Genomic DNA, 56811 nt, shown 5'->3' on the forward strand with positions numbered 1-56811 from the left:
ACCGAGCCGGTCGGCGACCGAGTCGTAGACGTAGCCGAGCCGGGTGGTGCGGCCGGTGGCGACCGCCACCGCGCCGTCCACGCTGTCCGCCACGGCGGCGAGCAGCACGAACAACGCGCCCAGGAACGGCCCGTCACCCGGCCGGGTGACAAGCAACGGTACGCAGAAACAGAGCACCACCCCGGCCACGGTGACCGCGGTGGGGCTGACCCGCAGCCGCCCCAGCACGTACCCGACGTGGTAGGCGAACCGCAGCCAGGCGCGCACCACGGGCGCCGCGACCCGAGGGTCGAACCCGCCGTGCAACCGCGCCCACGCCGTGGCGTACTGGTCCCAGTTCAGTTGTGTGCCCACCACGGATCAACCGTCGTGCCGGGCATCAGGTGTCGCAGGCCGGACATTCACACCCGCGCGCCGGCCTTCAGGTTCTGCCAGACCTCGCGGGTCGCGGTGGACCGGTTGAGGGTGATGAAGTGGATGCCCGGCACGCCCTCGTCCAGCAGCCGGCGGCTCATCTCGCTGGCCTGCTCGACACCGAGCCGGCGGACGGCCTCCGGATCGTCGGCGACCCGCTCGAAGCGGGCCGCCAGCGCCGGCGGGAAGGGTGCGCCGGACAGTTGCACGGACCGCTCGATGGTGCCGATCTGGGTCACCGGCATCACCCCGGCCAGGATCGGGGTGTCGCAGCCGGCGGCGGCCACTCGGTCGCGCAGCCGCAGGTAGTCGTCGGCGTCGAAGAACATCTGCGTGATCGCGAACTCGGCGCCGGCCCGGCACTTGCGGACGAAGTGCGCGGTGTCGCTGGCCACGTCGGGTGAGCGGGGGTGCTTGTACGGGAAGGCCGCCACGCCCACGCTGAAGTCACCGGCGTCGCGGACCAGGCGGACCAGGTCCTCGGCGTAGTCGACACCCTCGGCGTGGCGGACCCACTCCCCGCCGGGGTTGCCCGGCGGGTCGCCGCGCACCGCCAGCACGTTGCGCACCCCCACCCCGGCGAGCCGGCCGATCACGTGCCGCAGCTCGGCCACGGAGTGGTTGACAGCGGTCAGGTGGGCCATCGGCAGCAGGGTCGTGTCGGTGGCGATCCGTTCGGTCACCGCCACGGTGGTGTCCCGGGTCGAACCGCCCGCACCGTAGGTGATCGACACGAACGACGGGCGCAGCGACTCCAGCTCGCGGATGGCCTGCCAGAGCAGCGTCTCCCCCGCCGGTGTCTTGGGCGGGAAGAACTCGAACGAGAAGGTCGGTTGGCGCTCGCGAATGAGCTCCCCGATCGCCGGCTGCGGATTGGGGAGTACCGAGGGAAGACCGAGCGCCACGACCCGACTCTAGCGGGCGACGCCACCACGGCCCAGGCGCTTTCCACCTCGCGGTCCCCTACCGCGCCGTTCGCCGGGTCCGGCGGGCGGAAGGCGTCGTACCCGGGGGGTAGGAATGGGTGGCGTGGGCGGGGCGGCGGGGGCGACGCCCGGGTCCCGCGCGGGGGTCAGCAACACGCGGTGACGCCGGTCCCGTCCGGTCGGGGCGGGTGGTCGTCACCGCGTCGACGCCCGCCAGGAGGACCCATGACCCCGCCCCGTTCGCCGCGCCCGGCGCAGCTCGGCCCGCTGCTGGCCCGGTACCGGCTGGCCCGTGGCTGGAGCCAGCAGCGCGCCGCCGCCGAGTTGTGCGCCGCCGCCGGGGTGCCGACGTTGAGCCGGCACGAGGTGTCCCGGTGGGAACGGCAGCGTCGTGTGCCGGGCGGGTTCTGGCTCGGCTGGCTCGCCGTCGTCCTGGACGTGCCGCTGGTGACGCTCACCGAGGCCGCCGCGGGCACCCGCCGGGCCGACGCGACGCGAGCCCCCGGAGCGGGCCGTACGGCGGGGGCCGGCACGCGACCGGCGGGGCGCACCGGTCCCGGTCGCGCCGACGGAACCAGGGCCTGTGTCAAAGTCCTCGGTCGAGCCGAGGCGGAGGCCAGGCGGCGGTCCGGCCAGGGGCTTTGACACAGGCCCCACGCGTGGCGGTACGGCGCGGGTTACGGCGACCCGCTAGCGTCGGTGCGTGACCCACGCTGCCCCCGTCTCTCCCGTCGACCGTGCTGGCCTACGGCAGCGGGTCGACAAAGCCCTCAGCGAGTTCCTGACCGGCCAGCGGGTTCGGCTCGCCGCCGTGGACGACGCCCTGGCCCCGGTGGCGGAGGCGATCGAGGCTTTCGTGCTCGGTGGTGGCAAGCGGCTCCGCCCGGCATTCGCGTACTGGGGGTTCCGGGGCGCGGGCGGGCTCGACAGCGACCAGGTGCTCACCGCCCTGGCCGCGCTGGAGTTCGTCCAGGCCAGCGCCCTGATCCATGACGACCTGATGGACCGCTCCGACACCCGACGCGGCGAGCCCGCGGTGCACCGGCGGTTCGCCGCACGGCATCGGGAGGCCGGCTGGGGCGGTGACCCGGACGGCTTCGGCGACGCCGCCGCCATCCTGCTCGGCGACCTGTGCCTGGTCTGGTCCGACGAGCTGCTGCACTCCGCGGGGCTGGACCTGTGGTCGTTGGCGCGGGCCCGACCGGTCTTCGACGAGATGCGCACCGAGGTCACCGTCGGGCAGTACCTCGACGTGCTGACGCAGGTCACCGGTGACACCTCGGTGGAACGGGCCAGCAAGGTCGCCCGGTACAAGTCGGCGAAATACACAGTCGAGCGGCCGCTGCTGCTCGGCGCCGCGCTGGCCGACGCGACCGCCGACGTACGGGCGGCCTACTCGGCGTACGGGCTGCCGCTGGGTGAGGCGTTCCAACTCCGCGACGACGTGCTGGGTGTCTTCGGTGACCCGGCGCTGACCGGCAAGCCGGCCGGGGACGACCTGCGCGAGGGCAAGCGCACCTACCTGGTGGCGGCAGCCGTGGAGACCACCGACGACGCCGGCCGCGAGCTGCTGCTCAGCCAACTCGGCGACCCTGGGCTGGACGAGCAGGGGGTGGCTCGGCTCCGCGAGCTGATCACCGCGAGCGGGGCGCTGGCCCGCACCGAGCAGCGGATCGTCACGCTCACCGACGCCGCGCTGGCGGCACTGACCGCTGCCGACCTCGACACCGAGGCCCGCCAAGCCCTGGTGGACCTAGCCATCGCCGCAACCCGCCGAGCCGACTAACCCACCCACCCTCGGCCCCCACCCCGGCCCGCCCACGGCGTTGATCATGAGGTTATTGCCAACGCGCTCGCGGCGTGTCGTGACAATAACCTCATGATCAACGGGGGGCAGGGGGGCCGGGGGGGCCGGGGGGGCCGGGGGGCCGGGGGGCCGGGGCCAGGGTGGGGCAGAGGGCTGGGGTGGGGGTTAGAAGCCTAGGGCTTGGGCTCTTCGTTTTACCTCGCGGGCCTGGTCGCCGGAGAGGGCGGTGGCCGGGGTGCCACCGGGGAGGATGTCGTCCGGCTCGTACAGCCAGCGCAGGGCGGCCTCGTCGTCGTAACCGTTGTCGGTGAGCAGGTTGAGCACGCCGGGCAGGTGCTTGAGCACGGTCTGGTTGGCGACCAGGTCCGCCGGGATGCGGCGGACGCCGTCGCGGCGAACCGCCAGCAACTCCCGGTCACGGATCATCTGGTGCACCTTGCTGATCGACACGTCGAGGCGCTCGGCGACGTCGGGCAGGGTCAGCCAGCCGGCCGGGTCGGCGGGTCCGGCGAGCTCCAGGCTGGGCACGGCCTGGTCGGGTACGGGTTCGGTCACCCGACCACCCTGCCACGCCACCGTCGCGACGGGCCACCGGCACCCCGGACGACCGCTCCTGTGGCACCGCTGACCTGCGGCTGAGGAATCGAGCAGCGCAACGGGACGGACCCGTTCGGCGTCCGGCTGTAGCATCCTGTTCATCCTTCACCCCCTGGACACATAGACTCCCTGCCGATGGACACTCAGGTCGCCGACACGTTGCTGGGCTCGCTGATCGACGGGCGCTACCGCATTCGCGGTCGCGTGGCCCGTGGTGGCATGGCGACCGTGTATACCGCCACCGACGAACGCCTCGAGCGCACCGTCGCTGTCAAGATCATCCACCCGACCCAGGCTCCCGAGGCCCGGGCCCGGATCACCAACTTCGTGGCGCGGTTCACCGACGAGGCGAAGACCATCGCCCGGCTGACCCACCCGAACGTGGTGGCGGTCTACGACCAGGGCACGCACGCCGGTCTGCCGTACCTGGTGATGGAGTACGTGCGCGGCCGCACGCTGCGCGACGTGCTGGCCGAGCGACGCCGGCTCAACCCGGACGAGGCGCTGGCCATCGCCGAGCAGATGCTCGCCGCGATCGCCGCCGCGCACCGCTCCGGGCTGGTGCACCGCGACGTCAAGCCGGAGAACGTGCTGGTCGCCGAGGCCCCGACCGGTGGTGTCGCCAATCTGGTCGACAGCGTCGTCAAGGTGGCCGACTTCGGGCTGGCCCGGGCGGTCGAGGCGAGCGCCGACGAGGACCAGGGCAACCAGCTGATGGCCACCGTGGCGTACGTCGCACCGGAGCTGGTCACCGAGGGTCGCGCCGATCCCCGCACCGACGTCTACTCGGCCGGCATCGTGCTGTTCGAGATGCTCGCCGGCCGGGTCCCGTACGACGGGGACCGCCCGGTGGATGTCGCCTGGCAGCACGTCGACCGGGACGTGCCGGCACCCTCGACGCTGGTGCCCGGTCTGCCGCCGGTCCTCGACGACCTGGTGCAGCGCGCCACTCGGCGTGATCCGGCCGCGCGGCCCGCCGACGCCGGCGCGCTGCTGGCCGAAGTGCAGGTCGCCAAGGATCGCCTGGGTGACGCCAACAGCCACACCGCCGTGCTCCGCCCGGTGAGCGACGAGCCGCTCTCCCAGCCGACCATGGTGGTCGCGGCGATCCGCCCGACCGACCGCCCGTCCTGGGCGCGGCTGCCCGAGGGGGCCAGCCAGGGGCCGGGTCGACGGCGGGCCGCTCCGGAACCCGCGGAGGGTCTGGGGTCCCGACTCGCGGCGCTGCGCGGCACGCTGCTGGCGAGCCCGCGCGGCCGGCTGGCCGTCGCGGCGGTGGTGGTGACGCTGGGCCTGGTGGCCGCGCTCGGAGGTTGGTGGTTCGGCGTCGGCCGCTACACGGACGCCCCGCAACTGGTGAGCCTGAGCAAGGCCGAGGCGCAGGCGCAGGCCGACCGCGCCGGGCTCACCCTGAAGTACGGTGAGCCGCGCTTCGACGAACAGGCCCCGAAGGACAGCGTGCTGGGGCAGAGCCCAGCGTCCGCTACCAAGATCGTCAAGGGTGGCACGATCACCCTGACCCTCTCCCTCGGCCCGGAACGCTTCCCCGTGCCGGACGTGATCGGCAAGGAGTTCGATCTCGCCGAGGCGGACCTGGTCAACGTGAAGCTGGTGGTGGCCAAGGGAGCCCCACGCTACGACGACAGCCTGCCGGCCGGGGTCGTGCTGGAAACCGCCCCCCCGGTGGGCACCGAGGTCAAACCCGGCGCGAAGATCACCCTCATTCTGAGCCGGGGCAGGGCGCCGGTGACGGTGCCGAACCTGGTCGGTAAGAACCTCAACGACGCTCGCGCCGCCCTGGCCCAGCTCAACCTGGTGCTCGTGGAGACCTACAAGGACTCCGACAAGCCCCGGGACGAGATCCTCGGGCAGAGCCCGGCCGACGGTGCCGGCGTGGAGAAGGGCACCCAGGTAAAGGTGGACGTCAGCAAGGGCCCGGCCGCGGTCGTCGTGCCCCGGGTGGTCGACCTACCGTGTCAGCAGGCCAAGCAGGTGTTGGAGAGCCAGGGCTTCCCGGTGACGGTCGCGGTCAACCCGAACGCCGTGGTCCGGATCCAGCTCCCGGGTGAGAATTCGCAGGTGCCGCCGGGCACCCCGGTCACCCTCACGTGCTTCTGATGCCGGCGGTCACCTCGCGTCCGGTGGGCGCGCACACGCCGACCTCGGGTGGGCTGGCCAAGGCCGCCCTACCGTACGCCGACGCGACCGGCGCCCGGGTGGTGCAGGTCTACGTCTCCAACTCACGGGGTTGGGCGCTGCCCGACGGCGACCCGGGCCAGGACGCCCTGTTCCGCGAGGGTTGCGCCGAGCGGGGCATTCCGGCGTTCATCCACGCCTCGCTGCTCGTCAACCTCGGCTCGCCCACCCCGGCCACGGTCGAGAAGTCGGCGCAGACCCTGGCCCACGCCCTTCGTCGGGGCGTGGCGATCGGCGCGCGGGCGGTCGTGTTCCACGCGGGCAGTTCGGTGGACGAGGGGTACGCCGAGACGGCGATGCGGCAGGTCCGCCGGGAGTTGCTGCCGCTGCTCGACTGGGCCGCCGACGTCGGCGGGCCGATGCTGCTTGTCGAGCCGAGCGCCGGCGGTGGCCGGTCCCTGGCCTCCCGGGTGGAGCAACTCGGGCCCTACCTGGACGCGGTGGACGGGCACCCCATGCTCGGGGTCTGCTTCGACACCTGCCACGCCTGGGCCGCCGGCCACGACCTGGCGGCCGAGGGCGGCATGACGGCGACCCTGGACACGCTGGTGGCCACTGTCGGCGCGGACCGGCTGCGGCTGGTTCACGCCAACGACTCGAAGGATCTGTGCGGCTCCACCCGGGACCGGCACGAGAACATCGGCAAGGGCACCATCGGCGAGCCCGCCTTCGCCGAGCTGATGGCCCACCCGGCCACCGCCGGCATCCCGATCGTGGTGGAAACCCCGAGCGAGAAGCAGCTCGGCCACGCCGCCGACATAACAACCCTCACCCGCCTAACTCGAAAATCGAACCGTGCGTAGACACGCGGCAGCATCCCGCGTCGCGAAGCGGGGGACTGTGGATCTAAGGGTGTTTCCGGCCAGACCCGCCAGGCGTTGTGCCTGGTGAGGAGGGTGCCGTGATGACCGCGACACAGAACGACGTGACTGGACGTAAGAAGCGGGCGGAGCCGTCGGCGGAGGCGAAGGCCGCCGTCGAACTGGTCCGGGCGGCCAAGGAACAGGGCCTGTCGCTGACCGGCCCGGAAGGGCTGCTCCGGCAGTTGACCAAGACTGTCCTGGAGACCGCGTTGAACGAGGAGATGACCGAGCACCTGGGCTATGCCAAACACGAACCCGACGGCGCCGGCTCGGGCAACATCCGCAACGGCACCAGGGCGAAGACGGTGCTGACCGACAGCACCGGGCCGGTGCAGATCGACGTTCCTCGGGACCGGGCGGGCACGTTCGAGCCCCAGATCGTCAAGAAGCGGCAACGACGCCTGTCCGGCGTCGACGAGGTCGTGTTGTCGCTGTATGCCAAGGGCTTGACCACCGGGGAGATCTCGGCGCACTTCACTGAGATCTACGGCGCTTCGGTCAGCAAGGAGACCATTTCTCGGATCACGGACAAGGTGATCGAGGAGATGACCGACTGGTCGCACCGGCCCCTGGATGAGATTTACGCGGCGGTGTTCATCGACGCGATCGTGGTGAAGGTGCGTGATGGGCAGGTCGCGAACCGGCCGTTCTACGCCGCGATCGGGGTGACCCTCGACGGGGAGAAGGACATCCTCGGGCTGTGGGCCGGCACCGGTGGTGAGGGCGCGAAGTTCTGGATGAGCGTGCTGACCGACCTGCGTAACCGGGGTGTGAAGGACGTGTTCTTCCTCGTCTGCGACGGCCTCAAAGGCCTTCCCGAGGTCGTGACGAACGTGTGGCCCCGCACGATCGTGCAGACCTGCATCATCCATCTGATCCGCAACACGTTCCGGCTCACCTCCCGCAAGTACTGGGACGCGCTGAAGCACGACATCAAACCGATCTACACCGCCGTCAACGCGGCCGCGGCCCGGGCCGCGTTCGACGACCTGGCCGAGAAATGGGGCGGCCGGTATCCGGCGGTGATCCGCCTGTGGGACAACGCCTGGGCCGAGTTCATCCCGTTCCTCGACTACGACGTAGAGATCCGCAAAGTCATCTGCTCCACCAACGCGATCGAATCGCTCAACGCCCGCTACCGGCGGGCGATCAAAGCCCGCGGCCACTTCCCCAACGAGCTGGCCGCGTTGAAATGTCTGTACCTGGTGACCCGGTCCCTGGACCCCACCGGAGCAGGCAGAACCCGATGGACGATGCGCTGGAAACCCGCGTTGAACGCCTTCGCCATCACCTTCAGCGACCGCTTCCCCGCCGCTGAAACCTACTAACCAAGATCGCCGGAAACACCCTTAGCGAGACAGCCCCTGTCTACGCACGGTTCGATTTTCGAGTTAGGACTGGTTGAGGATTCGGGGTAGGGCTGCGACCGCTCGGTCGATGTCCGCGTCGTCGAGGCCGAGGTGGGTGACCAGACGGGCGGTGCGGGGGCCGAGCACCGAGACGAGTACGCCCTCGGCCCGCGCGGCGGCGGCCAGGGCACGCGCGTCGAGTGCGTGCTTCGTCAGGTCGAGTGCGACCAGGTTGGTGCGGGCCGTGGTGGCCAGCACCCCGAACGGCGCGACGGTCTCGGCGAGCCGGGCCGCCCTCGCGTGATCGTCGGCCAGCCGGTCGATGTGGTGCGCGAGCGCGTACCGGCCGGCGGCGGCGAGGATGCCGGCCTGACGCATGCCGCCGCCCATCCGCTTACGGATCATCCGGGCCCGCTCGATCTTCTCCGCGCTGCCCACCACCAGCGAGCCGACCGGGGCGCCAAGCCCCTTGGACAGGCACACCGACAGCGTGTCGAAGAGCCGGCCGTACTCGATCAGGGGCACCCCGTCGGCGACGTGCGCGTGCCAGATCCGGGCGCCGTCGCAGTGCAACGCGACGGCCGCGTCGTCGGCGACGCCGCGCAGGTCCCGCAGGGTGGCCAGCGAAATCACCCCGCCACCGCCGCGGTTGTGGGTCTGTTCGACGGCAATCGCGCGGGTGGGGACGGCGAAGTAGCCGTCCGGCCGGATCATCGCGGCCACCCTCTCCGGGTCGATGTCCGCGCCGACCGCCGGCCAGGTCCGCGAGGAAATCCCGCCGTACGCGGCAGCGGCGCCGATCTCGTACGTGACCACGTGCGCGTCGGCGTCGCAGAGCAGTTCGTCGCCGGGCGACACCAGCAGTTGCAGGGCGATCTGGTTGGCCATCGACCCGCTCGGGGCGAACAGCGCCGCCTCGTGCCCGAACAGCGCGGCGACCTCGGCCTCCAGCGCGTTGACTGTGGGGTCCTCGCCGTAGACGTCGTCACCGACCTCGGCGGTGGCCATCGCCTCCCGCATCCCGGCCGTGGGCCGGGTCACCGTGTCGGAGCGCAGGTCCACGAACAGATCAGCCATGGTCATCCTTTTCGGCTGCCGACTGCGGGGCTCGCAAGCTCACTCCTCGCGTCAGCCATTGTTGTCCCTTCGGCTGCCGACTGCGGGGCTCGCAAGCTCGCTCCTCGCGTCAGCCACGGAGCATCTCCGCGACCAGGAACGCCAACTCCAACGACTGCTGGGTGTTGAGTCGGGGGTCGCAGGCGGTCTCGTACCGGTCGGGCAGGTCGAGGTCCTCGATGCCCTGGGCGCCGCCGAGGCACTCGGTGACGTCCTCGCCGGTCAGCTCGACGTGCAGGCCACCGGGGTGGGTGTCCAGCCCCCGGTGCACCTCGAAGTAGCCGAGCACCTCGTCGACGATCCGGTCGAAGTGCCGGGTCTTGTAGCCGTTCGACGACTCGTGCGTGTTGCCGTGCATCGGGTCGCACTGCCAGACCACCTTCGCGCCGGCGGCGGTGACCTTGGCGACGATCGGCGGCAGGGCGTCGCGTACCCGGTGGTTGCCCATCCGGCTGATCAGGGTGAGCCGGCCGGGGATGTTGTCCGGGTTGAGCTTCTCGCACAGCTCGATCGCCTCGTCCGGCGAGGTGGTCGGGCCGAGCTTGACGCCGATCGGGTTGGCGATCCGGGAGATGAAGTCGATGTGCGCGCCGCTGATCTGCCGGGTGCGCTCGCCGATCCAGAGGAAGTGCCCGGAGAGCCCGTACGCCCGGCGGTCGGAGACCCGGGTGAGCGCCCGGTCGTACTCCAGGGCCAGGGCCTCGTGGGAGCAGTAGAGCGTGACCGTCCGCAGCGCGTCGTCCTCGGTCATCCCGCAGGCCCGGATGAAGGCGATCGCCCGGTCGATCTCCCGGGCGATCGCCTCGTAGCGCTCCCCCGCCGGGGACGTCTTCACGAAGCCCTTGTTCCAGTCGTGCACGGCGTGCAGGTCGGCGAGCCCACCGGCGAGGTACGCCCGGAGCATGTTCATCGCCGCCGCCGAGTTGGCGTACGCCCGGATCATGCGCTGCGGGTCGGCGACCCGGGCGACCGGATCGGTCTCCAGCGAGTTGATCATGTCGCCGCGGTACGCGGGCAGACCCCGGGCGTCGGTGGGCAGTGAGCGGGGCTTGGTGTACTGCCCGGCGACCCGGGCGACCTTGACCACCGGCAGCGACGCGCCGTAGGTGAGCACGATCGCCATCTGGAGCAGGGTGCGGGCGTTGGCCAGCAGGTGGCTCTCGGTGTTGTCGACGAACGTCTCCGCGCAGTCACCGCCCTGGAGCAGGAACGCCTTGCCCTCGCAGACCAGGGCGAGCTTCTGCCGGAGCTGGTCCACCTCGTAGGGCGCGACGACCGAAGGCACGGTGTCGAGGACCTTGCAGACCGCCGCGACGGCCGCCGGGTCGGACCACGGCGGAACCTGCTCGCGGGGCAGCTCCCGCCATCGGTCCAGGCCGAGCGCGGCGTCCTCGGCGGAGTCGGCTGTCGGTCGACTGGTCTGCAGGCCCGGGCTGCTTACCGCGGGATGGCTCAGCTGATGCCACTCATGGCGCATGACAGAAAGCGTACGGCGACGGTCGGGGTGCGCGAGGGGCGAGGGGGACGGTTCCGGCAGATGGGAGATCAACCCGCCGGACGATGGTCAGGACGCGCGGGTCGGGACGACCCCGGTCGGCGTCGGCTTGGCGGCCTCGCCGCCCGGCGACTCCCCGGCGATGCACCAGTCGCTGCCCTGACGGGTCACCGTGAACACCAGCGGCCGGGCGACGGTGAGCTTGCCGGCGGTGACCGAGACCGAGACGCTTACCTCCTGGCCGAGCGGACCGGACCGGATGTCGGTGATGGCCGCCTCGGGCACCTGGAAATGATCGGCGAAGTCGCCGTTGGGGCCGGTGGCGGCCAGGTCGAAGCCGTCGTGCAGGGGGGCGCAGAGCTGGCTCCGGCCGGCGGCGACGTCCTTCGCGGTCATCGCGTCGAGGTACGCCTGCACGCGCTCCCGAGAGCGGGCGGCGGCCTCCTCGGCGGGGTTGGGCACGGGTGCGGCCGGCGGCTTGTCCTTGTCGTCGTCGCCGATCCCGCAGCCGACCAGGGCGGCCGGCAGCAGCACCAGCCCGGCGGCGGTTGCCGCGAGCCTGCGGTGGGTCGGGCGCATGACCACCTCCTCGACGGTGAGATCGAGACCTGCCGCGCCGCGAGTCTGCCACATCTAGCTGCACCGACCCCAACGACGGCGACCCGGCCGACGCTTGGCGTCGGCCGGGCCGTCGTCGCACCGGTGGGGAGGAGCGGTGCGGGCTCCTCCCCACCGTGTCGGTGGTGCGCCGGCCCGCGACTCAGCCGAGACCGCCCTTGATGGCGCCGATGAGCTCGCCGTTGCTCGTGTCACCGGAGAGCTCCCAGAAGAACGCGCCACCGAGGCCCTGGTTGTTCGCGTACGTCATCTTGCCGTTGATGGTCGACGGGGTGTCGTAGCTCCACCAGTTGTTGCCGCACTTGGCGTACGCGGTGCCGGCGACCGTGCCGGTGGCCGGGCAGGTGTTCTTGAGGACCTTGTAGTCCTCGTTGCCCGCCTCGTAGGTGCCCGCTGCCGCGCCGGTGGCACTGCCGCCCGGAGCGGCCTGGGTGACGCCGGTCCAGCCCCGGCCATAGAAGCCGATGCCGAGCAGCAGCTTGTTGGCCGGCACGCCCTTGCTCTTGAGCTTCTGGATTGCCGCGTCCGAGTAGAAGCCGGCGGTCGGGATGCCGGTGTACGAGGTGAGCGGCGAGTGCGGCGCGGTGGGACCCTGGGCCGCGAACGCGCCGAAGTAGTCGTAGGTCATCGGCATCAGCCAGTTCAGGTTGCCGATGGCGCCGGCGTAGTCGGCGGCGTCGATCTTGCCGCCGTTGGTGCCGTCCGCCGTGATGGCGGCGGTGACCAGGGCGCTGGACCCAAACTTCGACCGCAACGCGCCGATCACGTTCTTGAACGCGTTCGGGCCGCTGCTGTCACAGGTCAGACCGCAGGCGTTCGGATATTCCCAGTCGACGTCGATGCCGTCGAAGACGTCCGCCCAGCGCGGGTCCTCGACCAGGTTGTAGCAGCTCTCGGCGAACGCGGCCGGGTTCTGTGCGGCCTGGGTGAAGCCGCCGGACCAGGTCCAGCCGCCGAACGACCAGATCACCTTGAGGTGCGGGTTCAGCTGCTTGAGCTTGCGGAGCTGGTTGAAGCTGCCGCGCAGCGGCTGGTCCCAGGTGTCGGCGACGCCGTCCACGCTGTCCGCCGCCGTGTATGCCTTCTCGTAGTCGGCGTAGCTGTCCCCGATGGCGCAGCGGCCGCCGGTGGTGTTGCCGAAGGCGTACAGGATGTGGGTCAGCTTGGCGGCGGAGCCGCTGGTCTGGATGTTCTTGACGTGATAGTTGCGCCCGTAGACGCCCCACTCGGCGAAGTAGCCGACGACCTTCTTGCCGCCCGGGTTCGGCGGGGTGGTGGTCGGTGGCGCCGTGGTGGGCGGCGCGGTGGTCGGTGGCGCGGTGGTCGGTGGCGCCGTGGTCGGTGCGCTCGTGGTCGGCGGGCTGGTCGGGGTGCCGCCGCCACAGGGCGCGCCGTTGACCGTGCAGTTCAGCGGCGCCTTGTAGGCGCCGCTGCCGTTGTAACCCCAGCTGAACGAGGCGCCCGGGGCGAGGCCGCCGGCCCAGCTCTTCTTGACCGCGACGTAGTGGTTGCCGCTGCTTGTCACGTCGGCGTCCCAGGCGCTGCTGATGGTGGTGCCCGACGGCAGGTCGAACTCGATGCGCCAGGTGGCGACGGAGGCACTCGACCCGTTGGTGACGGTCACCCTCGTCTCGTGACCGGTCCCCCAGTCCTGTGCTCTGGTGAACGTGGTGGTGACACTGCCGGCGCCGAACGCGGTGGTCATCGGCACCGCTGCGACGGTCACGGCGACCACGGCACCGGCCCAGAGGGCCCGGCGGAGCGATCTTTTCATGAGGCGTCTCCCGAACTGTTAGGAAACTTTCCAAAAGAGATGGTGAGACGGTACTCACGACGTCATCACTTCGTCAAGATGTGCATGTTTCGATTTGCGGTGACGGGTGGATCGCACCCGCTCCGCCCGCCTCCGGGCCACCACGCGGTCGGCGCGTAGCCTCGCGCCATGACCGTCTTCGACATCCCGATCGACGCCCTCAACGGCGGCCCCGCCGAGCTGGCCCGCTACCGCGGCAAGGCGCTGCTGGTCGTCAACGTGGCCTCCCGCTGCGGCCTCACCCCGCAGTACGCCGGCCTCCAGACGCTCGCCGACTCCTACGCCGAGCGCGGCCTCGTGGTGCTCGGCGTGCCGTGCAACCAGTTCGCCGGCCAGGAGCCGGGCAGCGCGGCCGAGATCAGCGACTTCTGCCAGGTCAACTACGGGGTGACCTTCCCGCTGACCGAGAAGGTCGACGTCAACGGCCCGAACCGGCACCCGCTCTACACCGTGCTTGTGGACACCCCGGACACCGACGGGCACACCGGGGACGTCCGGTGGAACTTCGAGAAGTTCCTGGTGGCCCCGGACGGCACTGTCGCCGCCCGCTTCGCCCCCGCGGTCACCCCCGACGACACCGACCTCCAGGCCGCAATCGAAAAGGCCCTCCCCGCCTGAGGGCCAAGCGGCCGGGCGCGCCTGGCTCCACCGCACCGCCTCGATCACGCTCGAACCTGGTTGTAGTGGCCCCCCACCTTTCGGATGCCACTAGATTCAGGATCCAAGGCCCGTTTCATAAGAACTGGCCGGCCGCCCTCATGAAACAGGCCTTAGCGCGATTTTGCCGGCTCAGCGGGCAACCGGAATTACCCACCGGACTGGTCGGGAATGCGTCGTGGGTGGACGGAGTTGGGAACCAACATGACAACTGTGGGACTGATCGGCAGCGGCAACATCGGCGGCACCCTGGCCCGGCTGGCCGTGGACGCCGGCTACGACGTGGTGCTGAGCAACTCGCGCGGCCCGGAGACGCTCAAGGACCTGGTCGACGAGCTGGGCGAGCACGCCAGCGCCGGCACGGCACAGGACGCGGCACAGGTCGGTGACCTGGTGGTGGTCACGGTGCCGCTGAAGGCGTACCGCGCGGTGCCCGTGGAGCCGCTGGCCGGCAAGGTCGTCATCGACACCAACAACTACTACCCGCAGCGCGACGGGACCTTCCCGGAGCTGGACTCGGGCGAGACCACGAGCAGCGAGTTGCTCCAGCGGCACCTGCCGGAGTCCCGGGTCGTCAAGGTCTTCAACAACATCTACTACAAGGGTCTGGCCGCGCTCGGCCGGCCGGCCGGCGCCGCCGACCGCAGCGCCCTCGCGATCGCCGGTGACGACGCCGCCGCGAAGGCCGAGGTGACGGCCTTCCTGGACCGGATCGGCTACGACGCGGTGGACGCCGGCCCGCTCGCCGAGGGGTGGCGCTACCAGCCGGACACCCCGGCGTACGGCACGCTCTACTCCGCCAGCCCCACCGACTGGGAGCACCCGGCACCGGGCGACGCGGAGAAGCTGCGCGCCGCCCTGGCCGCCGCGACCCGCTGAGCCACGCCGCCGCCCTCCCCCCGACCGTCTACCGGGTGGCCGTCCGGAGGGCGGCGGCGAGTTCCTCGTCGTAGCTGGCGATCGGCTGGCCGTCCGAGGCGTACGCGACCAGCCGGCCCTGCGCCATGCTCGCCGAGCGGAACGAGAACGTGCGGCTGCCCGGGTACGCCTCGAGCAGCGGGATGGCCCGGGGCGCCCCGCCGGGGGCCGAATAGTATTCCAGGCGGCTCACCTGCGGGGAGACCACGCCGTTGACCCGGACCTTCGTCTTCTCGGCGCGGGTGCCGAAGGTGACCGGCGCGCCGGTGCCGTAGGCGGCGCACTCGACCGGGCCACGGCAGACGAAGAAGTATCGCGGGTTGACCACGTCGTCGAGGGCGTACGCCTTGAAGGTGGGATCCGCCCCGGCGGGCAACGGCTGCACGGCGAAGAACGCGACCGCCACCGTGGCCGTGACACCCACCCGCAACCAGCCCCGCCCGCCGGCCGGCCGGCGCGACGTTCGGCGGGCGGCGACCGCGACACCGCCGAAGCCGACCAGACACAGCAGGCTCACCCCGATGGCGCGGGCGTTCTCGAAGAGGAACTGCACACCCGGCCGTGTCGACACCGGGCTGAGGACCGCGCCCAACGAGACGACCATGGCGGCGAGCAGCCCCACTCCGGCGGCCCGCTGGGTGACACCGGACGCGCCGATCAGCAGCATCGCGGCGAGCACCGGCCACACCTGGTGGTGGGTCCAGGACACCGGGGACGCGGCGATGGTGGCGCACCCGACGAGCACGGCCGCGTGCCCCGGGCGGCCCCGCGCCGCCAACTGTCGCGCCCGCAGCAGCGCCGCCGCGCACACGAGTGCCACCAGACCGGCCCAGAGCAGGGGCAACGCCGCCTCGTCGACGCCGACGCGCAGCAACATCCCGTGCAGGGACTGGTTGCCCAGCGAGGCGAGGTTGCCGATCCGTGAGGTCTGCCGCACGGCCTCGGTCCAGTACGTCACGCTCTCGGCGGGCAGCACCAGCGCGGCGAGACCCGCGCACGCCAGGAACGTCGCCACCGCGCGGGCGGCGTCGCGATAGCGGCCGGTGGCGAGGAAGTAGACCACGAACAGCAGCGGGGTCAGCTTGATCGCCGCGGCGACCCCGACCAGCATCCCGCGCAGCCGGGGCGGACCGACGCCCATCCCGTCGAGCAGGGCCAGCAGCACGATGAAGACGCTCACCTGACCGAAGCGCAGGTTGCTCTGCACCGGCACGGAGAGCATCAGCACGGTGGCGGCCACCGCCACGACAAGCGGTCGCCGGGACCGCCGGGTGTTCAGCGCGACGCCCACCGCCCCGGCGATGGCGACGACCGCCGCGCACGTCGCCACCAGCCAGATCCCCTGGAGTACGCCCTCCGGCACGGCGGTGACCGGACCCAGCACGAGCGCGGCGAACGGCGGGTAGGTGAACGGCCCGCCGTTGGCCGCCCGGAACTCGTACAGCGGGCGACCAGCGTGCAGGTCGGACAGTGCGCCGTAGTAGATGTGCAGGTCGGAGAGGCGGTCGTCGCGCCGCAGGACGAGCACGCAGGACACCAGCGCGACGACGACGAAGGCCGTCCACACCAGCGCCACGCGGCGATCTCGCATCGACCGAGAATAGGCCAGCGCGACGATGTGCGGCGGCCCGAAGGCCGGCGGCGGATGCGGGCGGCGCCACCTCTGCGGGCCGCCGGCCTGCGGCTGGTCCGGGTCGCCGAGGCGGGCCCGGGCGGAGTCCCGGACCTGTTCGGCCTCCTCGCCGTCCGGGAGCGGTAGCGAGAGTACCGACGCGGGCGAGGGTCGGGACGGCGACAGAAAACATCGCGTCGGCAACTTGCGCTGGAGTCCTGTAAACGGGACTCTGTTCTCTGGGTTGCCGCCCGCTCACCAACCGTGCTTCCGGAGGCGAGATGCACACGCTCCGTACCGCCACCCGCCGGCTGTTGGCCGGCTCCGGCGCGCTCCTGCTCAGCACCGCCCTGGCCACCACCGGCACGCCGACGCCGGCCACCGCCGCGACCGGCGCGGACACCGTCGGATACGTCCGGCTCGCCCACCTCTCCCCCGACACCCCGGCGGTGGACGTCTACCTGACCGCGCCGGGCGCCACGAAACCGCAGGTCTTCGAAGGGGTCGGCTACGGCGTGGTCTCCGACTACCTGGAACTGGCGCCGGGCCGGTACGCGGTGGCGATGCGGGAGGCCGGCGCTCCCGCCAGCGACCCCCCGGTGCTCACCACCGAGGTCGCGGTCACCAGCGGCGACGCGTACACGGTGGCCGGCGTCGGCCGACACGCGGACCTGGGTCTGCGGGTGCTCAACGACGACCTCAGCGCGCCCACGCAGGGCCGCGCCAAGGTGCGCGTCGTGCAGGCTTCCGTGCGTACCCCGGTGTTGGACGTGGCCGCCGCGAACGGTCCGATGATCGCCAACGACGTGCAGTTCGCCTCCACGACCGAGTACGAGCAGGTCGAGCCGGGCAGTTGGCGGCTGCGGCTGGCGGGCGCCGACGGGCCGAGCACCGACGCCGAGGTGCGGCTCACCGGCGGCGCGGTCTACTCGCTGCTGGTGCTCGACGCGAAGCAGGGCGGGCTCACCGCCGAGTTGCGCCGCGACGCCGAGGGCGGCGCCGTCGTCCCGGCCGGCGGGGTGGACACCGGCGCCGGGGGCACCACCGCTACCGGGTTCGGCGCGTACCCCCTGGTGGCCGGCGCTCTGGCCGCGCTCGCCGGCGCGGTGGCCCTGCTGCTCTGGCGTCGGCGGCGGCGCACCACCTGGTGAACGCCGGGCCGGACCCGTCGATCCGTCGGCACCGCGACCGCCGGCCACTGGCCGCGCTTGTCGCGGCCGGCGCGGCGGTCTGCCTCGCCGCCGGCACCGGTGTCGGGTTGGCCACCACCGCCTCGCCGCCACCGCCGGCGGCGAGCTGGCACCCCGGCTGCGGTGACGACTGCCCGTCGGTGGCCGCCACGCCCGCGCCGCGGGGTCCCGCACCCACCCGGGTACGCATACCGCGTATCGACGTCGACTCCGCGCTCACCGTGTTGGGCCTGGACCGCGTCGGCGCGCTGATTCCGCCCGCCGACTTCGACACCGCCGGCTGGTACGGCGGTGGCCCGGCGCCCGGCGACACCGGCCCGGCTGTGCTCGCCGGGCACCTGGACTCGCGACGCGGCCCGGCGGTGTTCGCTCGGCTCGGTGAGCTGCGGCCCGGCGACCGGGTCGAGGTGTGGCGTGGCGGGCAGCGGTTGGCGTTCCGGGTGACCGGGTCGCTGCGAACCCGTAAGGACAGCTTTCCGACCGACGTGGTCTACGGCCCGACGCCCGGAGCGGAGTTGCGGCTGGTCACCTGTGGGGGCGACTTCGACAGGCGGCGGGGGCACTACCGGGACAACGTGGTCGTCTTCGCGGTGACCGAGGCCGTCAGGCCGGCGCTGCCGGACTCCGCCGCGGGCTGACCGTACGCCCCGCCGCGCGGCCTGATCCCCGGCATGATGCCCACCCCGCGGCCTGATCCCCGGCATGACGCCCACCGCGCGGCCTGATCAACTCGGTTTCCCGGAGGTTGCGGTATCCGGCCCGCCCTGATGCCGCGACTTCCAAGACCCCGAGTGGATCAAGCGCTCAACCCGGCCCTCTGCGCGGTCAGCGCGGGCGGCGGGCACCAGCGCGGGCTCCGCGCGGTCAGCGCGGGCGGCGGGCGGGGTCAGAGCGGGCGGCGGCCGGCGAAGCCGCACTCGGCCCGGTGGTACCAGCGCACGTCGGAGTCGCCCTCCAACCAGCACCAGAGCACGGCGCGGCCGTCGCGCTCGCCGGGAAAGTCGAGCAGGACCGGGGCGATGCCCTTGACCTGGATGTCGTGCTGGTGCAGCTCGTCGACGACGGCGTGCAGTCGGGCTTCCAGCCCCTTGACCTCGGCCAGCCCACCGAGCGCGCTCACACCGTGGTCGGCCAGGTCGACGCGCAGCTCGGTCAGGTCGGCCCGGACCCGGATCAACTCGTCGATGCGCGGCTGCAGGGTGGCCACCAGGTGCCGGGCCTGGGCAAGTGTGAACACCGGGCCAGTATGCGGCACGCACGGCCCCGCGACGCACCCCAACGGCCACCCGGTTTGTGGCCGTCCCACGCAGAACGGCCAGCGGGTCAGTCGGCCTGGGCGGCCAGCTCCCGGGCACGATCCCGGGCGGCCTCCAGCGCGGCGAGCAGTGCCGCCCGTACGCCGTGCTTCTCCAACTCGCGGATCGCGGAGATGGTGGTGCCGGCCGGCGAGGTGACCGCCTCGCGCAGCTTGACCGGGTGCTCCCCGGAATCCCGCAGCATCACCGCGGAACCGATGGCGGTCTGCACGATGAGCTCGTGCGCCACCTGTCGGGGCAACCCGAGCAGGATTCCCGCGTCGATCATGGCCTCGACCAGCAGGTAGAAGTAGGCCGGCCCGGAGCCCGAGAGCGCCGTGACCGCGTCCTGCTGTGACTCGGGCACCCGGATCGTCTGACCGAGGGGCTTGAACATCTCCTCGGCGAGCGCCAGGTGCGCCCCGGTGGCGTGCGCGCCCGCCGAGATCGCCGTCATCGCCTCGTCGACGAGCGCCGGGGTGTTGGTCATCACCCGGACCACCGGGGTGCCCTCGGGCAGCCGGCGATTGAAGAAGCTGGTGGGCAGGCCGGCGCAGAGCGAGATGACGAGCTTGTCGGCCGGCACCTTGGGGCCGATCTCGTCGAGCAGCGCGGCGGCGTCCTGCGGCTTCACCGAGACCGCGAGCACCGCCGCCTCGTCCACCGCGGTCAGGTTGTCGACGACCCGTACGCCGTAGCGGGCGGTCAGTTCGTCGGCGCGGGCCGGCCGGCGGGCGGTGGCCAGCAGCCGGTCCACCGGCCATCCCGAGCGCAGTAGCCCGGAGAGCATCAGCTCGCCGATCTTGCCCGCGCCAATGACCGCGACCGTGTGCACCCCGGCGGACATGTCGGCCCGTACCCCCTCGCGTCTGGTCGTGGCACGGCGGACCCGCGGGCCCGCCGTGCCACCAACTGTCGATCAGCTACCGAAGAAGACCTCGGCCTCGACGTACCGCTCCAGCGGCACGGTCTTCAGCTCGCGGGTGGCCTCCGCGAGGGGCACCCGGACGATGTCGGTGCTCTGCATCGCGACCATCTTGCCCCAGTCGCCGTCGTTTACCGCGTCGATGGCCTGCAGGCCCAGGCGGGTGGCGAGCACCCGGTCGAAGGCGGTCGGGGTGCCACCGCGCTGGATGTGACCCAGCACCACGGTGCGGGCCTCCTTGCCGGTCTTGGCCTCCAGCTGCTCGGCGAGCCACTGGCCGATGCCGCCGAGGCGGACGTGGCCGAACGAGTCCAGCTCCTGGTTGGCGAGGACCATCTGGCCGTCCAGCGGCTGGGCGCCCTCGGCGACCACGACGATCGGGGCGTACTGGTGCTGGAAGCGCTTCTCGACGTAGCCGGCCACCTGGTCGACGTCGAACTGCCGCTCCGGCAGCAGGATCACGTTGGCGCCGCCGGCCAGGCCGGCGTGCAGGGCGATCCAGCCGGCGTGCCGGCCCATCACCTCGACGACCAGGGTGCGGTGGTGGCTCTCCGCGGTCGTGTGCAGGCGGTCGATGGCCTCCATCGCGATGTTGACAGCGGTGTCGAAGCCGAAGGTGTAGTCGGTGGCGCCGAGGTCGTTGTCGATCGTCTTCGGCACGCCGACGACCTGCACGCCCAGCTCGTAGAGCTTGGTGGCCACGCCGAGGGTGTCCTCGCCGCCGATCGCGATCAGCGCGTCGACACCCTGCTCGGCGAGGTTGTCCTTGATCCGCTCGACGCCGTTCTCGATCTTGAACGGGTTGGTCCGGGACGAGCCGAGGATGGTGCCGCCGCGGGGCAGGATGCCACGGACGTCCGCGATGCCGAGGGGCCGGGACAGACCCTCCAGCGGGCCCTTCCAACCGTCCCGGAAGCCCACGAACTCGTGACCGTAGGTGGCGACGCCCTTGCGGACCACCGCCCGGATGACCGCGTTGAGACCTGGGCAGTCGCCGCCGCCGGTGAGCACGCCGATACGCATGATCCGCTCATCCTCCTGGAGCATCAGGTAAAGCCCGAATTGCCCCAGGGTATGTGTCAGATCAGACCATCGGCGCCGTTGCCGGCCCGGGGCGGGCCGTCACTGCGCACTGTAGTCGGCCCGCCGGTGCGACGACAGCGCGCCCCGGGCCGGCGGGCCGACGAGCGCTGCTCAGAACGTCACCTCGTGGTTCTCGCCGGCCTCCGGCGGCCGCCCGGTGACGGCGGCCTTCGCGTAACCGAGCAGGTTGACCACGGCGCTGTTCGCCGAGTCCCAGTACTCGGCGGAGCTGGCGTGCACCTTGATCAGGGTGAGCCCCGGGGTGTCCAGCCCGTCGGGGAACCACGCCTTGAGCAGCGGGTTCCACAGCCGCTCGGCGCGGGCCCGGTCGAGCCCTTCGGTGGCGGTGCCGGAGATCGACACCCAGGCGTTGTGCCTCTGGTCGGAGAAGGCGACGTTTACCTCCGGATTCACCCGGAGCTGGCGGACCTTCGCCGACTCGGCGGAGGCGAAGAACCACAGCTCGCCGTCGAACTCGGCCTCCTGGAGCCCCATCGGCCGGCTCACCTGCCGACCGTCCAGGGCGGTCGTGGTGAGCATGCAGATCCGCGCGGCCCGGGCCAGCTCGGTGACCCGGGCTCGCGCCTCGGCGGCGCTGGTGGGCTGGTTGCTCATGGCACTCTCCCTCGGATCGGCTGGTCGAACCGATGCCCGGGACAGAACCGGTCAAACCTAGGACGGTACGACCGCCGCTCAGCGGAGCGTCATCGCCCGCCGGCCGTCATCGCCCGCCACCGGGCCAGGTTGTGCCGGGCATCGACCAGAGCGTCGTGCCGGGCCGCGTCCGCGTCCGGCAGGGTCGGCCGGCCGCTGTCGTCCCAGAGCTGCCGCAGCTCCTTGGTGTAACGGGGAATCTCCCGGGGCAGCGCCGGCATCGCACCCCAGAGCTGGGCGAGCACCACGTGGTCGTACGCGGCGTACCAGGCCCACAGCTCCAACTGCTCCCCCGGCCGGTCCCGGACGGGCTCGACCAGGAAGTCGAACAGGTCGTCGCGGATGCGCTCGCGCGACCGCCAGGCCCGGTCGGCCGGGGACGGCAGTTTGTCCAGCACGTTGCGCCGGACCCAGGGCACGGCACGGGAATCGTCGAACTCCGTGGAGACCGCGTAGAACTCGCGGCCGTACTCGTCGACGACACCTATCGAGACGAGGTCGACGGTGGTGCCGTCCTCGATGAACTCGCAGTCGTAGAAATAGCGGTAGACCATTCCGACCATCCTCGCCCACCGCCGCCCGGTCGCGCCCGGCGGGGCCGCCGCATCGCTGGTGACAGGCCGGATCGGCACTTCAACGAGGGTACGCGGCAGCTCGCGACGGTCACGGAAGTGCTTCGAGGGGTGTACAGCAAGCGACCGGACCGTCATGATCTGATGTGTACCGCTACCGGATGCCGAATCGGTGTCAGTTCACCTTGTCAGGGCCATCAGGTTCACCCGGTGAGCGAGTTTGTGGTCCATGACCGGGGAGGGGTTGGGCCGTGGAGATGCGCCTGCCGGAGCCGGGTGACGCGCTCACGGGTGTCGAGATGTTCGCTGGTTTGGAGCCCGAGGTGCGGCAGCGCGTCATCGCCGCCGCCGTTCCGCGCACCTACCGCAAGGGCCAGTTGCTCTTCGTGGAGAACGACCCGGGTGAGTCGCTCATCGTGTTGCGCCGCGGGGCGGTGGCCGTCTTCCGCACCGCACCCACAGGTGAGCGGGCCGTCCTGTCGGTGATCCGTCCCCCGGACGTGCTCGGCGAGGTCTCCCTGCTCGACGCGTCCACCCGGTCCGCCTCGGCCGAGGCCATCGAGGACTGCGCGGCGCTCGCGCTCTCGCGGGGCGCGTTCATGGAGCTGGTGCACTCCAACCCGCGCATCCTGGACGCGGTGATGCGCTCGCTGGGCGGGCTGATCCGCCGGCTGACCGAGCAGAACGCCGACCACGTCTTCCTCGACCTGCCGGGTCGGGTGGCCAAGACGCTTGTCCGGTTGGCCGGCGAGAGCCAGGCGCCGATGATCACGATCGAGCTCAACCAGAGTCAACTGGCCGAGATGGCGGGTGGCTCCCGGCAGAGCGTCAACCAGGCGATCGGTTCGTTCGCCAGCCGTGGCTGGCTGCGTACCGAGGGGCGCCGGATCGTGGTGACCGACGTGGCCGCGCTGCGCCGCCGCGCCGGCATGAACGACCGCTGACACCTCACCCGAGCAGCACGAAACGGCCGGGCAGCCCCGTGGGCGACCCGGCCGTTTCGGCGTCATCGGCGTGGGGTCACGCCCCGGAGCTGCCCGGCCCGGCCCACTTGTCCGGACCCTTGCCGTCGCCACCCGGGCCGTGGGTCTGCTCGCTGACGATGCCCTTGGCCTGGAGCGTGGCGAGCGTGGCGGCGTCGACGTCCACCGAGTCGCCCGCGGAGTGGCTGACCCCGTTGCCGTCGGTCCAGTCGCTCTCCAGCTTGACGTACACCATTGACCTGTCCCCCTCTGGTCCCTGATCGATATCTGCCGCCTGAATCTAGTCGGTCAGCACCCTCGGTGACTGTCCACAAACCAACAGGCCGGTACCTGACAGGGGCCGACGGGGGCGATACTTCTGGGCAGGGGACGCCATGGGCGTCGACCCGTTCACCTCTGGGGGATGTCATCGCCGCGCAGTGTGGACGCTGTGGCCGCACGGCCGCCGACGGGGACCGCTTCTGCGGCGGCTGCGGCGCCGAGCTGGGCGCCGTGTGCCCGCACTGCCTGCGCCCACTCGCGTCGGACGTCACGTTCTGCACGTCCTGCGGGTCGCCCCGGCCGGGCGCGGACCGACCGGCCGCCGTCACCCCGCAGGAGGACCGCCGCCGGGTGAGCGTGCTCTTCGTGGACCTGATCGACTTCACGCCGTACGTCGAGCGCACCGACCCGGAGCAGGTCCGGGGCATGCAGACCGGGTTCTTCTCCGCCGCCCGGCGGGTGGTCGGTCAGTACGGCGGGGTGGTGGAGAAATACATCGGAGACGCCGTGATGGCGCTCTTCGGCGCCCCGATCGCCACCGAGACCGACGCGCTGCGCTGCGTACGGGCCGGTCTGGAGCTGCAACGGGTGCTCACCCGGTTCGCGCCGACCGGCAGCACCGAGATGCGGTTCCGGGTCGGGGTGGCCACCGGCGAGGCGCTTGTCGACGTGGCCGCCGCGCGCGACGGCGGACAGGCCATCGTGGCCGGTGACGTGGTCAACACGGCCTCCCGGATGCAGTCGGTCGCGCCACCCGGTGGGGTGCTGATCTGCGGCACCACCCACGCGCTCACCAAGGACGCGATCCGCTACGAGGAGCAGCCCCCGGTCACCCTGCGCGGCAGGTCGTCGCCGACCGAGGTGTGGCTCGCCCTGTCCCCGCTGCGTCGCCAACCCACCGACCGGGAGCCGGACACCACGCCGCTCGTCGACCGGGAACACGAGCTGGGAATGCTCGTCAACGCCCTGCACCGGTCGCTGCGCGACAGGCGACCGCAGGTGGTCACCATCTTCGGCCGCGCCGGCATCGGCAAGAGCCGGCTGCTGCGCGAGCTCTACCGGCACACCGGTCGGCTGGTCGACGAGCCGCTGACCTGGCACACGGGGCGCTGCCCGCCGTTCGGGGAGAACGTCACCTTCGCCGCCCTCGCCGACATCGTGAAGTCCGAGGCCGGCATCCTCGACACCGACCCGGCGACAAGCGCCGCGCAACGGCTGACCGCCGCGGTGGGCGAGCTGATCGGCCCGGGTGAACGGGACCGGGTGGCGGACGCGCTGCGCCCGCTGGTCGGGCTGCCCGGCACGCCGCTGCCGGCCGAGGAGGCGGAGTCGGCGTGGCGTCGCTTCCTGCTGGCGCTTGCCGTCCGGCGTCCCACCGTGCTGGTCTTCGAGGACCTGCACTGGGCCGACGACGCGATGCTGCGCTTCGTGGAGCTGCTCGGGGCGGCGGCCCGTGACGTGCCGCTGCTGCTGCTCTGCACCGCCCGCCCGGAGCTCGTCGACCGGGACCCGAGCTGGGCCGGGTCGATCACCGGCTCGGTGACGATCACCCTGCCGCCACTGCGCGACACCGGCATCGCCGCCCTGTACGCGCACCTGTTCGGCCAGGCGGCGTTCTCCGCCGACATGCTGACCCCGTTGATCGAGGTGGCCGGCGGAAACCCGCTCTACGCCCACGAGTACGTCCGGATGCTGATCGAGCAGGGGGCGCTGCGCCAGTCGGGGCGGGGCTGGTCGCTGGACAAGCAGCTTGAGCTGACCATGCCGGAGAGCGTGCACGCGGTGATCGCCAACCGGGTGGACCTGCTGGACGCCAAGGACCGCGCGGTGCTGCTCGCCGCGTCGGTGGTCGGGGTGCAGTTCTGGCCCGGCGCGGTCGCCGCCGCGCTCGGGCAGCAGATCGAGTCGGTCGAGCGTTCGCTGCGCCGACTCGAACAGCGCGACTTCGTGCACGAGCAGGCCGCGTCGACGATGGCCGGGCAGGCGGAGTACCGGTTCCGCCACGTGCTCGTCCGTGACGTCTGCTACCAGCGGTTGCCGCGCACCGAGCGGGTGGCCCGGCACGAGCGGGCCGCCGACTGGCTCGACGCGCTGTCGCACTCCCGCGACACCGACCTGGCCGAGGTGCTCGCCCACCACCGCTGGGCGGCGCACGAGATCGCCCGCTCGCTGGAAATGCAGGTGCAGCGCTACGCCGGGCCGGCGCGGCAGGCGCTGCACCGGGCGGCCCGACGGGCGTACGCGCTGCACGGGTTGGACGCGGCGGCCAGCCACGCGGGCCGGGCACTCGGCCTGGCCGACGACAGCGACCCGGTGGGCCGGCTCCAGTTGGAGCTGCTGAGCACCGAGATCTCGTTCTACCGGGACGGCAACGCGTTCCTCTCCGGCGGCGGTCCGGAGCAGGTGCACACGCTCGCCGACCGGCTGCTGTCGCACGGCGACAACGCCTGCGCCGCCCGGGCGTGGACGCTGCTCGGCCAGGCTGCCTGGCTGCGGGCCGACCGCGGCGACGCGTTGGCCTGCCTGGACCGCGCGGTGCAGTTGTTCGAGCCACTACCGGACACCCCGCAGAAGGCGGACGCGTACGCCGAGATGGGCCGGCTGCACATGCTCAACTACGAGCGGGACCCGGCCGTGGCGGCGGCGGACACGGCGGCCGAGATCGCCGAGCGGTTGGGCCTGACCGAGACCCGCACCAACGCCCGGATCACCGCGGCCACCGCCCGCTACCAGTCCGGGGACCGGGTCGGCCTGGACGAGCTGCACGCGATCGTCGAGTTCGCCCGCGCCGGTCAACTGCTGGCGCTGCCCCGGGCCACCCAGAACCTCGCCTGGGCGATCCGCGAGGAGGGCGACTGGCTGCGGTCGAACGCCCTGCTCTCGGCCGCGCCGGCGCGGACCGCCAGCGGTCAGACCCTGACCACCAGCTACTCGGCGGAGGCGATGCGCGCCTGGTTCGACGGCGACTTCGGCCGGCTCCTCGCGGCGGCGGAGGCGTTCGTGGACACGCCCACCGGGAGCTGGGACATGCAGGTGCGCGGGTTGCGCTGCTGTCTGCTGGTGCTGCGCGACGACGAGGATCCGGACGACCTGACCGACGCGTTGGACACCGCGCGGCGCAGCGGGTTCCACCGGCTGCTCTGGACGATGCTGAGCATGGCCGCATTGTGTCGGGCGTTGCAGGGGCGGGACACCGAGGCGGCGGAGCTGATCGAGGAGCTGGATGGGTGCTGGACGGCCGTGCCGGCTCTGGCCAGCGGCGAGTGGATCGCCGCGGCCGCGTACGCCGCCGCCCTGAGCGGTCGCGACGCGGCGGTGCGGGTCCGCACGATGCTGGGCCGGGTCGGGCACCGCACGCCCTGGTCGGAGGCGGCGTTGCGGACCGTGACGGCGGCCCTGGCCGCGGCGGACGGCGACCACCGGCGCGCCGCCGAGCTGCACCTGGCCGCCGCCGAGACCTACGGGCGGATCCCGGACGTGAGCGACCGGGTGTTGGCGCTCGCGCTGGCGGCGGCGGAGCTGGCCCGCGCCGGCGACCCGGCGGGCGCACGGGCGACCCGCGCCGAGGTACGCACCTTCGCGCTGCGCAACGACGCCCCCGGCCTACTGGCTCTCGCGGGGCGACCGATCAGCCCGACCGGTCCCGCCGTGGCCTGCTGAGCGGCGACTCGCCATCCGGGACCACCAGGTCCATCCCGCCTCTCGGTCCTCGATCGTTCGTCGGTGCGCAGCGTGTCGGCCGCCCGAGTGCCAACGATCACCGAGATGGCGCTGGTCGCGCAAGAACGGACAAAGGACCCCGGTCGCGACCTGCGGCGGCAGCCGTGACTTTGGAAGACGCGACACAACGCACTCCCGGAACCATGCCCTGACGTGTCACGATTCAGAGCACGGCGTGCGGACGGGCGTCGAGGGCCGCGCCGCGAGGCGCTTAAGGGGGATGTCCGGGTGTCAGCGGGTGGTGCCCGCCGGGGACGGCGGGACAACGGGCTCGACGCGAACGAGTACGCCGTCGTCGGCGACGTCGATCCGCGCGTCGGCGAGCACCTGCTCGACGTGCTGGCCGCCGGCGGGATCGCCGCCTACCTTCAGCCCTCGGCCGACCTCAACCCGGTCACCCGCACCACCACCGTGCCGGCCCGTCCGGTCGACCGGCTCTACGTCGACCGCTCGCACCTGACCACCGCACGGGACTATCTGACCCAGCTCGCGGACGAGACCACCCCGGAGCAGCCGCCGGCGCGCGACGAACCGGACATCGACGCCGAGTGGGCGCGCATCGTGGCCGGCTTCCACACCACCTCGACGACTAACGAGCACCCGTGGCCGGCCGCGGAGGACGTGGACGAACGGGACGCCCGGGACGAGCCGACCGCAGGCCCGCTGGCCCGCGCGGGCACCGACGAGCCCGGTCCGACCGCCACCGACACCCGCCGGCTGCCCTCCGCCACCGACATCTCCGGGATCTCGGTGGGGCGCGGCACCCAACCGGACGAGCCGTCGCTGCTCGACGGGCTGGACACCTTCGGGGCCAACCTGCCCGACGACGAGGACGACGAGGGTTACCACCCGCCCCCGCCACCACCGCTGCCGCGGGTCAGCAAGTACGCGGTGGTCGGCGTGCTCGGTGTGGTCCTCGGTTTCGTGCTCTTCCTCTTCCCGTCGCTGATCCCGGTGGACCGCTCGGCGGTCACCCTGTTCGGGTTCACCGGCATCCTGGCCGGTTTCGTCACGCTGATCTGGCGGTTGCGCCCCGGCGACGAGGACGACGACGACCCGGACAACGGCGCTGTCGTCTGATCCTGGCCCGCATCCCGGGACGGCTCCGACCCGCCCGGGGCGTAACAGTGGTGTAACTTACTGTCAGTAGGAATACCGCTGTACGTCACTTCCCCCGCTGACTGACCGGTTTTTCCTTGCTCGTGGCGGTCAGTCCTCTGCTGATCGGAATGCCCGAGATGCGACAGAGTTCTCTCGTGGTTGTCGCCAACCGCCTCCCCATCGACGACAGTCAGGCGCCCGACGGGGCCTGCGAGTGGCGGCGCAGCCCGGGTGGGTTGGTGAGCGCGCTGCACCCACTGCTGCGACACACCCCGGCGACCTGGGTCGGTTGGGCCGGCGGCACCGGTCCGGCCCCCGCGCTACCGGACGTCGACGGCGTCCGGATGCACACCGTCGCGCTCAGCCCGGAAGATCTGCGCGACCACTACGAGGGGTTCGCCAACGCCACCCTCTGGCCGCTCTACCACGACGCCGTCGAGCAGCCGCAGCATCACCGTCGGTGGTGGGAGGCGTACCAGCGGGTCAACAAACGCTTCGCCGAGGCGACCGCCGAGGTCACCGAGCAGGGCGGGGTGGTCTGGATCCAGGACTACCACCTGCAACTGGTCCCCGGTCTGCTGCGCGCGCTCCGTCCGGACCTGCGCATCGGCTTCTTCCTACACGTGCCGTTCCCGCCGCCGGAACTCTTCATGCAGTTGCCGCGTCGGGCCGAGCTGCTGCGCGGGATGCTCGGCGCGGACCTGGTCGGCTTCCAGCGGGTGCAGGCGGCGCACAACTTCGCCCAACTGGTGACCAGGGTGCTGGATCTGCCGGCCACCGACCGGCGGATCGGCGTCGACGACCGGGTCGTCCGCATCGGCGCGTTCCCGGTCTCCATCGACACCGCCGAGATGGGCGCGCTCGCCGCCCGCCCCGACGTGGCCGCCCGCGCCCGCCGCCTACGTCAGGACCTCGGCGACCCCCGGCAGGTCATCCTCAGCGTGGACCGGATGGACTACACGAAGGGCATCGAGCAGCGCCTCAAGGCGTACAGCGAGTTGCTCGCCAGCGGCGACGTCAAGGTCCGCGACACGGTGTTGGTGCAGGTCGCGATGCCGAGCCGCGAACGCGTCGGCCAGTACCAGATCCTGCGTGAGCGGATCGAGCGCGAGGTGGGCCGGATCAACGGCGAGTTCGGCCGGGTCGGCGAGCCGGCGATCCACTACCTCACCCAGCCCTTCGACCGGGCCGAGTTGGCCGCGCTCTACCGGGTCGCCGACGTGATGGCGGTGACCCCACTGCGCGACGGGATGAACCTCGTCGCCAAGGAGTACGTGGCCGCCCGGGTGGACGACACGGGCGCCCTGCTGCTCAGCGAGTTCGCCGGCACCGCCGCCGAACTCTCCCAGGCGTACCTGGTCAATCCGCACGACCTGGAGGGGCTCAAGCAGGCCCTCTGCGCCGCGCTGCGGGCCAGCCCAGCCGACACCACGCAGCGGATGCGGGCGATGCGTGCCCACCTGGAGGAGCACGACATCCGGGCCTGGGCCCGCTCCTACCTGCACGCGCTTGACGAGCGCGGCGCCCTGGTCAGCCGCCTGACCAGCACCGACGCCGCCAACCCGGACGCCGACGCCGCCGCTCGCGTGCCGCGACCCGCCACCCCCACCGCCAGCTCGGCCACCCACCCGGCCAGCGGCTGACCAGCCCCGCCGGGACGGCCGGCCGCGCGACCCACCCCGCCGGGACGGCCGGCCGCGCGACCCACCCCGCCGGGACGTCCGCGCGGCGGCGAGCACCCGACCGGCGCGCGGAGCGCCCGGGTGCTCAGTGCCCCGTGGGCTCCTTCTCCAGCCAGTCCAGGATCGCGTCGATCGGCTCCGCCCACCGCGCGTCCAGCATCAGGTCGTGGCCCATTCCGGGAAAGAGCAGCGGGGCCGAATCGAAGCGGCGGGCCACCCGGGTCAACGTCGACGCCGGCACCACCCGGTCGTCCGGGCTGCCCAGCACCAGCACCGGTGGGGCGCCCACCGCCGGCTCGGCCTCCGGCTCGCCCAGCAGAGCCCACTGCGCCCGCCGGCCCGCCCGGCCGAGTCGTCCGACGTACCGCCGGGCCTCCTCGTCGGGCAACTCGCGGCTGAACAACTGCCCCCGGTTGAGCCGCAACGGCCCGCCGAACACCGCCGGCACCGTGCCCCCCGGGTTGCGGCGCAGCGCCGCACCCAGCACTCCCCAACCGCCGAAGACCGGCGCCACCAGCACCGCGGCCCGCGCCGGATAGCGGGCCAACGCGTGCGCCACCACCAGAGCCCCGGCGCCGTGCCCCACCAGCACCGCCTGGCGCGGCAGGCCCGCGGCCACCTGGACCACATCGTGCGCGTACGCGCGCAGCGTCGCCTCCGGCGCCGGCTCGCTGCCGCCGTGCCCGCGCAGGCTCACCGCGGACGCCGGGAAACCCCGCGCTGCCGCGTGCCCCAGCCAGTGCTCGGCGAACGCCCACGCGCCGTGCCCGAAACCGGGGACGAAGAGCAGCGGCGGACGTCCCTCCTCCAGCTCGGGAAGGGCACTGAGCACCTCCCGCCGGGCCGGTCGGACCGGACGCGACCACTCCCGGCCCCGCATGATCCGCAGCTCAGTCACTGGTCTGCCTCTCGTTCGCGACTACCGGGCCCGCTCACTTGCCCTCCAGGTCGACAAGGGCGCGCTGGACCGCGCGCAGATAGTCGGCGTGACCGACCTCGAACCAGTGCCGGCTGCTCTCCTTGACCTTCCCGGAGTATCGCTCCCCGGCCCGGGCACGCACCTGGGACGCGAACGCGGCGGCCCGCTCCGGTCGGTCCCGGCGGGCCCGCAGGAGGCGGGCGAAGAGCACCATCTGCCAGTGCGACAGGGTGAACAACCCGGAATCCGGCTGCACCAGGCCGGCGACCGCGAGCGTCGGGTGCCCGGGGGTGAACGCGTTGAGCCACAGCGTGGGCCGGCCCGCCCCGGCGCTGTCGGCGAACACCGACGCGTCCAGGAACTCGAAGCGCGGCAGGTAGCCGGTGGCGAAGACGACCACCTCGGGGTCGATCTCGCGGCCGTCGGCCAGTTCCACGGCGTACGGGTGGAACCGGGCGACGTCCGGCACCGGGCCGATCCCGCCGTGGCCCACGTAGTAGACGAGCTGGCTGTTCGCGATCGGGTGCGTCTCGTACACCCGGTGGTCGGGCTTGGGTAGGCCGAAGCGGGTCAGGTCGCCGACTGTCAACCGCAGCGTCCAGTGGTAGAGCCACTGCCGCACCCGCAGTGGCACGCGCAGCGCCAGCAGGCTGTCGTTCACCTGGTCGGCGGGCCGGCCGAGCACGTACTTCGGCGCGTACCAGTAGCCGCGCCGGGTGGAGTGCCAGCAGCGCGACGCCTGCTGGGCAGCCTCGACGGCGATGTCGCAGCCGGTGTTGCCGGCGCCGACCACAAGCACCCGCTTGCCGCGCAACTGCGCCGGGTCCTTGTAGGACGAGGCGTGCATGATCTCGCCCCGGAACTCCTCCAGGCCCTCGTAGCGGGGCAGCTTCGGCGACCAGTTGTGACCGTTGGCGATCACCACGGCGGCGTAGCGGGAGGTGCGCTCCGGGCCGTACCCGCCGGTGGAGCGGGTGGTCACGTCCCACCGGTCCACCTCGGCGGGTTGGACCCGGATCACCTCGGTGCCGAACCAGATGTGCGAGCGCAGGTCGAAGTGGTCGGCGTACCGCTCGAAGTAGGACAGCAGCTGACTGTGGTGCGGGTAGTCCGGCCAGGAGTCCGGCATCGGGAAGTCCGGGAACTGGGTGAACGGCTTCGACGAGATCAGGTGGGTGCTGGCGTACACCGGGCTGCGGTCGTGCCGCCAGTTCCAGGCGCCGCCGACGCCGGTCTCCCGTTCGTAGCAGTCCACGCCGAACCCGTGCTCGCGCAGGTTCTTGATGGCCGTCAGGCCGCTGGCCCCGGCCCCGATGACGCAGACCGTGTCGCCCCGGTCGGAGACCGGGCGACTCTCGCTGTTCGCCGTGGGCGAGGTCGCCTCCGGGTCGGGCCGGCCGTGGTCGGTGGAGGTGGACACCGGGACATCTCCTTTTGGTACGGCAGGCGTGCCGGTCGCCGCGAAATCCTCTCCACTACCGGGCCGGATGTCCAGTCCTGCGCCGGACGCGTCGACTGTCGCGCCGGTCGGGGGTCAGCCGGTGGCGGGCAGCAGCAGGTCGACGAGGACCGGGAAGTGGTCGCTGGCCCGGCGGGTCTGCGCGCTGTCCACGACGTCGTAGTCCACGACTGTGATCCGCGGGTCGACGAAGAGCGCGTCGATGCGTCGGCGCGGGTCGGCGCAGGAGTAGGTGAGCCGCTCGGCCCGGTCGGCGGCCACCGCGGCGTCGGTCAACCCCCGTGACACGGTGGCCCAGGCGGGCCCGTCCGGACCCTCGTTGAGGTCCGCCCCGGCCAGCACCGGGCTGGTCGCCGCGTCCAGGCCACGCTTGAACTCGGCGGCCTGGGAGGGTCGCTCGGTCGGGTCGGTGGACAGGTGCGAGCCGGCGAGGGTGAACCGGGCGTCGCCGACCCGGCAGTCGGCGTACGCGGCGCCGCGCAGGTGCCGGCCGGGGGTCAGCGGGAAACGTTGGCACCGGCTGCCCCGCACCTGCACCCGCAGGCTGGTCAGCAGCAGGTTGCCCAGCGCGGGCAGCCCACCGGCGGCCACCACCAGGCCGAACGACTCGGCCAGCGTGGCGGACTTCTGCCGCCACCGGAACCGGCGCGGCCCCTCCTGCACGATCACCACGTCCGGCCGCGCGGCCCGGACCACCGCCGCCAGCGCGGCGGTGTCGTCACGCTGGCTGTGGATGTTGTACGACACCACGCGCAGCGGCACACCCACCTCCGACCGCCTCAGATCCGGCGGGCCAGGTCGGCGGCGCCGATCACTCCGGCGCTGTTGCCCAGCTCGGCGGGGAGCACCTCGGCCACCGGCAGGCGACCGCGCTGGGCGAGCGCGTCGAGGTACGAGCGGCGCGTCGGGCCGAGCAGCAGGTCACCGGCGTCGATCACACCGCCGCCGACAACCAGGGTCTGCGGGTCCAGGATCTGCGCCATGTCGGCGAGGCTGGTGCCCAGCCATCGGCCGATCTGCGCGAACGCCTCGGCGGAGACGGGGTCGCCACCCTGCGCGGCGGCGGTCACCATCGGGCCGGTGATCGCCTCGGCCTCACCGCCGGCCAGGTCGAGCAGCGCGGTGGCCCGGTCGGGCTCCTGCCGGGCGCCGGCGCGGGCGAAGCGCACCAGGGCGCTGCCGCTGGCGTACTGCTCGATGCAGCCGAGCCGGCCGCAGCCGCACTGGTGCCCGTCCGGCACGGCCAGCATGTGGCCCAGTTCGGCGGCGACGCCGTGCGCGCCGCGCATCAGGTCGCCGCCCAGGACGATGCCGCCCCCCACGCCGGTGCCGATCGTAAACATGATCATGGAGTCGTCGGCGTCACGGGCCGCGCCGTAGCGGAACTCGGCCCAGGCGGCCACGTTCCCGTCGTTCTCCACGATCACGGGCAGGCCGACGGCCTCGCTGACGTACTCCCGCAGCGGTTCGTCCCGCCAGGCCAGGTTCGGAGCGAAGAGCACGGTCGAGCGGCTGGCGTCGATCCAGCCGGCCGCACCGATGCCGACAGCCTCGATCGTCCGCCCGGCCGCCAGCTCGCCGACCAGCTCGATGATGACGTCGCGGGTCTTGCCGACGTCATCGGCGGGGGTGTCCCGTCGGGTCTGCACGAGGACCGTGCCGGTGTCGTCCACGACACCGCCGGCCACCTTCGTGCCACCGACGTCGACTCCGATGGTCAGCGTCACCGCTGCCGCTCCCCTCTGCTGTCCGGCCCGTGTCCCGGCGGCATGCCGGTCCGGGTCGGGATGTCCCGCGCTCAGGCGCCGTCGCCCGGAGCTTGCGCCCCGGTGTCGTCCGGCACCCGCGAAGCGGGCACCGCGGGATGAGTGGTCGGTGCCGGTACGGTCGCCGGCCCGGCGTCGTCGACGGGCGGTACGGCGGCCGGGGCGAGTGGGTCCGCCGTCCGGGTGGCGACCGACCAGACATCCCGCTCCGGCGCCGGCTGAGAATCATGCCCGCTGCGGGTGGCATCGCGCCACACGTGTTCGTCGCCGGTCGCGCTGGACCGGTCGGCGGGGGCTGGCTCGGCGAGCACGTCGCCGGTGCTCGCGGCGGGTGCCGACGGTGGCGCGGGGGTCGACGCGGCGGTCGAACCGGAGGGGCTCGTCGGGGACGGTTGCGGCGGGGAGAACGCGCGGAGCAGGCTGGCGACACCCGCCGCGAGATCACCGGCGCCGGTCGCGAGGCGTTCGGCGAATTCCGGACTTGGGTCGCGTAACGCGGCGATGCCCCGACAGACCGGGCAGACGCAGCATTCGGCCGATCCGGTGGCGAAAGCACCGCCGGCGCCGGGACGTCCGCCCGGGTCGGCACTGTGACCGAGGACACCGGCCAGCACCCCGCCCAACGAGCCGAACGCGCCGCCCGCCGAGCCGGCGGAGGCCAGTCGCGCCCCCGCGAGCAGGGTGGCGACCAGCCGCTCCGCCTCTTCCCGGGCCGAACCCGGATCCGTTCCGCCCACCGTCGGCTCCTCTACCGTGCCACCGGACCCGTCACCGCGCCGCACCGGTTGCTTCTACCCGGCGCTTGAGCTGCTTCAACGCGGTGTCCATGATCATCTTCTCGGCCTTGCGCCGAAACATCCCGAGCATCCCCACCGACAGGTCGACCTCGAGCGTGTAGGTCACCGTCGTGCTGCCGTCCGGGTTACCCACCAGGTCGTACGAACCACGCTGGGACTTCTGCATCTTCGAGGGAGCGACCAGGTGCCACTCGATCCGGGAGAGGTCCTCGGCGTAGGAGTAGGCGAGCACGTACTCGTCGGCCATCACCCCGGCGTCGATGGTGAAGCGCACCTGGCTGGCGTAGCCGTCCTCGTACTCCTCCACGACCTCGGCGCGGCGGACCGCGTCGGTCCACTCCGGGTAGGCCGCGAAGTCACAGATGACCGCCGTCACCCGATCCGGTGCGGCGCCGATGATGATCGACTGGGTGGAGGAGTCCGCCATGGGGGGAGGCTACCCGGCAGGCCATGGCTACACGCCGCGCCGCCCCCGCGCGCCGCCCGGGGCCGGGACAGCGCCGGGCGGGCCCTAGGGCGTGTGTCAAAGCCCCTGGCCGGCCTGCGGCGGGCCCAGACGACGACCGGCCGCGTTGGAGATTGGTCCGGATACAACACCGGTATCCGGACCAATCTCCGCCTTGCCGGACCGCCGCCTGGACTCCGCCTCGGCTCGACCGAGGACTTTGACACACGCCCTAGCGGTGTGCCCGTGCTCACCGGGTAGGTTTCGACACAGCCACCGTCCGTCGGCGGCGCCCCGACCGGCCAGTGCGAGCACGAAGGAGTGCAGGTGCGCGAGTTCTCCGTCCCGCCGATCGTCACCGTTGGCGACGCGGCCAACCTCACCGATCCGGTCTGGGACAACGCCGAGGTCGCACCCGACGCCGTCCAGTTCGCCCGCCCCACCCCCGGCGCCACGGGCACCGTCACCACCTGGGCCGAGGTGACCTGCCGGCAGTTCCGCGACGAGGTGGCCGCCGTGGCCCGCGGACTGATCGCCGCCGGCATCGAACCCGGTGTCCGGGTCGGGCTGATGAGCCGCACCCGGTACGAGTGGACGCTGCTGGACTACGCCATCTGGACCATCGGAGCGGTCACCGTGCCGATCTACGAGACGTCCAGCGCCGAACAGGCCGCGTGGATCATCGAGGATTCCAACGCGGTCGCCATCGTGGTGGAGACCGACGCGCACGCCGCCCTGATCGCCGGCATCCGACACCGGCTGCCCGAGCTGGACCACGTCTGGCAGATCGACATCGGCGGGGTCGACCAGCTGGTCAGCAGCGGCGCCACGGTCGAGCTGGCCGAGGTCGAGCGGCGACGCAAGGCGGTCGGCGCCGACGACCTGGCCACCATCATCTACACGAGCGGCACCACCGGCCGCCCCAAGGGCTGCGTGCTCACCCACCGCAACATGTACGCCGACATCGCCAACGCGGTGCCGGTGCTGCCGAACCTGTTCCACGCCGGCGCGTCCACCCTGCTCTTCCTCCCGCTGGCGCACGCCTTCGCCCGGCTGATCCAGATCGGCGTCGTGCAGGCGAGGGCCACCATGGCCCACTGCGCCGACACCAAGGACCTGGTCGCCGAGTTGCAGGCGTTCCGGCCGACCTTCGTGCTCTCCGTACCCCGGGTGTTCGAGAAGGTCTACAACGCGGCCAAGCAGAAGGCCGAGGCCGACGGCAAGGGCAGCATCTTCGCCCGCGCCGAGCAGGTCGCCATCGCGTACAGCGAGGCTCTGGAGACCCCGGGCGGCCCCGGCCTGGCGCTGCGCGCCCAGCACGTGGTCTTCGACCGGCTGGTCTACGGCAAACTGCGTGCCGCCCTCGGTGGGCGGTGCCGCGACGCCATCTCCGGCGGCGCGCCGCTCGGCGCCCGGCTCGGTCACTTCTTCCGGGGCATCGGCGTGACGGTCCTGGAGGGCTACGGCCTGACCGAGACCTCCCCCGCCGCCGCGGCGAACCTGCCGACCGGCACCCGGATCGGCACCGTCGGCCGCCCACTGCCCGGTGTGACCGTGCGGATCGAGGACGACGGCGAGATCCTGATCTCCGGCGAGCTGGTCTTCCAGGGTTACTGGCACAACGAGGCGGCGACCGCCGAGACACTCAGCACCGACGGGTGGTTCCGTACCGGCGACCTGGGCCAGCTCGACGCCGACGGCTACCTGAGCATCACCGGGCGCAAGAAGGAGCTGATCGTCACCGCCAGCGGCAAGAACGTCGCCCCGGCGGTGCTGGAGGACCTGGTCCGGGCGCACCCGTTGATCAGCCAGTGTGTCGTCGTCGGCGACCGCAAGCCCTTCATCGCGGCGCTGGTCACCGTCGACGAGGAGGCGCTGCCGGCTTGGCTGGAAGGCGCCGGGCTGGCCGCCGACACCCCTGTCGAGCAGCTACGCGAGCACGAGGCCCTACGCAGGGAGATCCAGAGCGCCATCGACACCGCCAACCAGGCCGTCTCGAAGGCCGAGGCGATCAAGATGTTCCGGGTCCTGCCCCGCGACTTCACCGAGGCGACCGGCGAGCTGACCCCGTCGCTCAAGGTCAAACGCCAGGTCGTCCACAAGACGTACGCGGCGGACATCGCCGACATCTACCGAGGCTGACTACCATCCGTCACGTGCCCGTATCCACAGCCACCGCACCACACCCGCATCCCCTCGCCGCGGCCGCCCGCCTGGTGATGCTGGCGCTGGTCGCCGTCCTGACCCTCTTCGCCACCCGCGACGTCACCCAGCTCTGGTGGATCGCGCTCCTGGCGGTGGCCGGGCTGCCGTCCCTGCTGGCCCCGCAGCACCGGCTGATCGCGCCGCTGAGTCGGGTGGCCGAGGTGGTGGTGCTGGGCATGGCCGCGAGCCAGGTGGCCGCGGTGGCGTCGATCGGCACCGTCGCCGGGCTCGGCGCGTCGGCGGTGCTGCCCTACCTGGCCGTCCCGGTGACCGTCACCGCGCTGCGCCGTCGCTTCCGCGAAGGCGCCGCCCTGCTCGCGGTCACCGCCGCCACCCTGCTGGTCAGCGGTGCGCTCACCACCGTCGGCGGCGAGCTCCAGCTCGGCCAGCCGGGATACCTCGCGGTCTGCGCGCAGTGGCTGATCCTGGCGGCGCTGGGCCTCTACGCCGCCGGCACCCTGCACCGGGTGCTTGTGGTCCGCGGTGAGGGCAAACCCCAGCCGTACGCCGAGGCGACCCGGCTGCTGACCCAGCTACGGACGGTGGCCCGACAACTGCCCGGTGCCACCCTGGACCCGGGTGGCATCTCCGAGCACCTGCTGGAGGAACTGCGCACGGTGGCCACGGCGGACCGGGGTGCGGTGCTGTCGGCCAGCGGCGGAGGCCGGCTCGTGGTGCTCGCCCAGGCCGGCCTCGACCGGGTGGACTGGGAGACGACGCTGGACGCGGACTCGGCGATCGCCGACGCCTGGGCCAGCCAGCAGGCCACGACGGCAGCGCGCTCGCAGTCCCGCTCACACCGGGGCGCGGACGTGTCCGCGCTCATCGTTCCGCTGGTCGCCGGGGTGCGCACGATCGGGCTCGTGGTGCTGGAGGCGGACACCGCGCACGCGTACCCGCCGCCGGTGGTGTCCCGGGTGACCGCGCTGACCCGCCCGGCCGCGCTGCGGCTGGAGGCGGCGCTGCTCTTCGACGAGGTGCGCTCGCTGGCCACGAACGAGGAACGGCAGCGGCTGGCCCGGGAGATCCACGACGGGGTGGCGCAGGAGTTGGTGATGGTCGGCTACGGCATCGACAACGCCATGGCCACCGTCTTCGACAACGCCGACGAGACCGCCGAGGCCCTGCGTACGCTGCGCGGCGAGGTGACCCGGGTGATCACCGAGCTGCGGCTGAGCCTCTTCGAGCTGCGCAGTGAGGTGGACCGGCAGGGTGGGCTGGCCGCGGCCATCGCCGAGTACGCGCGCACCGTGGGCTCGTCCGGCGGGCTGCGGGTGCACCTCTCGCTCGACGAGTCCACCGCCCGGCTGCCGGCCGCCACCGAGGCCGAGTTGCTGCGCATCGCCCAGGAGGCGGTGACCAACGCGCGCAAGCACGCCGGCGCCTCGAATTTGTGGGTCACGTGCGAGGTCGACCCCCCGTACGCGCAAATAGAAGTGTCGGATGACGGTCAGGGGATGGCTGACCAGCGCCCCGACGGACGGTACGGTCTTGCGATCATGGCCGAGAGGGCGGAACGTATCCGGGGCCGGTTGGAGATCAGGCCGCGGCAACCCAGCGGCACAACCGTGGCCGTGGTTGTTGGCACCTCGTCCCGCCGAGATAACGTGCGCGACAGCGCAGCACCAGAAGGGGAGTAACCCGAGGATGACCACAAGTCCGACACCGGCCACCCGCACCAAGGTCCTCCTTGTTGACGATCATGACCTGATTCGTAAGGGCCTGCGCCACGCCTTCGAGCGCGACCGGCAGTTCGAGGTCGTCGGTGAGGCCGCCACCGCGGCAGAGGGGGTACGCCAGGCCGGCGCCCTCCAGCCGGACGTGGTGATCATGGATCTGCGGCTACCCGACGGCAGCGGCCTGGAGGCCACCCGCGCGCTGCGCAAGTCCAGCGCGTCGATGGGCATCGTGGTGCTGACCATGTACGCCGGCGACGACCAGCTCTTCGGTGCCCTGGAGGCGGGTGCGAGTGCCTTCGTGCCGAAGACCGCCCCGGCCGACGAGGTGGTGGCCGCCGCGCGGCACGCCGCCTCCTCCCCCAGCGCGTTCACCGCCGCCGACCTGGCCGAGGCGATGAAGCGCCGGCTCGCGCCGTCCGGCCCGCAGTTGTCCCCCCGCGAGGGGCAGGTGCTGCGGCTGCTCGCCGACGGGATGAGCGTGGCCGGCATCGCCAAGCAGCTGTTCGTCAGCGAGTCCACGGCCAAGACGCACATCTCGAAGCTCTACGAGAAGCTCGGCGCGGCAAACCGGGCCCAGGCGCTGATGACCGCTCTGCGGCTCGGCCTGCTCGAAGCACCGGACGCGCCGAAGTTCTGACCTGCCCCCGCTCGTACAGCGGGACCTCACGACCGACGGTCCGCGCCGGCTTCGGCCAGCGCGGACCGTCGCGCATCGACCGACGTCGGCGGACAACCTGACGCACGCTATGGTCTGGCGTGCGTGGCGGGTGCACAATACCCGCGCGGGCGACGACGCCCGCGTCGCGAACCGAGGGGTGAATCGCATGCAGCGGCCGGACTGGGCACCCGACACCATCGACATCGAGCGCCCGAGTGTCGCGCGGATGTACGACTACTACCTCGGTGGCTCGCACAACTTCGCCGCGGACCGTGCCGCGGCGCAGGCGATGGTCGCGGCGGTGCCGGAGGCGCCGCTGATGGCCCAGGCCAACCGGGCGTTCCTGCGCCGGGCCGTGCATCACCTCGCCGAGGCCGGGATACGCCAGTTCCTGGACATCGGCTCGGGCATCCCGACCGTCGGCAACGTGCACGAGATCGCCCAGCGGCTCGACCCGCGGTCCCGTGTGGTCTATGTGGACGTCGACCCGGTGGCGGTGGCGCACAGCCGCGAGATCCTCGCCGGCAACGAACGGGCGGTGGTGGTGCAGGAGGACCTGCGGCACCCGGAGGCGATCCTGGCCCACCCGGATGTCCGCAAGCTGCTCGACCTGAGCCAACCGGTGGCCGTGATGGTCGTGGCCGTCCTGCACTTCGTCTCGGACGACGACCGACCGGCCGAGCTGCTGCGGACGCTGCGCGACGCCCTGGCCCCCGGCAGCTATCTGGTGCTGTCCCAGGCCAGCGACGACGGGCGCAGCGACGACGAACGCGCCGAGGCGGAGCGGGTCTACCGGCGCACCGACAATCCCCTGTGGGTCCGTAGTCGGGCCGAGTTGACCGCGCTCTTCGACGGGTTCGAGCTGCTCGACCCCGGTGTGGTGTGGGTGCCCCAGTGGCGACCAGACACCCCGGAGAGCGCGGAGGACGCCGAGCGCGCGGTCTTCATGGGCGGCGTCGGGCGACTCGGTGGCTGAGTCGCCCGAGGCGGCCTCCCGTCCGGGCACGTTCGCCCGTGCCTGGGCGAAGGCGGTCACCGGCACCAGCTACCTGCCGATGACCCAGGCCCAACTGGAAGCCATGCTGGACCGGCTCACCGCGCAACTGGCCGGGGCGTTGCTCACGGAGCCGTTCGACCTGCGTGCCGGGCACCGGGTCGGCGCCGAGTTGGTCGCCGCGCACATCGCCTCGGCGGAGGGGCTGGGTCGTACCGTCGAGGTCATCCAGCTTCGGTTGGTGCGCGACCTCGGGTTGGTGGCCGAGGAGGTCGAAGATCGGATGGCCCGGCTGCTGGCCGCCGTGGCGACCGGCTACGCCCGCGCGCTGCGCGACCGCACCCTCGACGAGCAGGAGTCGATCCGCCGGGCCGCCATGCGGGCCCGGACGCAGGCCGAGCGGGCGCTGCGCGCCAGCGAGGCCCGGTTCCGGCACCAGGCCACCCACGACCCGCTCACCGGTCTGCCCAACCGGACGCTGTTCACCGAGCGGCTCACCGCGGCGCTCAACGAGCCCGGCCGGGGCGCGCAGCGGGTCGGGGTGTGCTTCCTCGACCTGGACCGCTTCAAGGTCGTCAACGACACCCTGGGGCACCAGGTCGGTGACCGGCTGCTGGTCACGGTGGCCGAACGGCTGTCCCACGCCATGGGTGAGCACCTGGTGGCCCGGCTCGGCGGGGACGAGTTCGTCATCCTGGTGCAATGCACCGGCGGCACCGACGACATGGTGGCGGTGGCCGAGACCGCGCTGGAAGCGGTCCGCACACCGGCGCTCGTCGACGGGCACGAGCTACAGATCTCGGCGAGCATCGGCATCGTCGAGCGGCAGGTGGCCGGGGCCAACCCCACCGACCTGATGCGGGCCGCGGACAGCACCCTGCACTGGGCGAAGTCCGCCGGCGGCGCGCGCTGGGCGCTCTACGACGCCGAGCGCAACCAACGCGAGCTGGCCCGGTACGCGCTGTCCGCGGCGATCCCCGCCGCGCTGGAGCGGGGTGAGTTCTACCTCGACTACCAGCCACTGACCTCACTGCGCGACGGCAGCCTGGTCGGCGTCGAGGCGCTGGTCCGCTGGCGCCACCCGGAGCTGGGGGTGCTGCGTCCGGACAGCTTCATCGGGTTGGCCGAGGAGACCGGCCTGATCATCCAGTTGGGCGGTTGGGTGCTGGCCGAGGCCTGCCGCGAGGCCGAGGCGTGGGCGGCCGGCAGCGTCGCCGCCCCGTTCGTCAGCGTCAACCTGGCGGTGCGGCAGGTGCACCGGCCCGGGCTGGTGCAGGAGGTTCGGGCGCTCCTGCGGCAGACCGGCCTGCCGCCGGAACGGCTGCAACTGGAGATCACCGAGAGCACGATGATGAGCACCGCCGAGGAGCCGGTCCGCGCGTTGCGGGTGCTGGCCGACCTCGGGGTGCGGATCGCCATCGACGACTTCGGCACCGGCTACAGCAACCTGGCCTATCTACGGGACCTGCCGGTGACCGAACTGAAGGTCGCCGGGGAGTTCGTCGCCGGCCTACGGTCGCCCTCGGTCGGCCGCACCGACGAGCGGATCCTCGCCTCGCTGGTCTCGCTCGCGCACGCGTTGGACCTGACGGTCACCGCCGAGGGCGTGGAGACCGCCGGGCAGGCCGAGCGACTACGGGCGATCGGCTGCGACGCCGGCCAGGGCTGGCACTTCGGCCGCCCGGCCCCCGCCGATCGGATCCTGGCCCGCATCCGCTGAGCATCCCGGGGCCCACACCCCTCCCGCCCGCCACGTCACCAGGCTGACCGTCGGCGCCGCGCCGAGCGCTCAACCGTCGAGCAGCGCCCGCATCCGTTCCGCCTGCGCCTCCCAGCGCCACTCCCGCTCCACCCAGGCCCGGCCGGCAGCGCCCAGTTGGCGGGCCAGGTCCCGATCGGCGAGCAGTCGGGCCACCCGGTCGGCGAGCTGGGCCACGTCGCGCCCGCGTACGACGTAACCGGTCTCCCCCTCACGGACCGCGTCCGGTGCGCCCCCGGAGTCACCGGCCACCACCGGCAGGCCGGTCGCGGACGCCTCCAGGTAGACGATGCCCAGCCCCTCCACGTCGAGGCCCCGGTTACGGGTGCGACACGGCATCGCGTAGACGTCGCCGGCCGCGTAGTGCGCCGGCAACTCGGCCGACGGCACCGAGCCGGTGAACACCACGTCCCGTTCCACACCCGTCTGGCGGGCCAGCTTCTCCAGCGTCGCCCGGTACGGCCCACCGCCGACGATCAGCAGCGCCGCCTCGGGCACCCGGCGGCGGATCTCCGGGAGCGCCCGGATCAGCATGTCCTGGCCCTTACGCGGCACCAGCCGGGACACACAGACCACCACCGGGCGGTCGGTCAACCCGAGCCGGGCCCGGACCTGCTCGCCGTCCACGGTCGGGTGGTAGGTGTCCACGTCGACCCCGGGGGCGAGCCGGCGCAGCTCGGTCACCCCGTCCAGCACCCGGGCCAGTCGACTGCGGGTGTACTCGCCGAGATAGGTGGTGACATCCACACCCCGACCGATGCGCCGCAGCGCCGGCCGGGCGGCCGGCAGCGCCGCCCAACCAACCTCGTGGCCGTGGGTCTGCGCCACCACCCGGCGTACGCCGGCCCGCCGACGCAGGCCGGCGGCGAGCAGCCCCAACGGGGCCGCCGCGCCGAACCACACCGTGTCGCAGTCGTACGCGCGCGCCAACCGCGCCGCCCTGCGGGCGATCAACGGGGTGGGCAACAGCACCCGGGTGCGCTCCCGGATCACCTCGAACGGCTGGTCGGCGTCGAACTTCTCGGCCCCACGCCAGCTCGACGCGTAGACGACCACCGAGCCGGCCGGTTGCCGCACCGCGAGGTTGTGCACGAAGGACTGGATGCCGCCCGGGCGGGGCGGAAAATCGTTTGTGATCAGCAGCGTGCGGCTCATCGGCCGGCCTCCCGGGCGTACGCGCGGGCGGCGGCCATCCGCTCGACTGTGGACGGGTGCGAGGCCGAGTAGAGGTATTCCCAGCGTGGCGGATCGGGGTCGCCGAGGTTGACCGACCCGAGCCGGCGCTGCATCGACTCGAACGCCTGCGGGTCACGGGTCAGCGCGAGCGCGTGCGCGTCGGCCCGAGCCTCCACCCGTCGCGACATCAGCGCCTGCACCGGCGCGGCGACCAGCCCGGCCACCGTGACGAGCGCCAGCAGTAACGGAAAGGCGCGTGGTTGGGCGACCGAGTCGACGCCGGCCAGCCGCAGCAGCGGCGCCCACAAGCCGAGCAGGTAGAGCGCCACCACGGCGGCGGCGGCACCCAGCGCTCCGGTCAACGTGCCCACCGTCACGTCGGAGTCCTTCGCGTGCCCCAACTCGTGCGCCACCACGGCGGTCACCTCGGCCGGGGTCGCCTCGCGCAGCAGCGTGTCGTAGACGACGACCCGCCGGGTCGGTCCGAGACCGGAGACGTACGCGTTCACCGCCTTGGTGCGCCGGGACGCGTCGGCGACCAGCACGTCGCGCACCGGCACCCCGTCGCGGGCGGCCATGCTCATCAGCTCGGTACGCAGCGGGCCCTGGTCCATCGGGGTGAACTTGTTGAAGACCGGCTCCACAAGCACCGGCAACACGAACGACAGCAGCACCACGAGCAGCGCCGCACCCGCCGCGCCGAACGCCCACCACCAGCGCGGCGCGAACCGGATCACCGCGTAGAAGCCGACGAGCGCCACCGCGCCGATCACCGCGCTGACCGCGTACGACTTGAGCAGGTCGACCGCCCAGCCACTCCAGCCGTTGGTGCTCAACCCGTAGCGGGTGAGCACGCTCTGGCGCCAGGCGGCGAACGGCAACGTCACCAGGTCGGCGACGAGCATCACGGCCAGCCCGCCGAGCACCGCCTGCGCGACCCAGTGCCCCCCGAACGGCCGACCCACCAGCTCGACCAGGCGACCGCCCAGCGGGGTCAGCCCGAGCGCGAGAGCGACGAGCAGCCCCACGGCGAGCGCGGCGTAACCGCCCGGACGCAGCGCGGCCCGGAACTCCCGCCCCTTGGCCACCTGCTCGGCCGGCAGGTCACGCAGCGCGGCGAGCTGGTCGGCTCGCGGGGCCGGCGGTCGGTGCCACGGGATGAACAGCGCGGCGGTCACGACCAGCGCGATGGTCAACCCGGCCAGTGTCAGCAGCGCCCACCCGCGCGGGGTCAACGGGACACCGCCGCGCCGCCGCCGCCCCACGCGGAGCCGCCCCACGCGGAGCCGCCTGACACAGCGCCGCCGCAGGCTGCGCCGACGAGCGTGGCTCCGACGAGCCCGCCGTCGTTCCGTCGTAACCCGCTCATCGCGCCGCTCCTCCCGCCGTGACCGCTCATCCTATGGTCCGCGAGAAGCCCGCTCCCGGGCGCGGTGTGGTGCTCAGGCGATCCGGCGGACGGCACGGGGGCGAGCCGCGCTGGGGCGCGCGGGCGCGGCCAGCACCTCCACGTCGAAGCCCGCCCGGGCGAGCACCTCGATGGCCTCGACCTCGGCGGCGACCAGCCCGGCCGCCGGGGACGTCTCGTCGAACAGGGCGGTCAGCGGGCAGCCGGAACATCCGTCGGCCCGCCTCGCGCACCCGTCACAGTCGATGAGCATCGCGCCTCCTGATCGGCTCGCGGTGCCGGCTCACGCCTTGTCGTCGTCAACCGAGCACCATCGGTGACATCGACGCTAACCACCGGGTACGACAGAAACCACGTCCGACCGTCCGTTTGGGGGAGAGATCGACTCCAGTTCAGCGAAATCGGGCCATCCCGACCGCCCGGACACCCCGACATCATGAAACCCGTGTCGATCACGGCGCCCGCGGACGGCGTCAGGAGCGGGCGAGCCGCCGCAGCAGCGAGTCGGCGCCCAGCGGGTAGGCGCCATGCCGGCGTACCCCGTCGGCGACCTCGCGGTCGGACGAGACCACCACCACCGGACGCCCCGCCGGCTCGGCGCGGACCAGCCGCCGGATCAGCTCGTCGGCGGTCTCGCCCTTGCGGGAGAAGAGCACCCGTACGCCGCGCGGCGCGGGCGGCAGCCCGTGCATCCGCTCGGCGCCGTCGAAGACCACGGTGACCTCGTCGCCGGTCTGCGCGGCGATCCCGCCCAGCCCGGTGATCAGGCGTTTGCGCTGCTGTTCCAGGGACATCTCGCCGAAGCCGCGCTTGGTGACGTTGTAGCCGTCCACCACCAGGTGCGCCCGGGGCAGAGCGAGCAGCTGGTCGAGCCGAGCCGGGTCGTCGGTGTCGCGGGCACGCGCGGCGGGGCTGGCCGGAGCGGTGCCCGGCTGTTCGGCGAACGCGTCGGCGACGAAGTCGGCGGGCAGTTTGTCGACCGGGTCGAGCGCCAGCTCGCGGCGCAGCCCGACGGCGGCCTGGCCGATGGTTTCCAGCAGCAACCAGAGCCGGGCGTCGTCGACCGAGCGGGACTCCTTGGCGCTGGCCCGGGCCATCCCGGCGGCGGCCTCCGCCTCCGCCAGCCGGGCGCGGGCGCGGCGCAGCTCGGCGTCGACGTCGGCACTGGCGCGCGCGGCCCGGCCGCGCTCGGTGGCCAGCAGTTCGCTGGCCTTGCGCTCGCGGGCCTGGGTCTCGCGGAGGGTACGGGCGACCTGCCGGGACTCCTCCCGGAGCTGACCCAGCTCCTCCCGGACGCGGGCCAGCTCGTCGCGCAGCTTCTCCGCCTCCACCCGGGCCACCGCCCGGTCGTGTTCGGCGCGGGTGGCCCGCTGCTCGGCCTCGCGGACCAGCTCGGCGACGACCGCGCTGTCCGCCTCGGCACGCACGGCGGCACCGCTGGCGTCGATCAGCTCCCGCCAGCCGCGCGGTCGGGCCAGGTAGGCGAGCGCGGCGACCTCGACCGGGTCGGCGGCGGCGGGCGCGGTGCCCTCGACGACAGCGGCCCCGAGGTCGCCGGCGTCGGCCAGGACCCGGGCGGTGACCCGCTGCCGGAACAGCGGGTCGGCGGTGAGCTGGGCGGCGATGGCCGGCGCGCCGAGCCGGGCCCGCCGGTTCGGGGCGAACTTGGCCACCCGACGCAACGGCACCGGCACCTCGTCGGCGGGCAGGGTGGGCAGCACCGCGGCGGTCAGCGCCACGATCCGCTGCCGGACCGGCTCGGGCAGCGTCGGCTCCGGCTCGCCAGCCGCGCCGTCGCCCGCCGCCGTCGGCGCGGATGCGTCGGATGTCGCGCTGACTACGTTGTCGTCCGGGTTGCCCGTCGCACCGTCGAGCGCGACCGGATCCTCCTGCGGGAGGTGGTCGTCGGACGGCTCGGTGAGGGGCATGTGGCAAGTCTCCCACCGCGACCGGGCCCACCGCCCGGTGAGTGAGCCGATCTCTCATCCTAGCCCCATGGTGACTGGTGAGACGGCTGCGACGGGAGTGTCGGACCGGCGCGCTAGCGTGCCGGCGATGGCACAGGCGGAGTACGTCCAGGAGTCACTGGCCGGTCTCGACCCGACGGTGGGCGGGGTGGACCCGGCGCTGCCGCTCTACGCGACCACCTTCGCGGTGGTCGACCTGGAGACCACCGGCGGCGCGCCGGACGGCGGCGGCATCACCGAGATCGGCGCGGTGCGGGTGCGCGGTGGCGAGCAGTTGGGGGTGCTGGCCACCCTGGTCAACCCGGGGCAGCCGATCCCACCGTTCATCACCGTGCTGACCGGCATCACCCAGGCGATGCTGGTGCCGGCGCCGCCGATCGAGCAGGTGCTGCCGAGCTTCCTGGAGTTCATCGCCGACGCGGTGCTGGTGGCCCACAACGCCCCCTACGACGTGGGCTTCCTCAAGGCCGCCTGCGCCAAGCACGGCTACCGCTGGCCCAACCCCCGCGTGTTGGACACGGCGGCGCTCGCCCGCCGGGTGCTGACCCGCGACGAGGTGCCCAACCGCAAGCTCGGCACCCTGGCCGCCTACTTCCGCACCGCCACCCAGCCCACCCACCGCGCCCTGGACGACGCGTTGGCCACCGTCGACGTGCTGCACGGGCTGATCGGTCGGCTCGGCGGGCACCGGGTGGACACGGTCGGCGACGCCATCGAGTTCGCCCGGGCGGTCACCCCGACCCAGCGCCGCAAACGGCACCTGGCCGAGGGGCTGCCCAAGGTCCCCGGGGTCTACATCTTCCGGGCGGCCGACGACCGTCCGCTCTACGTGGGCACCTCCGTCGACATCGCCACCCGGGTGCGCAGCTACTTCACCGCCGGCGAGAAGCGGGCGCGGATCTCCGAGATGCTCGCGGCGGCCGAACGGGTCGAGGCGGTGGAGTGCGCCCACTCGTTGGAGGCGGAGGTCCGCGAGCTGCGCCTGATCGCCGCGCACGCCCCGCCGTACAACAGGCGGTCGAAATACCCGGAGCGGATGGTCTGGCTCAAGCTGACCGACGGTCCCTATCCCCGGCTCTCGATCGTCCGCGACCTCTCCCCCACCGACACCGCGTACCTCGGTCCGTTCACCTCCCGGCGGGCCGCGGAGCTGGCCGCCGCCGGGTTCCACGACGCCGTGCCGCTGCGCCAGTGCACGCACCGGCTCTCGCTGCGCACCGTCACGCCGGCCTGCGCGCTGGCCGAGCTGGGTCGCTGCCCGGCGCCCTGCGAGCACAAGATCACCCCCGAGGAGTACGACGACAGCGCGGCGCAGCCCTTCCGCACCGCCACGACAAGTGATCCACAGCCGGTGGTGGACGCGCTGCTCGCCCGGATCGAGGTGCTCTCGGCCGACAAGCGCTACGAGGAGGCCGCGGTGGTGCGGTCCCGGCTGGCGGCGGTGCTGCGGGCCACCGTGCGGATGCAGCGGCTGGCCGCGCTGACCGGGATCGTCGAGCTGGCCGCGGCCCGACCGGCCGCCCGGGGCGGCTGGGAGTTGGCGCTGGTGCGGCACGGCCGGCTGGCCGGCGCGGGGGTGTCCCCGCCCGGCGTGCACCCGCGACCCACGCTGACCACCATTCGGGCCACTGCCGAAACGGTGGCGGGCGGGCACGGCCCGGTGCCGGCGGCGACCGCCGAGGAGTCCGAGCGGATCCTGTCCTGGTTGGAGCGACCGGAAACCCGACTTGTCGAGATGTCCTCCGGTTGGTCCTCCCCGGTGGGAGGCGCGGGGCGGTTCCGTGACCTGCTGACGAAGGCCGAGAACGCCGCGTCCCACCAACTCTCGACCGAACGCTCATGACCAACTGACCGATCGGACTACGTCGACTCGCTTAGGCTGTTAGAGAAGTGCAGTCCTGCCCGATTCGTGGGCCTGCTCCCGCCGCCGGCTCCCGGCGCCGTGGAGCCGGGGTGAGGAGGTGTCCCTCGTGGACGTCGACGCCGGACACGGCGCCGCCCTGGGGGGCGCCCTGCCGACACAGCCGGGTGAGCTGCCGCTCGCCCGCCGACTGCGCTCGCTACTCAGCTGGCCGACCACCGACTCCGACCCGGTCACCCAACTGGTGCGCACCCACCGGAGCATCCACGCCGGCACCGATCCCGCGGTGCTGCGACGTGCGTACACGATCGCGGAAAACATGCACCGCGGGCAGTTCCGCAAGAGCGGTGAGCCGTACATCACCCATCCGCTCGCGGTGGCGCAGATCTGCGCCGAGCTGGGGATGGACACCACCACTCTGGTCGCGGCGCTGCTGCACGACACCGTGGAGGACACCCGCTACACCCTCCAGGCGCTCTCCGAGGACTTCGGCGGCGAGGTGGCCCACCTGGTCGACGGGGTGACCAAGTTCGACAAGGCGTTCTACGGCAAGGCCGCCGAGGCGGAGACGATCCGCAAGATGATCGTGGCGGCAGCCAAGGACGTCCGGGTGTTGATCATCAAACTGGCCGACCGGCTGCACAACATGCGCACCCTCGGGGTGCGCTCGGCGTCGTCGCGCGAGCGCATCGCCCGCAAGACCCAGGAGGTGCTGGTCCCGCTCTGTGACCGGCTGGGCATCCAGACGCTCAAGCGCGAGCTGGACGACGTGGTGCTGCTGCACCTGGAGCCCGACGAGCACGCCCGGCTGGCCCGGCACGTGCACGACCGGCCGGGCTGGGACGCGTACCTCGACGCGGTGGTCACCCGCGCCCGGGTCGCGCTGAAGCGCAGCCGGGTCGACGCCCTCGTGAGCCCCCGCCCCCGGCACCTCTACTCGATCTGGAAGGACACCATCGCCGGCGGCCACACCGCCCCGTTCGACCTGCCCCGCATCGTGGTGGTGGTCGACGGCCCGCCCACCGACTGTTACGCCGCGCTGGGCGCGATCCACGGCACCTGGCGACCCATCCCCGGGCGCTTCAAGGACTTCATCGCCTCACCGAAGAACAACCTCTACCGTTCGCTGCACACGAGCATCTGCGGCCCCCAGGACCGCACTGTCGAGGTGCTGATCCGCACCGAGGAGATGCACCGCTCCGCCGAGTACGGCATCGCCGCCGACTTCCGCTTCCCCCAGTCGGGGCGCGGCAGCGCGGCGGCCCGCGCCGAGCAGTTGGACTGGCTGCGCCGGGTGCTCGACTGGGAACCGGACGCCGCCGACCCGGCGCAGTTCCTCGAGTCGTTGCGCTGTGACCTCGCCGAGGGTCAGATCCAGGTCTTCGCCGACGGGCGGCAGGTCGTGCTGCCGGGCGGCGCCACCCCCGTCGACCTCGCGTACGAGCTGGGCAACGAACGGGGCGACCGCTGTCTCGCGGCGCGGATCAACGGTCGGCTGGCCCCGCTGAGTTCGGAGCTGGACGAGGGCGACGTGGTGGAGATCTTCACCGAGAACGACGGCGACAACGGGTCCGAGGCCGGTGTCGCCTCGCGGGGTCCCCGCCGCGAGTGGTTGAGCTTCGTCAAGTCGCCACACGCGCAGATGCAGATCAACAGGTGGTTCGCCGAGCACACCGAGCCGGGCATCACGATCAGCGACAAGGTCCGTCTCGGTCGGGCCACCATCGGGCTCACCCTGCGTCAGCACAACCGGGGCCTCGCCAGCGACCTGCCGCTGTTGCGCCTCTCCGAGGAGTTGGGCTATCCCGATCTGGAGACCCTGCTGGTCGCGGTCTTCGACCGGGTCATCGAACCGGACACCGTGGTACGCCAGCTCATCGACCTGGTCGACCATCGACAGTGAGCGGGCCGCCCCAGCGCGTCCGAACGACATTCGCGACCACTAGCCTGGGGTCATGATCCCCCGTTCCCGCGCCACCGGTCGGGCCATCTTCTACCAGGCCTTCTACCGGCTGCCGCTGCCGGTGCGTCGGCGGCTGGTCAAGCTGGCGATGCCGAAGTACATCGTCGGTGCGGTCACCCTGGTCCGCGATTCCGAGGCACCGGGCGCGGGACGGCTGCTGATGCTGCGTCAACCCCCCGGCAAGGGCTGGTCGCTGCCCGCCGGCCTCCTGGACCGCGGTGAGGCCCCGGTCGTGGGCGCGGCCCGCGAGCTGTTCGAGGAATCCGGCGTCCGGCTCCCCCCGTCCCGGCTACGTCCGGCGGTGCCGAACGCGATCGTGCACGCCAAGGGCTGGGTGGACGTGGTCTTCGAGGCGGAGGTGCCAGCGTCCGGCACCGAGCTGGCGGTCGACGGCGCGGAGGTCCTCGAGGCCGCCTGGCACCCGCTGGACGACCTGCCCAAGCTGACCTGGCCGACCGCCCGGCTGCTCGCCTACTACGACATCGGGCCGCTGGCCGGGCAGTTCCCGCCCCCGATCCCCGACGACCTGCCATGACCGGGACGGCGGCCGTGCCGGCGGAGTTGTGCGCGGTGGTGCTCGCCGCCGGCGAGGGCACCCGGTTGCGCCCGCTCACCGAACGGGTGCCCAAGGCGCTCTGCCCGGTGGGCAACGTCCCGCTGCTGGATCGGGCGTTGGCCCGGGTCGCGGGGCTCGGCCTGGTCGGTCCCGCCCGGGTCGCGGTGAACGCCTGCTATCTCGGTGACCAGGTGGTCGCCCACGTCGGCGACCGCGCACACCTGTCCGTCGAGCCGGGCGAGCCGCTGGGCACCGCGGGTGGGGTGGCCAACCTGCGGGACTGGATCGACGGGCGGCCGGTGCTTGTCGGCAACGCCGACGCGTACCTCGCCGACCCGGCCGCGCCGCCGGGCCCGGACGTGGCGGCCCTGCTCGACGGGTGGGACGGCCACACCGTACGCCTGCTCGGTCAACCCGCCGCGGACCCGGCGGCGCCGGGCACCTTCGCCGGGCACAGCTTCACCGGCTTCTCGCTGCTGCCCTGGCGGCTCGTCCGTGACCTGCCGGTCGTCTTCTCCGACCTGGTCCGCGCCGTCTGGCGCCCGGCCGAGGCGGCGGGTGCGCTGGAGGTGGTGCCCTACCCGGGCACCTTCTACGACACCGGCACCCCCGCCGACTACCTGGCAGCCAACCTGCACGCCGCGAACGGCGGCGCCCTCGTCGACAGGTCCGCCACGGTGACCGGTCGCTGCGTGGAGTCGGTGGTCGGCGCGGGCGCGCGGGTGGACGGCGACGTGTTCCGTACGGTGGTGTGGCCGGGTGCTGTCGTGCCGGACGGCGAGCGGCTGCGCGGCGTGATCCGGGCCGGGGACGGACGCACCGTCGCGGTCGCCGCGGCCGGCTGAGCGGCCAGGACGACGGGGGCAGGACGCCGGGCCACCCGGAAACATCTAGCATGGGCGACGACGCCGACGAACGGAGAGATGTCCCGTGATCACCGCCATCGTGCTGATCGACTGTGCCACCGACGCGATCCCCGAGGTGGCGGAGACCCTGGCCAGCCTCCCCGGGGTCAGCGAGGTCTACTCGGTGGCCGGGCACGTCGACCTCATCGCCATCGTCCGGGTCCGCGAGTTCGACCAGATCGCCCAGGTCATCGCCGGCAGCATCTCCAAGGTGCCGGGCGTGCTCAACACCGAGTCGCACATCGCGTTCCGGGCGTACTCCCAGCACGACCTGGAGGAGGCGTTCGCGATCGGCCTCTCCAGCGCCGACTGACAAGCGCACGCACGGCGGCCGGTCCACCCCTGCGGGTGGACCGGCCGTCTGCTGTCGCTACGTCAGCTCACGCTGGGAGCCGGCGTTTCGGTGGTGCCCGGAGCCGGGGCCTCGGTGGTGCCGCCACCCGGAGCCGGCGACTCGGTGCCGGTGCCACCCGGAGCCGGGGACTCGGTGCCAGTGCCACCCGGGCTGGGCGTGCCGCTGGCGCTGGTCTGCGGAACCGGGATGCCCAGCTTGTTGGCGAGCTGCACCAGCTCGTCATAGTGCGCCTGCAGCGTCGGCAGGGCCGTCTGGGCCAACTGGACCACCGACTGCTCGGAGCCCTGCGAGATCTCCGTCTGGGTGGCCTGAATGGCCTGGACGTGCCCGGCCAGCTCACTCGTCACCCAGAGGCGGTCGAACTCCGCGCCGCTGGCGTTGTTCAGCTTGTCGATGACCGCCTGCTGATCGGCGCTGGGCTCGTTCGGCAGTTCCACCCCGAGCTGGGACGCGGTCTGCTGCACCGTCTGGTCCAGCTGGGTGTGGTCGGTCTTCAGCATCGCGCCCAGGTCCTTGACCCCCTGGTCCTGACCCTTCTGCTGAGCCAGGTCACCAGCGGTGATCTCGAACAGGTTGACCTGGTGTACCGCCTGCAGGTACTGGGTGTCCTGCGTCGACGGCTGTGCCGCGGCCTGCGCGGCCGCAGCCGGCGCGACCCCGACCAGTACCAGCGCGGCCAACAGGCCGAGGCGTTTGAGACCCAACATGCTTCCCCCCCTTGAGACGTTGGACCGCACGGATACCCGGCTCACCGGGGTTATTCCTGCGATCGCCCGTCGCGCGGGGTCGACCGGTCCCGCCACGGCCGTCCGACTCCTGGCCGGATGGGCGGTGGGGTACCCACACGACGTGGCGCCCGCCGGGATCCGGCGGGCGCCACGTCGCAGTGCGTTCGGGCTGGTCAGCGGCGGTTGTCGCCGCTGGTGATCTCTTCGCGCTCCGGCCGGGCCTCGACCGGCGGGTGCCCCGGCGAGACCGGCGCCTCGACCGGCTTCTCGATCGGGTAGAAGAAGCCCCGGATGGCCGGGCCGAGTGCCCCGAGCCGGTTCATCTTCTTCGGTACGACCCAGCCGACGTACTCCAGCTCGCCGTGGCCGTCCGCGTGCCCGTTCGACGCGCTGAGCGGCTGGTGCACCTCGACGAACCGACCGTCCGGCATACGCCGGATGATGCCGGTCTCCACGCCGTGCGCGAGCACCTCCCGGTCGTGCTGTTGCAGGCCCAGGCAGAGGCGGTACGTCACGTAGTACGCCAGCGGCGGGACCACCAGCAGACCGATCCGGCCAGCCCAGGTCATCGCGTTCAAACTGATCTGGAACTTGTCGGCGATCACGTCGTTGCCGCCGGAGAGCGTCAACACGACGTAGAACGACACGGCCATGGCGCCCACCGCGGTCCGCGCCGGCGCGTCGCGGGGCCGCTGGAGCAGGTTGTGGTTCTTGCGGTCCTTGAGCTGTCGGGCTTCCAGGAACGGGTACATCGTCGACAGGCCCACCAGGATGCCGGGCAGCACGACAGTCGGCCAGAACAGCGGCGGAATCACGTACCCGTCACCGAGCGGGATGTTGATCTCCCAGGCCGGCATGAGTCGGGTCGACCCGTCGAGGAACATGACGTACCAGTCGGGCTGGCTGGCGGAAGAGACCACCCACGCCTCGTACGGGCCGAACAACCAGATCGGGTTGATCTGGAACAGACCGCCCATCAGCGCGATGACGCCGAAGACGACCATGAAGAAGCCGCCCTGCTTCAGCGCGTAGCGCGGGAACATGCGCTCGCCGACCACGTTGTTGTTGGTCCGGCCGGGGCCGGGCCACTGGGTGTGCTTCTGCTTGAACACCAGGCCGAGGTGGACGCTGATCAGCGCCACCAGCAGACCGGGAATGAGCAGCACGTGGGCGATGAAGAACCGGCTGATGATGATCGTGCCCGGGAACTCGCCACCGAAGATCGACGAGGTGACCCAGGAACCGATCACCGGGATGGACAGCATGATCGCCGAGGCGATCCGCAGGCCGGTGCCGGACAGGCCGTCGTCCGGAAGCGAGTAGCCGGTGAAGCCGGCCAGGAAGCCGACCCAGAACAGCAGCGAGCCGATGATCCAGTTGGTCTCGCGCGGCTTGCGGAAGGCGCCGGTGAAGAACACCCGCAGCATGTGCACGACGATCGCGGCCATGAACAGCAGCGCCGCCCAGTGGTGCATCTGCCGCATCACCAGACCACCGCGGACGTCGAACGACAGGTCCAGGCTGGAGGCGTACGCGGCGGACATCGGCGTGCCCTGCAACGGCGCGAAGCTGCCGTCGTAGACCACCTCGGTCATCGCCGGCTCGTAGAAGAAGGTGAGGAACACACCGGTCAGCAGCAGCACGACGAACGAGAACAGCGCGATCTCGCCGAGCAGGAAGGACCAGTGGTCCGGGAAGACCTTGTTCAGCAGTTTGCGCAGCGGGGTGGCCACCTGGAAGCGGTCGTCCACTCCCACCGCGGCCTTGCCCGGCGTCGCCGCAAGGTCAAACTTTCGACGCTTCATGGCCGCTCCCAGAAATCAGGCCCGACGGTCTCAGTGTAGTCGGACTTCGCCACGAAGAAGCCCTCGGAGTCCACCTCGATCGGCAGCTGCGGCAGCCGCCGGCTGGCGGGGCCGAAGACGGGCCGGGCGTTATCGGTGATCAGGAACTGGGACTGGTGGCACGGGCAGAGCAGCCGGTTGGTCTGCTGCTCGTAGAGGCTGGCCGGGCAGCCGGCGTGCGTGCACACCTTGGAGAACGCGGCGTAGTTGCCCCACATGTAGTCACCGTGCTTGACGTCCGGCCGGGAGTTGGCCTCCCGGGACTTCTGGGCGTCGGAGTCGCGCAGGTGGATCAGCAGTGTCGGGGAGTCGGCGTGGATGTTGCTCACCCCGTGCTCGATGCCGGGGAAGACAGTGATCTGACCGCCGACGCTGACGTCCGCCGGGCGTACCGGGCGGCCGTCCTCGCGGACCAGCCGGATCCTCTGCCCACCCTCGCCCGGGGCGAACCCGGTGGTGAACATCTGGTTGTTCTTGTGCGGCTGGGAGATCAGACCGCCGACCAGTGGCGCCGCCGCGACCGCGGCGACCGGCGCGAGACCGGCCAGCAGCGAGATGCCGAGCAGCGGGCGACGCTTCACACCCAACTCGTCGGCCATGTAGAGCATGGTCTGGCCGGTGATGGTGCGGCCCTCGGAATCGACCTGCCCCTCGTGCCGGTCCTGGATCGAGACCTCCTTGGGCAGCAACTTCTTGCCCCAGGTCAGGATGCCGAAGCCGACGGCGAGCAGCGCGATGCCGAGGGTGGCGCCCAGCAGCGGCGTGTACCACTTGTCGCCGCCACGGCCCGGCTCGTACTGCCAGGGCCACCAGATGTAGATGGCCAGGAACGCGGTCGCGGCCAGGCCGGTGATCAGGAAGAACCCGGCGACCACGCGAGTCAGCCGACGCTCCGCCTTGGTGCCCGGCAGCACCTGTGGCTCGTAGTGGACGATCTCGATGTCGTCCCGACGCGCGCCCTCGCGAACGATGTCGAACCGGGTCAGCTTGGGGTCGTTCACGTCGAGCGGCTCCTGGCCCTGCGGGGCCTGGTGCTCGGTGTGGGTGCTCATGCCGTCACCTCGCTACGGGTGGCGCCGAGCGGCACCACAGCACTGAATCGGATGATCCGCTCGGTCACGACTTGCCCGCAATCCACAGGCTGGCGAAGACGAGCGCCACGATGCCAACCAGGAAGATCGCCAGGCCCTCGGTGGAGGGGCCGTACCGCCCGAGGTTGAACCCTCCCGGGTCCTGGTCGTGCTTCAGCGTCTCCTGGATGTAGGCGATGATGTTCGCCTTCTGCTCCGGAGTGATCTGGTTGTCGCCGAACACCGGCATGTTCTGCGGGCCGCTCAGCATCGCCGCGTAGATCTGGCGGTCGGTGGCGGGGTGCAGGCTCGGGGCGAACTTGCCCGAGGAGAGCGCGCCGCCGCCGCCGCCGAAGGCGTGGCACTGCGAGCAGTTGATCCGGAACAGCTCACCGCCGGCGGCGATGTTGCCGTCCTCGCCGAGCTTCTCGCCCGCGGGCACGACCGGGC

Annotated in this window: 51 protein-coding genes (2 of these 51 cut by a window edge); 23 read left to right on the top strand and 28 right to left on the bottom strand. The window is 72.3% G+C overall.

Annotated features, from left to right (window positions below):
* Both ACLQ29_RS15420 and metF read right to left on the bottom strand, forming a co-directional pair.
* Positions 1-357, bottom strand: the 5' portion of a protein-coding gene (locus tag ACLQ29_RS15420) for a CDP-alcohol phosphatidyltransferase family protein (RefSeq protein WP_425772226.1). 333 nt of this gene lie to the left of the window's left edge; only the first 357 of its 690 coding nucleotides appear in the window; its start codon is at positions 355-357; its stop codon lies off the left edge, out of view.
* A 44-nt stretch (positions 358-401) separates the two neighbouring features.
* Complete coding sequence (gene metF / locus ACLQ29_RS15425) at positions 402-1319, bottom strand: methylenetetrahydrofolate reductase [NAD(P)H] (RefSeq protein ID WP_393363450.1); 918 nt, start codon at positions 1317-1319, stop codon at positions 402-404.
* A 246-nt stretch (positions 1320-1565) separates the two neighbouring features.
* Between metF and ACLQ29_RS15430 the strand changes: the two genes are divergently transcribed.
* On the top strand, positions 1566-1985 hold the full coding sequence (locus tag ACLQ29_RS15430) for a helix-turn-helix domain-containing protein (protein ID WP_425772227.1): 420 nt from the start codon (positions 1566-1568) through the stop codon (positions 1983-1985).
* Between the two features lie 58 nt (positions 1986-2043).
* Complete coding sequence (locus ACLQ29_RS15435; RefSeq protein ID WP_425759803.1) at positions 2044-3126, top strand: polyprenyl synthetase family protein; 1083 nt, start codon at positions 2044-2046, stop codon at positions 3124-3126.
* A gap of 186 nt (positions 3127-3312) precedes the next feature.
* Here ACLQ29_RS15435 and ACLQ29_RS15440 read toward each other — a convergent pair whose 3' ends face one another.
* Positions 3313-3702 (bottom strand): Rv2175c family DNA-binding protein, encoded by a 390-nt coding sequence (locus ACLQ29_RS15440; RefSeq protein ID WP_393363458.1) that lies wholly within the window; start codon positions 3700-3702, stop codon positions 3313-3315.
* A gap of 177 nt (positions 3703-3879) precedes the next feature.
* Between ACLQ29_RS15440 and pknB the strand changes: the two genes are divergently transcribed.
* The 3 genes from pknB (at position 3880) to ACLQ29_RS15455 (ending at position 8131) form a co-directional block, all read left to right on the top strand.
* A complete protein-coding gene (gene pknB / locus ACLQ29_RS15445; protein WP_425772228.1) occupies positions 3880-5862 on the top strand; it encodes a Stk1 family PASTA domain-containing Ser/Thr kinase in 1983 nt (660 codons plus the stop codon).
* The gene (locus ACLQ29_RS15450) at positions 5862-6743 is read left to right on the top strand and encodes a deoxyribonuclease IV (protein WP_425772229.1); all 882 of its coding nucleotides are present in this window, start codon (positions 5862-5864) and stop codon (positions 6741-6743) included. The genes pknB and ACLQ29_RS15450 overlap by 1 nt, the downstream gene beginning before the upstream one ends.
* A 101-nt stretch (positions 6744-6844) precedes the next feature.
* Complete coding sequence (locus tag ACLQ29_RS15455; RefSeq protein WP_425772230.1) at positions 6845-8131, top strand: IS256 family transposase; 1287 nt, start codon at positions 6845-6847, stop codon at positions 8129-8131.
* A 63-nt stretch (positions 8132-8194) separates the two neighbouring features.
* Here the strand turns inward: ACLQ29_RS15455 and ACLQ29_RS15460 are convergent, their stop codons facing one another.
* From ACLQ29_RS15460 to ACLQ29_RS15475, 4 genes are all read right to left on the bottom strand, one after another.
* Positions 8195-9229, bottom strand: a complete 1035-nt coding sequence (locus ACLQ29_RS15460; RefSeq protein WP_425772231.1) for a threonine aldolase family protein — start codon at positions 9227-9229, stop codon at positions 8195-8197.
* Positions 9230-9338: 109 nt separating this feature from the next.
* The gene (locus tag ACLQ29_RS15465; RefSeq protein WP_393363470.1) at positions 9339-10745 is read right to left on the bottom strand and encodes a class II 3-deoxy-7-phosphoheptulonate synthase; all 1407 of its coding nucleotides are present in this window, start codon (positions 10743-10745) and stop codon (positions 9339-9341) included.
* Between the two features lie 87 nt (positions 10746-10832).
* A complete protein-coding gene (locus ACLQ29_RS15470; protein WP_425772305.1) occupies positions 10833-11342 on the bottom strand; it encodes a hypothetical protein in 510 nt (169 codons plus the stop codon).
* Between the two features lie 181 nt (positions 11343-11523).
* Positions 11524-13155, bottom strand: a complete 1632-nt coding sequence (locus tag ACLQ29_RS15475) for a glycosyl hydrolase family 18 protein (RefSeq protein ID WP_425772232.1) — start codon at positions 13153-13155, stop codon at positions 11524-11526.
* A gap of 168 nt (positions 13156-13323) precedes the next feature.
* On the opposite strand from ACLQ29_RS15475, the gene ACLQ29_RS15480 reads away from it, so the two are divergent.
* Both ACLQ29_RS15480 and ACLQ29_RS15485 read left to right on the top strand, forming a co-directional pair.
* Positions 13324-13812, top strand: a complete 489-nt coding sequence (locus ACLQ29_RS15480; RefSeq protein WP_425772233.1) for a glutathione peroxidase — start codon at positions 13324-13326, stop codon at positions 13810-13812.
* Positions 13813-14055: 243 nt separating this feature from the next.
* Complete coding sequence (locus tag ACLQ29_RS15485) at positions 14056-14730, top strand: NADPH-dependent F420 reductase (protein WP_425772234.1); 675 nt, start codon at positions 14056-14058, stop codon at positions 14728-14730.
* A 28-nt stretch (positions 14731-14758) separates the two neighbouring features.
* Here ACLQ29_RS15485 and ACLQ29_RS15490 read toward each other — a convergent pair whose 3' ends face one another.
* Positions 14759-16360, bottom strand: coding sequence for a glycosyltransferase 87 family protein (locus tag ACLQ29_RS15490; protein ID WP_425772235.1), 1602 nt, complete (start codon positions 16358-16360; stop codon positions 14759-14761).
* A gap of 302 nt (positions 16361-16662) precedes the next feature.
* Between ACLQ29_RS15490 and ACLQ29_RS15495 the strand changes: the two genes are divergently transcribed.
* Positions 16663-17532: a DUF4397 domain-containing protein gene (locus tag ACLQ29_RS15495; RefSeq protein WP_425772236.1), complete on the top strand. Its 870-nt coding sequence runs from the start codon at positions 16663-16665 to the stop codon at positions 17530-17532.
* On the top strand, positions 17529-18209 hold the full coding sequence (locus ACLQ29_RS15500; RefSeq protein WP_425772237.1) for a class F sortase: 681 nt from the start codon (positions 17529-17531) through the stop codon (positions 18207-18209). Before ACLQ29_RS15495 ends, ACLQ29_RS15500 begins: the two co-directional genes overlap by 4 nt.
* Before the next feature lie 248 nt (positions 18210-18457).
* Here ACLQ29_RS15500 and ACLQ29_RS15505 read toward each other — a convergent pair whose 3' ends face one another.
* The 5 genes from ACLQ29_RS15505 to ACLQ29_RS15525 form a co-directional block, all read right to left on the bottom strand.
* Positions 18458-18808 carry a DUF2203 domain-containing protein gene (locus tag ACLQ29_RS15505; RefSeq protein ID WP_393363496.1) on the bottom strand — a complete coding sequence of 117 codons (351 nt, stop codon included), beginning with the start codon at positions 18806-18808 and terminating at the stop codon, positions 18458-18460.
* Positions 18809-18894: 86 nt separating this feature from the next.
* The gene (gene proC / locus ACLQ29_RS15510; protein WP_393363499.1) at positions 18895-19713 is read right to left on the bottom strand and encodes a pyrroline-5-carboxylate reductase; all 819 of its coding nucleotides are present in this window, start codon (positions 19711-19713) and stop codon (positions 18895-18897) included.
* Positions 19714-19785: 72 nt separating this feature from the next.
* Positions 19786-20814, bottom strand: a complete 1029-nt coding sequence (locus tag ACLQ29_RS15515; protein WP_393364513.1) for a 6-phosphofructokinase — start codon at positions 20812-20814, stop codon at positions 19786-19788.
* Positions 20815-20985: 171 nt separating this feature from the next.
* Positions 20986-21489, bottom strand: a complete 504-nt coding sequence (locus ACLQ29_RS15520) for a pyridoxamine 5'-phosphate oxidase family protein (protein ID WP_425772238.1) — start codon at positions 21487-21489, stop codon at positions 20986-20988.
* Between the two features lie 89 nt (positions 21490-21578).
* Positions 21579-22082 (bottom strand): polyadenylate-specific 3'-exoribonuclease AS, encoded by a 504-nt coding sequence (locus ACLQ29_RS15525; protein WP_393364515.1) that lies wholly within the window; start codon positions 22080-22082, stop codon positions 21579-21581.
* Positions 22083-22351: 269 nt separating this feature from the next.
* Here ACLQ29_RS15525 and ACLQ29_RS15530 point away from each other — a divergent pair, with 269 nt between their 5' ends.
* Positions 22352-23044: a Crp/Fnr family transcriptional regulator gene (locus ACLQ29_RS15530; RefSeq protein WP_007463121.1), complete on the top strand. Its 693-nt coding sequence runs from the start codon at positions 22352-22354 to the stop codon at positions 23042-23044.
* Between the two features lie 76 nt (positions 23045-23120).
* Here the strand turns inward: ACLQ29_RS15530 and ACLQ29_RS15535 are convergent, their stop codons facing one another.
* The gene (locus tag ACLQ29_RS15535) at positions 23121-23318 is read right to left on the bottom strand and encodes a hypothetical protein (protein WP_425772239.1); all 198 of its coding nucleotides are present in this window, start codon (positions 23316-23318) and stop codon (positions 23121-23123) included.
* Between the two features lie 173 nt (positions 23319-23491).
* Between ACLQ29_RS15535 and ACLQ29_RS15540 the strand changes: the two genes are divergently transcribed.
* The 3 genes from ACLQ29_RS15540 to ACLQ29_RS15550 all read left to right on the top strand — a co-directional run bounded on the left by ACLQ29_RS15540 (position 23492) and on the right by ACLQ29_RS15550 (position 29808).
* Complete coding sequence (locus tag ACLQ29_RS15540) at positions 23492-27004, top strand: adenylate/guanylate cyclase domain-containing protein (protein WP_425772306.1); 3513 nt, start codon at positions 23492-23494, stop codon at positions 27002-27004.
* A gap of 288 nt (positions 27005-27292) precedes the next feature.
* Complete coding sequence (locus ACLQ29_RS15545; RefSeq protein ID WP_425772240.1) at positions 27293-28144, top strand: DUF308 domain-containing protein; 852 nt, start codon at positions 27293-27295, stop codon at positions 28142-28144.
* 158 nt (positions 28145-28302) lie between these two features.
* Entirely contained in the window at positions 28303-29808 is a 1506-nt protein-coding gene (locus ACLQ29_RS15550; protein ID WP_425772241.1) for an alpha,alpha-trehalose-phosphate synthase (UDP-forming), read from the top strand.
* Between the two features lie 124 nt (positions 29809-29932).
* Here ACLQ29_RS15550 and ACLQ29_RS15555 read toward each other — a convergent pair whose 3' ends face one another.
* The 6 genes from ACLQ29_RS15555 to ACLQ29_RS15580 all read right to left on the bottom strand — a co-directional run bounded on the left by ACLQ29_RS15555 (position 29933) and on the right by ACLQ29_RS15580 (position 35215).
* Positions 29933-30727, bottom strand: coding sequence for an alpha/beta hydrolase (locus ACLQ29_RS15555; RefSeq protein ID WP_425772307.1), 795 nt, complete (start codon positions 30725-30727; stop codon positions 29933-29935).
* A gap of 52 nt (positions 30728-30779) precedes the next feature.
* Complete coding sequence (locus ACLQ29_RS15560) at positions 30780-32186, bottom strand: flavin-containing monooxygenase (protein WP_425772242.1); 1407 nt, start codon at positions 32184-32186, stop codon at positions 30780-30782.
* A 114-nt stretch (positions 32187-32300) separates the two neighbouring features.
* On the bottom strand, positions 32301-32987 hold the full coding sequence (locus tag ACLQ29_RS15565) for an endonuclease/exonuclease/phosphatase family protein (protein ID WP_425772243.1): 687 nt from the start codon (positions 32985-32987) through the stop codon (positions 32301-32303).
* A 17-nt stretch (positions 32988-33004) separates the two neighbouring features.
* The gene (locus ACLQ29_RS15570) at positions 33005-33952 is read right to left on the bottom strand and encodes an ROK family glucokinase (RefSeq protein ID WP_425772244.1); all 948 of its coding nucleotides are present in this window, start codon (positions 33950-33952) and stop codon (positions 33005-33007) included.
* A 71-nt stretch (positions 33953-34023) separates the two neighbouring features.
* On the bottom strand, positions 34024-34728 hold the full coding sequence (locus ACLQ29_RS15575; RefSeq protein WP_425772245.1) for a hypothetical protein: 705 nt from the start codon (positions 34726-34728) through the stop codon (positions 34024-34026).
* A gap of 31 nt (positions 34729-34759) precedes the next feature.
* Positions 34760-35215 (bottom strand): SRPBCC family protein, encoded by a 456-nt coding sequence (locus ACLQ29_RS15580; RefSeq protein WP_425772246.1) that lies wholly within the window; start codon positions 35213-35215, stop codon positions 34760-34762.
* A 345-nt stretch (positions 35216-35560) separates the two neighbouring features.
* On the opposite strand from ACLQ29_RS15580, the gene ACLQ29_RS15585 reads away from it, so the two are divergent.
* From ACLQ29_RS15585 to ACLQ29_RS15605, 5 genes are all read left to right on the top strand, one after another.
* The gene (locus ACLQ29_RS15585; RefSeq protein WP_425772247.1) at positions 35561-37375 is read left to right on the top strand and encodes an AMP-dependent synthetase/ligase; all 1815 of its coding nucleotides are present in this window, start codon (positions 35561-35563) and stop codon (positions 37373-37375) included.
* A 14-nt stretch (positions 37376-37389) separates the two neighbouring features.
* A complete protein-coding gene (locus tag ACLQ29_RS15590; RefSeq protein WP_425772248.1) occupies positions 37390-39078 on the top strand; it encodes a GAF domain-containing sensor histidine kinase in 1689 nt (562 codons plus the stop codon).
* 7 nt (positions 39079-39085) lie between these two features.
* Positions 39086-39754: a response regulator transcription factor gene (locus tag ACLQ29_RS15595; protein WP_007072219.1), complete on the top strand. Its 669-nt coding sequence runs from the start codon at positions 39086-39088 to the stop codon at positions 39752-39754.
* Positions 39755-39941: 187 nt separating this feature from the next.
* On the top strand, positions 39942-40751 hold the full coding sequence (locus ACLQ29_RS15600) for an SAM-dependent methyltransferase (protein ID WP_425772249.1): 810 nt from the start codon (positions 39942-39944) through the stop codon (positions 40749-40751).
* 79 nt (positions 40752-40830) lie between these two features.
* Positions 40831-42489 (top strand): putative bifunctional diguanylate cyclase/phosphodiesterase, encoded by a 1659-nt coding sequence (locus ACLQ29_RS15605; protein WP_425772308.1) that lies wholly within the window; start codon positions 40831-40833, stop codon positions 42487-42489.
* 69 nt (positions 42490-42558) lie between these two features.
* Here the strand turns inward: ACLQ29_RS15605 and ACLQ29_RS15610 are convergent, their stop codons facing one another.
* The 4 genes from ACLQ29_RS15610 to ACLQ29_RS15625 all read right to left on the bottom strand — a co-directional run bounded on the left by ACLQ29_RS15610 (position 42559) and on the right by ACLQ29_RS15625 (position 47040).
* Positions 42559-43683 (bottom strand): glycosyltransferase family 4 protein, encoded by a 1125-nt coding sequence (locus tag ACLQ29_RS15610; RefSeq protein WP_393363539.1) that lies wholly within the window; start codon positions 43681-43683, stop codon positions 42559-42561.
* Complete coding sequence (locus tag ACLQ29_RS15615) at positions 43680-44939, bottom strand: M48 family metallopeptidase (protein ID WP_425772250.1); 1260 nt, start codon at positions 44937-44939, stop codon at positions 43680-43682. The genes ACLQ29_RS15610 and ACLQ29_RS15615 overlap by 4 nt, the downstream gene beginning before the upstream one ends.
* 207 nt (positions 44940-45146) lie before the next feature.
* Positions 45147-45365, bottom strand: coding sequence for a hypothetical protein (locus ACLQ29_RS15620; protein ID WP_393363545.1), 219 nt, complete (start codon positions 45363-45365; stop codon positions 45147-45149).
* 220 nt (positions 45366-45585) lie between these two features.
* Positions 45586-47040 (bottom strand): NYN domain-containing protein, encoded by a 1455-nt coding sequence (locus tag ACLQ29_RS15625; RefSeq protein WP_425772251.1) that lies wholly within the window; start codon positions 47038-47040, stop codon positions 45586-45588.
* Between the two features lie 127 nt (positions 47041-47167).
* Between ACLQ29_RS15625 and ACLQ29_RS15630 the strand changes: the two genes are divergently transcribed.
* The 5 genes from ACLQ29_RS15630 to ACLQ29_RS15650 all read left to right on the top strand — a co-directional run bounded on the left by ACLQ29_RS15630 (position 47168) and on the right by ACLQ29_RS15650 (position 52677).
* Positions 47168-48922 carry a DEDD exonuclease domain-containing protein gene (locus ACLQ29_RS15630; RefSeq protein ID WP_425772252.1) on the top strand — a complete coding sequence of 585 codons (1755 nt, stop codon included), beginning with the start codon at positions 47168-47170 and terminating at the stop codon, positions 48920-48922.
* A 127-nt stretch (positions 48923-49049) separates the two neighbouring features.
* Entirely contained in the window at positions 49050-50843 is a 1794-nt protein-coding gene (locus ACLQ29_RS15635) for a RelA/SpoT family protein (RefSeq protein ID WP_425772309.1), read from the top strand.
* A gap of 52 nt (positions 50844-50895) precedes the next feature.
* Positions 50896-51438: an NUDIX hydrolase gene (locus ACLQ29_RS15640; RefSeq protein WP_425772253.1), complete on the top strand. Its 543-nt coding sequence runs from the start codon at positions 50896-50898 to the stop codon at positions 51436-51438.
* Positions 51435-52304: a nucleotidyltransferase family protein gene (locus ACLQ29_RS15645; RefSeq protein ID WP_425772254.1), complete on the top strand. Its 870-nt coding sequence runs from the start codon at positions 51435-51437 to the stop codon at positions 52302-52304. Before ACLQ29_RS15640 ends, ACLQ29_RS15645 begins: the two co-directional genes overlap by 4 nt.
* Before the next feature lie 85 nt (positions 52305-52389).
* Entirely contained in the window at positions 52390-52677 is a 288-nt protein-coding gene (locus ACLQ29_RS15650) for an Lrp/AsnC family transcriptional regulator (protein WP_357410891.1), read from the top strand.
* Positions 52678-52739: 62 nt separating this feature from the next.
* On the opposite strand, the gene ACLQ29_RS15655 is transcribed toward ACLQ29_RS15650, so the two are convergent.
* The 4 genes from ACLQ29_RS15655 to ACLQ29_RS15670 form a co-directional block, all read right to left on the bottom strand.
* Positions 52740-53426: a DUF4142 domain-containing protein gene (locus ACLQ29_RS15655; RefSeq protein ID WP_425772255.1), complete on the bottom strand. Its 687-nt coding sequence runs from the start codon at positions 53424-53426 to the stop codon at positions 52740-52742.
* 194 nt (positions 53427-53620) lie between these two features.
* On the bottom strand, positions 53621-55252 hold the full coding sequence (locus ACLQ29_RS15660; protein WP_425772256.1) for a cytochrome b N-terminal domain-containing protein: 1632 nt from the start codon (positions 55250-55252) through the stop codon (positions 53621-53623).
* Positions 55249-56343 (bottom strand): ubiquinol-cytochrome c reductase iron-sulfur subunit, encoded by a 1095-nt coding sequence (locus tag ACLQ29_RS15665; protein ID WP_425772257.1) that lies wholly within the window; start codon positions 56341-56343, stop codon positions 55249-55251. Before ACLQ29_RS15665 ends, ACLQ29_RS15660 begins: the two co-directional genes overlap by 4 nt.
* Positions 56344-56407: 64 nt before the next feature.
* Positions 56408-56811: the final stretch of a cytochrome c gene (locus tag ACLQ29_RS15670; protein ID WP_425772258.1), read on the bottom strand. It continues 433 nt past the right edge of the window; only the last 404 of its 837 coding nucleotides appear in the window; its start codon lies off the right edge, out of view — the gene reads right to left on this strand; it ends in the stop codon at positions 56408-56410.

This window comes from Micromonospora sp. DT228 (assembly GCF_049841595.1).
Taxonomy (GTDB): domain Bacteria; phylum Actinomycetota; class Actinomycetes; order Mycobacteriales; family Micromonosporaceae; genus Micromonospora.

What these genes read in the sequence shown, in the direction of transcription:
- ACLQ29_RS15430 (WP_425772227.1), top strand. Translation starts at nt 1,566, where the DNA reads ATGACCCCGCCCCGTTCGCCGCGCCCGGCGCAGCTCGGCCCGCTGCTG.
- pknB (WP_425772228.1), top strand. Translation starts at nt 3,880, where the DNA reads ATGGACACTCAGGTCGCCGACACGTTGCTGGGCTCGCTGATCGACGGG.
- ACLQ29_RS15450 (WP_425772229.1), top strand. Translation starts at nt 5,862, where the DNA reads ATGCCGGCGGTCACCTCGCGTCCGGTGGGCGCGCACACGCCGACCTCG.
- ACLQ29_RS15455 (WP_425772230.1), top strand. Translation starts at nt 6,845, where the DNA reads ATGACCGCGACACAGAACGACGTGACTGGACGTAAGAAGCGGGCGGAG.
- ACLQ29_RS15460 (WP_425772231.1), bottom strand. Translation starts at nt 9,229, where the DNA reads ATGGCTGATCTGTTCGTGGACCTGCGCTCCGACACGGTGACCCGGCCC.
- ACLQ29_RS15465 (WP_393363470.1), bottom strand. Translation starts at nt 10,745, where the DNA reads ATGCGCCATGAGTGGCATCAGCTGAGCCATCCCGCGGTAAGCAGCCCG.
- ACLQ29_RS15470 (WP_425772305.1), bottom strand. Translation starts at nt 11,342, where the DNA reads ATGCGCCCGACCCACCGCAGGCTCGCGGCAACCGCCGCCGGGCTGGTG.
- ACLQ29_RS15475 (WP_425772232.1), bottom strand. Translation starts at nt 13,155, where the DNA reads ATGAAAAGATCGCTCCGCCGGGCCCTCTGGGCCGGTGCCGTGGTCGCC.
- ACLQ29_RS15480 (WP_425772233.1), top strand. Translation starts at nt 13,324, where the DNA reads ATGACCGTCTTCGACATCCCGATCGACGCCCTCAACGGCGGCCCCGCC.
- ACLQ29_RS15485 (WP_425772234.1), top strand. Translation starts at nt 14,056, where the DNA reads ATGACAACTGTGGGACTGATCGGCAGCGGCAACATCGGCGGCACCCTG.
- ACLQ29_RS15490 (WP_425772235.1), bottom strand. Translation starts at nt 16,360, where the DNA reads ATGCGAGATCGCCGCGTGGCGCTGGTGTGGACGGCCTTCGTCGTCGTC.
- ACLQ29_RS15495 (WP_425772236.1), top strand. Translation starts at nt 16,663, where the DNA reads ATGCACACGCTCCGTACCGCCACCCGCCGGCTGTTGGCCGGCTCCGGC.
- proC (WP_393363499.1), bottom strand. Translation starts at nt 19,713, where the DNA reads ATGTCCGCCGGGGTGCACACGGTCGCGGTCATTGGCGCGGGCAAGATC.
- ACLQ29_RS15515 (WP_393364513.1), bottom strand. Translation starts at nt 20,814, where the DNA reads ATGCGTATCGGCGTGCTCACCGGCGGCGGCGACTGCCCAGGTCTCAAC.
- ACLQ29_RS15520 (WP_425772238.1), bottom strand. Translation starts at nt 21,489, where the DNA reads ATGAGCAACCAGCCCACCAGCGCCGCCGAGGCGCGAGCCCGGGTCACC.
- ACLQ29_RS15525 (WP_393364515.1), bottom strand. Translation starts at nt 22,082, where the DNA reads ATGGTCTACCGCTATTTCTACGACTGCGAGTTCATCGAGGACGGCACC.
- ACLQ29_RS15535 (WP_425772239.1), bottom strand. Translation starts at nt 23,318, where the DNA reads ATGGTGTACGTCAAGCTGGAGAGCGACTGGACCGACGGCAACGGGGTC.
- ACLQ29_RS15550 (WP_425772241.1), top strand. Translation starts at nt 28,303, where the DNA reads ATGCGACAGAGTTCTCTCGTGGTTGTCGCCAACCGCCTCCCCATCGAC.
- ACLQ29_RS15555 (WP_425772307.1), bottom strand. Translation starts at nt 30,727, where the DNA reads ATGCGGGGCCGGGAGTGGTCGCGTCCGGTCCGACCGGCCCGGCGGGAG.
- ACLQ29_RS15580 (WP_425772246.1), bottom strand. Translation starts at nt 35,215, where the DNA reads ATGGCGGACTCCTCCACCCAGTCGATCATCATCGGCGCCGCACCGGAT.
- ACLQ29_RS15595 (WP_007072219.1), top strand. Translation starts at nt 39,086, where the DNA reads ATGACCACAAGTCCGACACCGGCCACCCGCACCAAGGTCCTCCTTGTT.
- ACLQ29_RS15600 (WP_425772249.1), top strand. Translation starts at nt 39,942, where the DNA reads ATGCAGCGGCCGGACTGGGCACCCGACACCATCGACATCGAGCGCCCG.
- ACLQ29_RS15605 (WP_425772308.1), top strand. Translation starts at nt 40,831, where the DNA reads ATGACCCAGGCCCAACTGGAAGCCATGCTGGACCGGCTCACCGCGCAA.
- ACLQ29_RS15610 (WP_393363539.1), bottom strand. Translation starts at nt 43,683, where the DNA reads ATGAGCCGCACGCTGCTGATCACAAACGATTTTCCGCCCCGCCCGGGC.
- ACLQ29_RS15620 (WP_393363545.1), bottom strand. Translation starts at nt 45,365, where the DNA reads ATGCTCATCGACTGTGACGGGTGCGCGAGGCGGGCCGACGGATGTTCC.
- ACLQ29_RS15625 (WP_425772251.1), bottom strand. Translation starts at nt 47,040, where the DNA reads ATGCCCCTCACCGAGCCGTCCGACGACCACCTCCCGCAGGAGGATCCG.
- ACLQ29_RS15630 (WP_425772252.1), top strand. Translation starts at nt 47,168, where the DNA reads ATGGCACAGGCGGAGTACGTCCAGGAGTCACTGGCCGGTCTCGACCCG.
- ACLQ29_RS15640 (WP_425772253.1), top strand. Translation starts at nt 50,896, where the DNA reads ATGATCCCCCGTTCCCGCGCCACCGGTCGGGCCATCTTCTACCAGGCC.
- ACLQ29_RS15645 (WP_425772254.1), top strand. Translation starts at nt 51,435, where the DNA reads ATGACCGGGACGGCGGCCGTGCCGGCGGAGTTGTGCGCGGTGGTGCTC.
- ACLQ29_RS15655 (WP_425772255.1), bottom strand. Translation starts at nt 53,426, where the DNA reads ATGTTGGGTCTCAAACGCCTCGGCCTGTTGGCCGCGCTGGTACTGGTC.
- ACLQ29_RS15660 (WP_425772256.1), bottom strand. Translation starts at nt 55,252, where the DNA reads ATGAAGCGTCGAAAGTTTGACCTTGCGGCGACGCCGGGCAAGGCCGCG.
- ACLQ29_RS15665 (WP_425772257.1), bottom strand. Translation starts at nt 56,343, where the DNA reads ATGAGCACCCACACCGAGCACCAGGCCCCGCAGGGCCAGGAGCCGCTC.